The organism is Caulobacter endophyticus (assembly GCF_003116815.1).
In the GTDB taxonomy this organism is placed as follows: Bacteria; Pseudomonadota; Alphaproteobacteria; order Caulobacterales; family Caulobacteraceae; genus Caulobacter; species Caulobacter endophyticus.
Window position 1 is genome coordinate 1 of record NZ_QDKQ01000039.1, and the last position, 57671, is coordinate 57671.

Consider the following 57671-nt stretch of genomic DNA (forward strand, 5'->3'; position numbering starts at 1 on the left):
ACGTCCGCGCGGCAGCAGCGGCTCGATCCGAGCCCACTCCTCGTCGCTAAGCCACTGAACATGCTTGGCCATCTCACGGCTCCTTTTCAGAAGCCTTGAATCAGCAACCACCCCTTACCGCCAGCGCTTATTGAGTACGGACCCTAGGATGCGACGAAGGCGGGCGCGCGCGGATCTTCCGCGCGCGCCCTGCCCGGTCAGAACGTCTTCGAGGCCCGGATCCCGCCATAGCGCTTGAAGTCGCGCGGCAGGAAGGCCTGCACCGCCAGCTGGTTGCCGTAGGCGCCGTAGTTGTTGACGAGGTTGGTGTAGTAGCCCTCGTCGAACAGGTTATTGACGAAGGCCGTCACCTGGAAGCCGCGCACTTTGTCGCGCACGCCCACCGACAGGTTGACCACCGCATAGCCCTTCTGGGCGGTCAGCGGATCCTGGCTCAGCGAGTAGTTGACGCTGCTCTGGTAGTTGGCCGCCACATTGGCCACGCCCTCCAGGTCACCGGCCAGCGGACGTACATATTCGGCGCCGGCGCTCAGCTTCCACTTCGGAGCCTGGGGCGGGCGCTCGCCGGCCAGGTTCTGGCGGGCGGGCGAGCCGGTGCAGCCCTGGGCGACCGTCTGGCCCGGCCAGCACTGGGCGCCGGCGAACTTCGTGATCTCGGCGTCAAGATAGGCCACCGAACCCGACAGGGTCAGGCCGTCGACCAGCCTGGCCGTGCTTTCCAGCTCGATCCCGCGCGTGCGGATCGCGCCGACATTGGTCAGGCGGAAGTTCTGGGTGCCGTCGGGCAGCAGTTCGGCGCCCTGGGCCTGGAAGTCCTCGTACTCGGTGTTGAACAGCGTGGCGTTCAGGGTCACGCGGCGATCCAGGAACCGCGAGCGCACGCCTACCTGGATGTCTTCCGAGCTTTCCGGACGCACGGGCCCAAGGTCGGCGCGAGCCTGGTTGAAGCCGGTGGTAAGGTCGTAGCTCTGGCCCTTGTGGCCGGTGGCGAAGGTAGCGAACACCATCACGTCGTCGGCCAGCTTGTGCTGCACGCCCACGCGATAGGTCGAATACTCGTCGCTGGAGCCGTCCGCCCAGGCGGCGGCAGGGCCGGCGCGCAGGTCGCGGAAGGTGTAGCCGATCTTCTCGCGGCCCAGGCGCAGGCCGCCGATCAGGGTCGTGCCTTCCAGCACGTCATACTCCAGCTGGCCGAACACCGAGTTTTCGTTCGAGCCCGAGGTGGCGTCCCAGTTGGCCTGCGAGAAGGCCGGGCCGCGGAAGAAGTAGCGGCGATAGTTCACATCGGCGTGGAAGGCGCCGAGGGTGTAGCGCAGGCGGTTGGAGCCGTTCGAGACCAGACGGATTTCCTGGCTGAACTGGTCGGCCGAGAACAGGCCCTTGGCGTAGTTGTTGACGCTGAGCGCCGTCTCGTCCTGGTCGAAGGCGTCCAGCATCTTGTAGCGGTCGTTGGCGGTGACCGAGATCAGGGTCGCAAAGCCAAGATCATAGGTAAGCTTCAGCGATTGGGCGAAGTCCTCGTAGTCCGAGCCGGTGGTGACGTTGTTGACCACCGAGCTGTTGTTCGGACCCACGTTCACGCCGGGCGCGAACACCGCCGGCGTCCAGGCGGCGTTGCCGCGCAGGCGGGCGTCCGGCGACAGGGCGATGAACGGCCGGCCCGCCGTGGTGTCGCCCTTCAGGTAGTCGATCGCCAGGGTGGCGCTGAACTTGTCGGTTGGATCCCAGACCAGCTTGTTGCGGGTGGCGAAAGTCTCGCGGCCGTTGACCTTCTCGCCATTGTACAGGTTGTCGATATTGCCGTCGAAGCTGGTGTAGCTGTTCGACGAGCGGAACCGCAGGCTGTCGGTGATCGGGCCCGAGATCATGACGCCGAAGCCCACTTCGTCGTCGGTGGTGGCCAAGGCGCTGACCTTGCCGGTCAGCTCGCGGGTTGGGCCCGGGGTCACGATGTTGATCAGGCCGGCCGAGGCCGACTTGCCGTACAGCGTGCTCTGCGGGCCGCGCAGCACCTCGATCCGCTCCACGTCGGCCAGGTCGGCGAAGGCCCGGGCCTGGAAGGCGATCGGCACGTCGTCGACCACCACCGCTACGCTGGGCTCGACCCCCACCCCGAATGCGAAGGTGCCGACGCCCCGGATCGAAACCGAGGCGTTCACGGGGTTGTCGGCCGGACGCACGATCAGCGACGGGGCCACCTTGGTCAGGTCGGTGAACTCACGCACCGCGGCGGCTTCAAGCTGGTCGCCGCCGATCACCTGCACGGCCATCGGAACGTCCTGCACATTCTGCGAGCGCTTCTGGGCGGTGACGACGATCTCGCCCACTACGGCGTCGTCGACCGTTTCCTGGGCGTGAGCCAAGCCTCCGAAGGCGGCCAGGGCGACCCCCGCCGAGATCCCGCCGAGCGCCGTCGTGCTGAAAAACCGCCGCATACCTGACTCCCACATTCTGAAGGGTTCTTCGACCCGATGGGAGTGCACATAACCATTGGTCAGGCCGATTACAATAGCGGCCTGACCATGCGCCCTGGCCAAACTAGACCAAACCCTCTAGGAAGGAGCCAAGTACGATTTAGGGAGAACGCCGCCCATGACGCCCAGCCGTCGCCAGCTCCTGGCCGGAGCCGCCCTGACCGCCAGCGCCGCCCTGGCGATGCAGGCCCAGGCGCAGGAAAAGGCCGCCTCCCCGCCCCTGCCCGCCGGCCCGCTCGCCGTCGGCGACGAGCCGCTGCTGCTGTTCGCCCAGCACGACCGTCCCCGCACTACGCTCGACGGCCTGTGGGCCTACATCCTCGACCAGAACGACTCCGCCTTTCGCAAGCCGAACGCGCGCCGCGCCTTCTGGCTGGACGAGACCCAGAAGCCAGGCGGTCCGGTCGTCGAGTACGACTGGAGCGTCTCGCCGCGCATGGAGATTCCCGGCGACTGGAACACCCGCGATCCGTCGCTGGAGTGGTACGACGGCCCGATCTACTTCCACCGCCGCTTCCAGGCCCATGCCGACACGGGCGGCCGCCGCTTCCTCAGTTTCGAGGCGGTGAACTACGAAACCGTCGTCTGGCTGAACGGCCAGGAGATCGGCCGCCACGAGGGCGGCTTCACCCCCTTCGTCTTCGAGGTCACCGGCAAGCTGAAGCCCGGCGAGAACGTCGTGGTGCTGCGGGTTGATGATCGCGTCGGCCCCGAGACCCTGCCCTCGCTCGACTTCGACTGGAAGAACTACGGCGGCGTCACCCGCTCGGTCTGGCTGGTCGAGACGCCCACGACCTTCCTGCGCGACGCCTTCCTGCGGCTGGAGAACGGAACGATCGTCGCCGACCTGCGCGCCGACGGCCCGGCCGCCGCCGGCCTGGAGGTCTCGGTCGCCATCGCCGGCCTGAACCTGACGCTGACCGGCAAGACCGGCCCCGACGGCCGCGCCCGCCTTTCCGCCAAGCCGCCGCGCGGCCTGAAGCTGTGGTCGCCCGAGACGCCGATGCTCTACGGCGTCACCTTCAAGGCCGGCGAGGACGTACGCCGCGACCGCATCGGCTTCCGCACGCTGGAGGCCCGCGGCCGCCAGATCCTGGTCAACGGCAAGCCGCGCTTCATCCGCGGCATCGCCCTGCACGAAGAGCCCCTGGGCGCCCAGGGCGGTCGCGTCATGACCCCGCCCGAGGCCCGCGCCCTGCTGGAAGAAGCCAAGGCCCTGGGCTGCGACATGGTCCGCCTGGCGCATTATCCGCATACGGAAAGCACCGTGCGCCTGTGCGACGAGATCGGCCTGCTGGTCTGGTCGGAGATCCCCGTCTACTGGGACGACGTGGCCTATGAGAGCCCCAGGACGCTGGCCCTGGCCCGCGCCATGGCCGCCGAGATGGTGGTGCGCGACCGCAACCGCGCCAGCGTCGCCTTCTGGTCGGTGGCCAACGAGACCCCGACGCACCAGGCCCGCACCACCTTCCTGCGCCACGTGGTCGCCGACATTCGTCGCCTCGACCCCACCCGCCTTCTGACCGCGGCCCTCAACAAGAACATCGACGTCGGCGGCGCCAAGGCCGGCCAGAACCAGTTCGTGGTCGACGACCCGCTGGCGCCCGACCTCGATGTCGTGGCCATCAACCAGTACGAAGGCTGGTACGGCCCGCGCACGCCCGACCAGGCCAAGACCGTGCGGTTCTCCAACCCGCACGACAAGCCGATGATGATGAGCGAGTTCGGCGCCGACGCCCTCTATGGCGAACGTGGTCCCAAGGAGAACCGCTGGACCGAGGAGTACCAGGCCTGGGTGTTCGAGGAGACCCTGGCCCTGCTCGAGCGCGACGGCTTCGTCGGCGTCAGCCCCTGGGTGCTGAAGGATTTCCGCTCGCCGCGCCGCTGGCACGCCCGCTACCAGGACTACTGGAACCGCAAGGGACTGGTCAGCAACGAGGGTCATCGCAAGCTCGCCTTCGAGACCCTGCGCCGCTACTACGCGGGCAAGACCGCGTGAGATCCGTCGCCCTTCTCGTCCTCGCCTTGCTGGCGCCCGCCACGGCGCTCGCCCAGAGCTTCGATGTCGCCGTAACGGTCGACGACCTGCCCGTCCACGGCGCCCTGCCGCCGGGCATGACGCGCCTGTCGATCACCAAGGCGCACATCGCCGACTTCAAGGCCCACGGCGTCCGCCAAGCCTACGGCTTCGTCAATTCGGCCAAGGCGACGGATGCGGAAAGCAACGCCGTGCTCGACGCCTGGCGCACGGCCGGCCACCCTTTGGCCAACCACACCGCCACCCACCTCAACCTCGAAAAGGCCGAGACGCTGGACGCCTGGATCGCCGATCTCGAGGCCGGCGAGCCCGCTGTGGCCGAAAGGATGAAGGGCCAGGAGTGGCGGTATCTGAGGTTTCCCAACCTGACGGCCGGCACGCGGCCCGAGCGCCACGAGGGCGCGGCCGCCTATCTGGCCGCTCACGGCTACAAGGTCGCCCACGTGACCCTCTCGTTCAGCGACTGGAGCTACAGCGACGCCTACGCCCGCTGCGTCGCCAGCAACGACCAGGCGGCCATCAGGACGATGGAGGACCAGTACCTGCGCGGCGTCGACGATGAACTGACCCGCATGCGCGCCGTCTCGCAGAAGGTCTATGGCCGGATGATCCCGCAGGTGCTGCTGACCCACATCGGCGGCTGGTCGGCCCACATGCTGCCCCAGGTGCTGGACCGCCTCGACGCCGCCGGCGCACGCTACGTCACGCTGCAGGAAGCCCAGAAGGACCCGGCCTATGCGCAGGCCGAAGCACTCCCAGGCGGCGGCGGGATAATGGAGCGCACCGCCAAGGCCCGGAAGATCGACCTGTCGAACATCGTGTCCCCAAGCGAACAGGTGGATCCCAAGGCGCTCTGCCGCTGAGAACGCGCCTAGCTGCCGCAATTCGATAGCCCGCGTCGCGACACAACTTTTCCGGACGTGAAATTAAGATAGACTGGCCAAGCTTTCGGCCGTCGACGGCATCGCTCGCGCGATCAGGCGGAACGGGCGGCCGAGCCCAGTGCCCGCTTTCCATCATCCGACGCTGCCGGCTCCATCGGGGCGGCCCCTGGGATCGCGCTCATGCCTGACAAGCAAACCCGCATGTATCTGCCCAAGGACAGCGAGGGCTTCGCGTTGCTGGGCGCCACCAACTTCGCTGGTCCCGGCTTCGCCACCTATGCGACGTTCAAGACCCGGCCGCAGAACAGCTGGGACCTGGCCGCGAAACTGCATGACCTGGCCTATCAACTGAACAATCTGAGCGTCTTCGACCGGCCCACGATCGACAAGTGGTTCGAGCGGCGCAAGGTCGACGTCCTCAACGGCTTCTGGGCGGTCGGCAACGCCCTCGACAGCGTCGTCGACACGATCGCCGACGGCGGGCGCGAGCTCCTGGAGTTGGGCGGCCTGCGATCCAAGACGTTCGGCGGCCCGCGCAACAACAGCGCCGGACGCCAGCTGTTCAGCTATGATCAGGCCCTGCCCTATACCGACGAGGAAAGGAAGACGATCTCCCGTTTCTACAAGGCGGACCTGATCTTCAACCTGATGAACGAGCACAAGGGCGGCGCGCCAACCCTCGGGACCTCGTTCTGGAACTGGGCTTCGCGGCAGGCCTTCCTCGACGACCCGACCTACCTGATCCATGAGGACGACTTTCGCAATCCGCTGCGGGAGCAGCCCACCTGGGACCTGCTGAACGATCCCAGCCTGTACCTGATGATCCCCTATTGCGAACTTGGCGGCACGGCCCCCACCCGCACCCGCCTCGACACCGTACGCGGCGTGCCGATGACGGTGACCGAGCCCGACTGGAACGCGGCCCACGCCATGGACGTGAACCCCGGCTTCCACCGCTGGTTCGAGGAGAACTACGGTCCGATCCTGGCCCGGCTGCGCGCCCTCTGATCCTGTCTAGCCGTAGGCATAGGCGAAGGCGCCGTCCGCTACCGAGACCGCAATCGTTTTCACCGCCAGCCCCTTCATCTGCCGGTCGAGCAGTTCTATCGACAGCTGGGGCAGCATGGTGTTGGTCAGGATCGCGTCGATCATCCGCCCGCCCGAAGCCACCTCGGTGCAGCGCGAGACGATCAGCTCGACCACCGCCTGGTCGTAGCTGAAGTCGATCTCGTGGTTCTCGGCGATGCGCTTGCGGATGCGCTCCAGCTGCAGCCGTACGATGCCCTGCAGCATGGCCGGGCTCAGCGGATAGTACGGCAGCACGATCAGGCGCCCAAGCAGCGCCGGCGGGAACACCTTCAGCAGTTCGGGCCGCAGCGTCTGGGCCAGGGCGGCGGCGGCCGGCTTCATCTCCTCGTCTTCTGACAGATTGGTGATCAGGTCGGTGCCGACGTTGGAGGTCAGCAGGATCAGCGTGTTCTTGAAGTCGATGTAGCGCCCTTCGGCGTCGTCCATGTATCCCTTGTCGAACACCTGGAAGAACATCTCGTGGACGTCGGGGTGGGCCTTCTCGATCTCGTCCAGCAGCACCACCGAATAGGGCCGTCGGCGCACCGCCTCGGTCAGCACCCCGCCCTGTCCGTAGCCGACATAGCCGGCCGGCGCCCCCTTCAGGGTCGAGACGGTGTGAGCTTCCTGAAACTCGCTCATGTTGATGACGATCAGGCTGTCGTCGCCTGAATAGAGCAGCTCCGACAGGGCGGGGCTATGGCAACTACCTGAAGATCCGCCACGGCCAGCACCTGGTCACGGCCTACGCCCATCTCGACGCTTTCGACCCGGGCGTGGCGCCCGGCGCGGCGGTGCGGCAGGGCGAGATCGTCGCCCGCTCCGGGCAGACCGGCGTCGGAACCGGCCCGCACCTGCACTACGAGGTCATCGTCGACGACGCCCACACCGATCCGCTGACCGCCCTCGCCAGCCTGGGCGAAGGCCCCTCGCAACAGCTGGAGCCGGGGGATCTGGAGCGCTTCCGCGCCGCGCGCGACCGGATCGACGGCCTGCGGTCGAGCGCCCTCTAAGGCCCCGAGCAACCCCGGCGAGCGCGCAAAAAAAGGCCGACCCGTCGTCTTGGTCGGCCGGAGGGGAACTATGAAGGTTGTGGTCGGCTCGCAGACGCCGAACACCTTCCTCATTTACCGGCAACCGCCGTTCGATGCAATATCGGCCTGACCAATTTTTATCGATCAGGCGCGATTATCGCCGTCGCATCTCTCGCGTGCTGCAAAGCCTTCTGCGTCAAAGGGTCGACACTTCTTCTTCCCACACGGCAGAGGCCCAGGCATGCCCCAGCCCCCCCTGGTCATACCAATATGGCGTACCTTGGAGACGCTCCTGACCACGCACCGCAATGGCCCCGTCGCTTTCCGTGGCAAGGAAGATCCTCCCCCACAGGGCGAGGTTCCTGGTTATGGGGATAGAGCAGCGTGGATCCCCGGCGTTCAGCGAAAAGTTCTGAAGGTGATCAATCACTTGCAACTTTCTCAGTCTCGCCAATCAGACGCGCTGAAACCCGCCGCATAATCATTGGGTCCCGTCGCAGGGAGAGGGCGCAAGGATCCGGCCCGAAGCGTGCGACGTGGATGCGATCGAGCGGGGCTGAAGGAGCGGCGTGAGCCGGGCCTGAAGGCTTAAATGAGGATGGGGGACGTAAACCCATCCATCGGGAGCTTGCCTGACTAGGCTCCCGCCCGTCCAAGGGTTCGCGCCGCCATGCACGCCTGGCCGTCAAGAAACGGGGCGCATTGCATGGGGAAGGGGCACAGGGCGGAAGAGGCCCGCGCGCCCCGGCCTGAGGCATAACGATCGCGCGGGGCGTCTATGCTTCGTCGAAACGGTATTTAAAACTCACACATCCGGGCGAGGCCCGGACGCCCCGCGCCCTCTCCACAAGCTCAGCGGCAAGCCGCGTGAGAGCGCGAGCCCATACCCAAAGATCCTCCCCCTGAAGGGGGAGGTGGCCCGAAGGGCCGGAGGGGGAAGTGACTGATGAGGTCAGTACTCCCTCCGCCACAGAAGCCCCTTCCCCCTCAGTCGCTCCGCGACAGCTCCCCCTTCAGGGGGAGCATCTGGGGCCAGCGCCGCCCCCTCCCCCGACAGCAAAAGGCCCTCCCCTGCTTCCAGGGAAGGGCCAGTCGCCAACCGGAAAGGAGAGACTAGTTCCGGTAGGTGAAGCCGAGGGCGAAGCGCGAGCCGCCGTACTGGACCGACCAGGGATTGGCACGGCCTTCGAAGCCGCGGTCGTCCGAGCCGACCGACAGGCGGGCGGCCTGCAGCAGGTTGCGGCCTTCCAGGTAGACCTCGAGGTTCTTGTTGATCCGCCGCGAGATCTTGGCGTCCAGATACTCGTACTGTTCCGAGTAGTAGGGCTCGCTCGGGTTGTACGGGAAGCGCACGTAGTTGCCGATGTTGGTGTTGGGCGCGTTGGCCACCGGCGAGGCGCTGGTGTTGCCGCATGGCGAGATGCAGCTCAGCACCCGGTCGCGGGTCTGGTAGGCGATACGGGCCTTGGTGACGCCGTCGTCATACCAGAACACCAGGTTGGCGAAATACTTCGACTGCCCCTGCGGATCCAGGCCCTCGGCGGTCAGCGGGTCCATGTAGGTGACCGCGTTGCCCGACTTGGTGGTCGAGATGTTGAAGTCCATGCCGGTCTTGCTGAGCTTCCACGGCAGGTAGGTGAAGGCGGTTCGCGCCACGAACTCCCAGCCCGACTGCACATAGCCGGGACCGTTCTCGTAGGTGGTCATGCCGAACTCGTAGTCCGAGAACTTCTTGCCGGTGCCCGGGATCTCGAAGTCGGTGCCTTCGAAGATGTTGACGTTCTTGACCGGCACGGCCAGCGGCCCGCCGACCCGCACCTTCTGGCGGTAGTAGGCCAGGCTGAACGAGGTGTCCTTGTTGGGATACCACTCCAGGCTCGTGTTGTTCTTGGTCGCCTGATACGGCTTCAGGTCGGCGTTGCCGAAGGTGCCGCAGGCCATGTCCTGCTCGGAACCGTCGGCGTCGGACACGCCGTCGCGGCGTTCGTCATAGGTGCAGGTGCCGCCCGGCCACAGGTACTTCATCGCCGGCGGGGCGATCGTCTTGGCCCACGAATAGCGCAGCACCACCTTGTCGGGGATCGCCCAGACGGCGGCGTTGTACGACGGCAGCCAGCCGGTGTAGCTCTTGTTGATCGACACCGGGCGAACCCGGTTGGTGGTGGTGACGCCGGCCGTGGCGTTGGGGTTGTTGGGGTCGAAGGCCGCGTTCTTGAAGGTGGTGGCCAGGGTGACGTAGCCCGAGCCCTCGACTTCGGACTTGAACATCCGCGTGCCCAGATTGCCACGGAATTCCATGCCGAACGGCAGGTCGTGGGCCAGGTCGGCCATCCAGTACCAGGAGCTCATGGTCTCCTCGGTCTCGTTGAACGGCTGCTTGTAGACCTTGCCGTCGCTGGCCTTGCACTCCTTGAGGCAGTCGAAGTTGTAGTTCACCGCGCCGGCCATCTGCGAGAAGGCCTTCTTGACGTCGATGCTGTCCCACAGCTCCAGGCCGCTGACGCCCTTGTAGCCGGGCATGAACTTGCCCGAGTTACGCTCGATCGAGCTCTGGAAGATGTCGATCAGCTGGGCCTGGGTGAGGGTTTCCAGGCCGTACAGGAAGTTGACGCCGGTGGTCGCGTTGGGGACGTAGCCGTAGGCGCAGGCGTTCGCCGGCAGGGTCGAAGCCACGTTCGCGCAGGCCCGCACGTCGCCGCGCAGGGTCAGGGTCGGCACGAAGACGCCCGGGTCGGGCGAGAAGCCGCCGCCGGCCCACGAATTGGCCGTGCCCTTGCGATAGAGGATGCCCGCCTTGAAGCGCGTGAACAGCGGCATGTCGGGCAGGTAGGTGACGTCGAACTTCAGCTGGTCTTCGGCGCTCTCCACCTTCCGCGGGTTGAAGACCAGGCGGTAGGCGTTCGAATAGGCCGGCTGGCCCACCGCGGTCGGCACGTTCAGCTGGGCGTAGTTGCGCATGTCGGTGGCGTCGAAGGACGACGGCATGTCGATCGTCCAGATGCCGTTCTCCAGCGCCCGCATGGTGGCGTTGCCGTAGGTGTAGCTGCGCGAGAAGCGCAGGTCGGTGCGCGAATAGTCGCTCTCGTTGCGGCCGAACATCAGGTCCATCGTCAGCGGACCGCGATTGTAGTTGGCGCCGCCGGAGATGTAGTTCGTCTTCCAGATCTGGTCGTTCTGGATCTGGTCGATGCCCAGGGCGGCATTGGTGATGTCGAACTGGGTCAGGTGATGGTTGCCGTCCATCTGGATGGAGCCCGGCACGATATTGGCCGCCACGCCCATCAGCGGGAACGAGTTGTTGGTCACGCTCGAGCCCGGCGTGGTGTCGATCGTGAACGGCGCCGTCGGCATGCCCTGATTGTAGATGTAGAAGCCGCCGCCCGGGATGGCCGAGAGCACGTTGGGCGTGCCGGCCGGGTAGAACGTGTTGGTGAGCAGCGAGGTCGCCGTCTGGTTCTGCGAGGCCGCGTACAGCGAGGTGATGCCGCCGCGGGTGCGCTGGCGGTTGTTCTCGTTCTGCTCGCGGTTTGCGACCTGGTACTTGGCGAAGATCGTCAGGTCGTCATTGACGCGGTAGTCGAAGCGCAGGTCCCAGGACAGCCGGTCTTCGTACTGGGTCAGGTTCTGGTCGCGCACCAGGTTGGGCGCGTAATCGTTCCACTGGTTGAGACAGCTGATCTGGGCGTTGATCTGGGCGGCCTGGGCGGCCTGCCGGTTGGCGCCGTTGGAGCCGGCGACGATCGTGCCCAGCTGCGCGTCGGTCAGCATCGGGAAGGCGGTCAGGCATTCGGCCTTGGTCTTGGCCGCGGCCGACTTGGTGTAGACGTCCAGCGGCGTCGGCGCGTTGAACGTGCCGCCGCCCACCATGGCCCACGAGGCGATCGGATCGCTGGCGCCGACGCCGTTGGCGGTGGCCGGGTTGTAGCTGAAGGTCTTGTCGGGCGAATTGTCGAAGTCGGCGAAGCGGGTATAGCCCTGGGCGTTGTTCGAGCCGCCGTTGTTCAGCGCGTGGCTGTCGTTGAGGCGCTTGCTGTAGCTGATGTTGCCGATCACCCCGAGACGGTCGTCGAGGAACTTGCGCGAGGCCACCACGCCGATCTCCGGCGAGGCCTTGCGCGACAGGGTGTTGCCGGCCGCGGCGCCGCGGATCGACAGGTAAGGCTTCTTGAAGTCCAGGCCCGTGCGGGTCTGGATCTGCACGGTGGCGCCCAGGCCGCCCGGCGTCATGTCGGCCGTCTGGCCCTTGATGACGTCCAGGCTCTTGATCATTTCGGCCGGGAATTCGCGCAGGTCGGCCGCACGGCCGTCGCCGCCGCCGGCGGCCAGGCTGAAGCCCGAGGCGGCCACGCCCATGCCGTCCAGCTCGATGCGGGTCAGGTCCGCGCCATTGCCGCGGATCGACACGCCGTCGCCTTCACCAAAGCCGTTGCGCTCGATGGCGACGCCGGCGATACGCGACATGGCTTCGTTGACGTTGCTGTCGGGGAACGAACCCACGTCGTCGGCGACGATGGAGTCCTGGGCCGTCACGCTGCGCTTCTTGCGCGCGATCGACGACTGTTGCGAGGCGCGGGCCCCGACGACGATGGCCTCGACCTCGGTCGGGGACTCGACCGCCCCGGAGGTCTTGACCGTTTCGGATTGTGCGGCGGCTTGCTGAACCGGCCAGACGGCCGCGCTCAAGGCGATGATCGACACAGCCGCGGCCGTGCGGCCGCGCGCGCTGAAGCGCTTCATTACTTCCTCTCCCAAAGTCTTCTTATTCTCGCGGGGGCGTCTTGGGCCTCCCGCCGTGGCTCTTGGACTGCATTCGGCGACGTCGCCTGGCCGACCCGCTCGGGGCCCGACCAGGCCGTCGCTATGCGTCGGCCGGTACTGTCGTGATCATCGTTTCCTCCCGCCCTCGCCAACGGTCGATGCCGTCAGCCCATGCCATATTTGGCCTGACCACTTTGTTGCATACCCGAGATACTCAGACAAGTTATTGTTATGATCAATGGGACAAGCCGGCCGCCAGATTTCAGGCGATGACAGCGTTGACATGCCAAAGCGCCGAATTGGCTCGAAAGCCCAAAACCTTCGACGAAACAACGAACAACGCTCGATCAAGCACCTCGGCTCGAGCGAGCGGTATGGCCACCCTTGATGGCCTTAAAAACTCCTACAAGTGACCGGTGTTTTTCTGAAAGCGGCGGAAAAACGCCGAATCGAGCTGTCAGGCCTTGGAAAGGCCCGCGCTCGCATAGCCTCCGACCTGGGCCTCGTCGTCGATCACGCGGCCGCTTCCGTCCTTCACCTGGCGCAGGACGCGCAGGTCGACGGCGTCGCGATCCCAAGGCCGCGCCCCTGCCGTCGCCAGCACGTAGCGCTCGACGCCCGAAGCCGGCAGGGCCTTCAGCCCCTTGGGCCAAAGCGGTGCGGCCGATAGACGCCGCACACGCGGCAGCGGCGTCGTGGGCAGCACCCGCAGTTCGGGCATCGCCGCGCCGCCGGCATAGACCGCGCGGTTGTCACGGGCGAAGAGATCCAGGTCCCCCTGCCCTTCCACGATGAGAAACGGCAGATCCGGCCGGGTGGACGCTCCGCCCCGCACGACATTGCCGACCAGCGCCAGTTGGCCGACCTGCCAGGCGCGCCCCTCCCACTCCGGACCGTTCAGCGCATAGTGCATGGCCCGCGTGCCGGGATCGTAGACCAGGTTGTTGACCGACACGGCGTGCACCGCGCCCTTGAACAGCTGGTTGCGCTCCAGGTTGTGGGCATAGAGGTTGCCGGCGATCAGCACCTGCGTCGCGTTGTCGTGGATCAGCGTGCCCTTGGAGTGCTCGCCCTTCACATGGCTGGCGTGGGACAGGCCCTCGGACACGATGTTGTTGCTGAAGGTGATCCGGTGCGAGGTCCCTTTGCGCCAGGCCTCTACCGTGTCGTCGCCGTCGAAGCGCGGGCCGGAAGCCGACAGGTTCTCGTCAGTGGCCCAGGCGATAGAGCAGTGGTCGACGATGACGTCGTGGGCCTTCCAGCACGTGACGCCGTCCACCTCCCAGCCGCTGCGGTCCGGGGCGCCGTCGCGGCCCGCCCTCACCCGCAGGTGGCGCAGCACGACGTCGTGGCTCTGCACCTCGATGCCGCCCCGGATGAAGGTGATCCCCGGCGACGGCGCGGTCTCGCCCGCCACGGTCAGGAACGGTTCGCGGATGCGGATGCTCTTGCGGCCAAGGTCGATGACGCCGGCGACGTCGAACACCACCTTGCGCGGCCCGGACGCCTCGACGGCGGCGCGGAACGAGCCGGGGCCATCGGCCGCCAGGGTGGTGACCCGCAAGGTCCGCCCGCCCTCCCCGCCCCTGGTGCTGGCCCAGCCGAGCGCGGCGAAGTCGGGCGCCGCGGCGCAGGCTCCGGTCGGCAGCAGCACGGCTGCGCCCGCGCTCGCCAGCATCGTCCGGCGGTCCACCATCAGGTCGCGCATCTTCATCACCAACTCCTGGCCGAACTGAAAAAGAAGCGGCGGAGAACCGCTCGGGTCCCCCGCCGAGGCCGCCTTCGAGCCCTGGGGAAAGCCGAAGGGGTTGGCCGCCGCGCGGAGGGGCGCGGCGACCAGTCTCGCGGCGCGCTAGTACCTGTAGCGCACGCCGATCCGGTAGTTGGGGCCGCTGCCGCCGTACGAGAGGATGACCGGGTCGTTGTAGACGAACCGCTCGGACTTCTCGTCGGTGATGTTCAGCGCTTCGAAGGTGATGCTGACCTGCTTCAGCGGCTGGTAGCGCATCGAGAAGTCGACGTTCATCGTCGACTTCGCCCCTTCGAACTCGTTGATCAGCGGGCCGTCGCAGGCCGAGCCGTTGGCCTGCAGGCCCGGATCGCAGTTGCCCGAGGCGATGGGATACTTGGTGTAGTACTCGTCGCGCTGGGCCATCGAGACGCGGGCGTTGAACTTCTTGGTCTCGTAATAGACCGTGAAGTTGATCCCCTTGGGCGAAGCGCCCAGCCAGGGGCCGGTGCCGTAGACCGGCGCCTTGGTCACCGCGCCGGTCGTGGCGTTCACCGCGCCCGGATCCAGGATGTACTTCAGCTCGGTGTCCAGCTTGGTCATGTTGAACTGGACGCCGAGGTTCTTGAAGTACCAGGGCAGGAAGGTGAAGTCCTGCTGGTAGCTGAACTCCCAGCCCTGCAGCACGCCGCCGGGCGCGTCGCGGACCTGGCGGGCCAGCATCACGTTGTCTGCGTCGATATAGGCGCGGCGGAAGATGTCGCCGCCGGTCTCGCCCGGGAACTGCAGGCGCAACTGGGCGATCGCGTCGGCGTCGAGGAACTCCGAAAGCGGCGCCTCGTAGAAGACCGTCTGGGGATAGGAGTCGATGTCCTTGCGGAAATAGCCCAGGCTGATCAGGCCGCCCTTGGCGAAGTACCACTCGGCCGCCACGTCGAAGGCCTTGCCGCGGAACGGCGAGAGCTTCGGGTTGCCCACGGTCAGGGTGCCGCCGGTGACCGAGCCGTCGCCCGGAATGCTGACGCCGGTGACGGCCGGCGACAGATTGCCCAGCAGCGGTCGGGCCATGACCTTGGCCGCGGCGAAGCGGATGTAGAGGTTGTCCCAGGCCTCCCAGGTCAGGTTACCCGACGGCAGGGTGTCGCTGTACTTGTTCTCACCGCGGATAGGACGGCCGGCCGTGGTCTCGCCGAGGGACTCGACCTCGGTCTCGGCCTGGCGGACGCCGATATTGCCAAACAGGCGACGGCCGCCCCAGACCTCGTAGTTGAAGCCGAACTGGGCGTAGTAGGCGAGGTTCTTCTCGGCCACCTCGAACGAGGCCGAGCGGTTGCGCTTCCGCGTGATGCGGAAGTCGCCGTACTTGTTGATGCAGTCGCAGTCGAAGCCGAAGACGCTGCTGAAGGCCTCAAGGTTGGGCGCATAGAAGCGCGTGGTCGAGCCCTGCGGCACATCCAGCCCCTGGCCGAACTCGATGACCTGGCCGAGCGAGGCGCTGGTAACGCCGGCTTCCTTCTCGGTCGGGTTCAGAAGGTCGTTGTTGCGCTCGTACTGGTCGGTCGAGAACTCGTACTTGCGGCCGGTGACGCCGAACTTGATCGTCCAGTGATCGTCCAACTCGTAGGCGACGTCGATCTTGGCGCCGTTGTAGGTGTTCAGGGTGTTGCGCTTGTAGTGGCGCATGCCAGAGAAGCCCTTGACGACGCCCCACTTGGTCGCGTCGGCCGCGTCGAACCCGGCGTCGAAGCGCGGCATGCCCGAGGCGCCCCGCTCGTCGAAAATGAAGGGCTCCTGGGCGTCCATGTAGTTGAACTCGACTAGGGTGCCGGTGTTCTTGTTTTCCGACCGCGAGGCGCCGTAGGCGGCCGTGACCTTCAACTTGTCGCTGAACTCGTGGGTCAGCTCGGCCGACACCTGGCGGAAGTCGGTGGTGTAGGCGCCGCGGTCCGCGCCCGAGCGCCAGTCGACATTGCCCAGCTTCAGGTACTCGGCGTTCTGACCGACCACCTCGGCGTCGAGCAGCTTGACCGACGGGCGGCCGATCAGGTCGCCACGGAACGGCAGGCTGGAGGCCGGGCCGGCATAACCGGGCGAGGACAGGTTGGTGTAGTATTCGTACGGATCCAGGTTGTAGGGGTTGAAACTGTAAGTGTAGCCGCTGACCGGGGTCTGGCCGTACAGCTGCTGGCCGCAGTCCTGGCCCGGGTTCAGGTCGGTCTCGGCAGTGAAGGTGCAGCCGCCCGGATAGAGCGCGCGACGCTGGGCGTCGGTCATGGCGCTGCCGCTGCGGGCCGTCGCCGTCGGCACGTTGGCGCCGTACTGGTAGCTGGCGTTGGTGTTGTTGCGGTTCAGCCCCACCGGCGAGAGCTGGTAGTTGGTGCTGGTGCTCTCGAACCGGGAATAGAGGCCATCGACCGTCAGCTTGGTGCGCGGAGTGATCTCGAACTGCACAGCGCCGGTCAGGCCCAGGCGCTCGGTCTCGACGTCGCGCTGGGCGATCGAGGGCAGCGCCGGGAAGCGGATCTGGCTGTCGTTGCAGCCCGGCGAGGTCGGCGTCAGGCCCGCCACCGGCTGGCCCGAAGTCGCCGCGCAGTTTGGATAAAGCTTGGCGTAGGCGGCTGGGTCTGACCCGGTCATTTCGGCATAGGCCAGGGGATTGGCCAGCGGGTTGTAGTAATTGGCCGGATTGGCCTTGTAGGCGTCCAGGGCCGAGCCGGTGGTGCCGGTCGGCGGCGGGATCAGGGCGCTGAACACCGTGCCGGTCGGCGCGGCGAAACCGGCGCGGCCGGGCAGTTCGTCGCCGGTCCAGGTCGAGCCGCGATAGACATAGTCCGAAGAACCGCCGCCGCGGGCGTAGGTGTCGTCCTCCGAGGTGCGCTTGGCGTAGGCGGCCGACATCAGAAGGCCCAGGCGGCCGTCGAACCAGCGGTTGGAGACAAGGCCGGTGATGCGCGGGCTGTGCTTCTTGCCGTTCTGGTAATAGCTGTCCTCGGCCGACAGGGCGAAGGCGCCCTTCTTGTAATCGAACGGCCGACCGGTGATCAAATCGACGGTGGCGCCTAGCGAGCCCTCATCGGCTTCGGCCGACGAGGACTTGCGCACCCGCACCGAGCTGAACAGCTCAGAAGCGAAGGCGTTGAAGTCGAAGGCGCGCGAGCGGTTGGGGCTGGAGCCGGAGTCGTTGGAAGCGCCCGTCGACAGGGCCTCCATGTTGTTGATCCGCACACGGCTGAAGTCGCCCGACAGGCCGCGCACGCTGATGGTCCGGCCCTCGCCGTTGTCGCGGTCGATCGAGATGCCCGGCAGGCGCTGGAGGGACTCCGCGAGGTTGGAGTCGGGGAAGTCGGCGATGTCCTCGGCGTTGATGGCGTCGAGCATCACGTCCGAGTTCTTCTTGGTGTCGATGGCGCTGCGCAAGGCGGCGCGATAGCCGGTGACCACCACTTCGCTGACTGCGTTGTCGGTGATCGGCTTGTCCCCGGCCTCCGGCGCCGCCTGGGCCAAGGCCACGACCGGCGTCAGCAGGGCCGCCACCGTCAGGCTAGAAATCCCCGCCATCAGCCGCGCTCGCGGCCGGGCCTTGCCAGTCATCTGAGTGTTCATCCTCGTCTCCCTCCCAATTGTCTGATCGCGTCCCTCTGGACGCGTCGGCTTTGGCGCAAGCGCTCCCGTTCGCCGCGCCAGGGACGCGGCGGCGTGAAAGCCCGCACTGATCTCTTGGTCTTCACGGACGGCGGCAGACCGCCGCCCTAGTCTCGGCTCTAGGCGCTAGACATCGTCGCTCACCCTCCTGGGCTCGTGATCGTATCGGCCGCCAGCCAGTCCAGCGCGTTGCTCAGCCAGCGCGTCTGAAGGGGGGCGACCATGTCGGGCAGGCGATGGACCAGCACCCGCGCCGCGCCCTTGCGCGCGATCAGGCTGGCTGCGCCGTTGTGGCGGTCGTGATCTCGGCTGTAGGCGGCGATCACCTCTACGCCCTGCCCGTCGACCAGCAGGCCGTTCGAGGGCTGGCCCTCGACCTGGTGCAGCACGCTCATGGCCATGTCGGCCGGGACGCCGGCGAAGGTCGGGTGGGCCCTCACATAGTTCCAGTTGCCCATCCACGGCGCCCGCAGGCCACCGACCTGGCCGGCATAGGAGAAGAGGCCAAGGCCGGCCAACTGCTTGGCCACGCCCTCGGCGAGGCCGTCTTCCTGCACCACGGCCAACAAGGGCGTTCCGGCTGTGATGGCCGCCAGCACTTCCGGAGGCAGTTCGCCCAGCACCAGTTGCGGCTTCTCGCCCTTCTTCGGCTGGGCTTCCAGGCCTGTCTGCTCGCCGACCTGGCGGCGCACGATCTCGTCGGCCTTGAGGCCGGAGGCGACGATCCCGTCGTAGCGGACGCCGGCTTTGAACTCTTCGACCGTGACCCCCGGCTGCTTCTCCAACTGGCCGCGCAAGCTCTTTGCGACGCCCGAGACGGCGATCCGCAGCTTGCGGCGCGGCGCGCCTTGCGGGGCGGCGACCCAGACCTCGCGGTCGGAGACAACCTCGCCCGAGCTGGCCAGCACCAGACGGAGCACGTGCCGCCCTTCTCGCTCGAAGGCCGGGGTCCGGACGCTCTCCGCAACCAGCCACGACATCCGGTCGGCCTCGTGCGCTGGAACGGGCCATCGCCCGGCCGCACGCGCCACGCCGTCCGGTCCGAGCACGCTCAGCACCAGCTCTCCGGCGATCGGCTTGCCGGTGTCGTTGAACAGCCAGATATCGAGCTCGGCCGCCTCGCCCGGCGCATAGGCAAGCTTACGGGGCTTGGCCACGGCCAGGGCCGGCCGCAGGCTCTGGCTCATCAGCGCCGGATCGGCCTTGAAGCCGCGCAGGGCGTCGACGATGCCCGAGTGGTTCTCGATCGCCGTGCTTTCCCAGCCCGAAATGGCGGCGACGTCCACCGTCTCGCCGAGGCGGATGTTCTCCAGGTAGTTGCGCCAGGCCTCGTAGGCCTTGCGGCCCACCGACAGGAACAGCGCCTCGGTGGTCGGGAACGCTTTGCGGAAGCCCCAGCGATCCAGATAGGCGTTGGTGGACTCGACGATGACCTTATGGTCCTCCAGGTCATAGCTCTTGCCGCCCTTGGCCAGGATCTCGGCGACCATGGCCACGTGGTTGTCGGCCACGGCGCACCCCTGCATCTCGCCGAACTCGACGATGAAGGGCTTGCCCTTCTGCATGTGGATGTAGTCGTCCTTACCCGCGTAAAACCTGTCGTACCACTGGTCGCCGGCGCCCTGGTGCTCGACCCACCAGCCGCCCCACTCCTCGACGTCCGAGCGGAAGTAGTGATCGTCATACGGCAGGTACATCGCCTGGGCCGCGCCGCGCTTGACGAAGCCGTCGTTGAGAATGACCGCCCGGCTGGGATCCAGGTCGTGCATGGCCTTCAGTACGAACTGCACGTCGGGATTGGCCAGGTTCGCGCCGATCTCGTTCTGCAGGGTGTAGTGGGCCAGGGACGGATGCGAGCGGAAGGCCCGCACCATGGCCTGGCACTTCTCGACCATGAACTGGCGGCTGAAGGCGTCGGCGGGATTGAGGCTTTCGCCGGCCTTGAGGTCGCGGCCGATGGCGTGGCGGCCGCCGCCGGGCTCCATCACCCGCAGCAGGCCCATCTCGTCCATGGCCTGGAAGACCTCGGGCTTGCCGACATTGCGGTGGAAGTGCAGCGCGTTGAGGCCCAGCGTATGGGCGGCGGTGACCTCGCGGCGCGCCAGCTCCCTGGTCGGCCACAGGCCGTTGAAGCCCCAGTAGCCCCAGGAGATCGCCGAATAGAGCCGGATGCGGCGGCCGTTCAGCCGCAGCAGCGCGTCCGTGCCCACGCCCTCGACGCCAAACCAGCGGAAGCCGAAGCGCACCTCGCGCGTATCGACCTCGCGCTTCGTCTCGATCCACGAGAAGCGCAGGCGGTGCAGGCGCGGCGTATCGAGGTCCCAGAGGTCGGCCTTCGACGCGGTCACCGAGAACCTTGCCCTCAGACGGCGGCCGTCTTCGAGAGCCTCCAGGCCTTCGAGCTTGATCTCAGCGGCGACGGGCGCGCCCCTGTCGTCGACCAGGATGGCGGACGCCTTGCTGCGCAGCTTATTCGGATCGGCGACGGGCTTTTCCAGCACCACGTCCATGAAGGCCGTCACCGTGCGTGGCTGCGGCGTATTCAGCACCCAGGCGTCGTCGATGCGGGCGGCCAGCGGGTGGACGCTCAGCGTCATGCCGCGATCGAGCCCGCCGAAGCCGTGCGAAGCGAACAGCTTCACCTTGCCCCAGACCATCGTGGTGCTGTCGCGCCAGTCGAACCGGCCGCCGGGGTTGGTGATGCGGATCGACAGCCGGTTGGCCTCGCCCGCCCGCATCGCGGCCGTAAGATCGCAGGCGAAGGGCAACTCCGACATGATCGAGTAACCGACCAGTTGCTCGTTCAGGAACACCTCGGCCCGCAGGCGCGCGCCGCGCAGGTTCAGCAGGGCGCGCTTGCCCTTGGCCGAGGCCGGAATGCTGATCGACCGAGACCACCAGGAGACGCCCTTGTAGGCGCCATAGCGGGGCACATCGTCGTCCTCGGCGTAGCGGTACTCGTCAGCGCCGTAGGGCCGCGAGGCGAACTTGCCCCAGAAGTGCGCCTCTACCGTGGTCGGCAGTCTGACCGTGATGGCGTCGGCGGCGTTCAGCGAGCCCCAGCCGCCGGTCGGCGGATTGACGGGCAGCGCCTTCAGGTCCGCGGCGCTGGGCAGGTGCAGCGTATCGTCCTTCCAGGAGGCGGCCTGGTCGATCCAGAGGCTCCAGCCTTCGTCGGACACGGCCAGCAGGTCGGCGGCCGACGCGGGCGCAGACAGGCCGGTCGCAGCGAGACCGGCGCCGCCAGCGGCGAGGAAGGAACGGCGATCCAGCTTCACGGCAGCACCTTCCGGCCGGTGACGGCGAAACGGGCCGACACGCCGGCGGGCTTGGCCAGGCCCGGCCGAGCTATCGGTTGGCCGCCCCCGATCCAGAGATCGACGGAACCGGCCTCGACCGAACGGACGCCGGCCGCGTCGACGACACTGAGCGCCGCCGGATCCAGATCGAAGGTCAGGGTCTTGGTCTCGTCCACCTTCAGCGCCACGCGCTGGAAGCCCTTCAACGAGCGCACCGGAGCCCCGGCCACGCCGCGCGTGACGTAGAGTTGGGCGACCTCGTCTCCGTCGCGCCGGCCGGCGTTGGTGATATCGACCGACACCTTCACCGCCTCGCCAGCCTTCACCGCCTTGGCGATCTTCGGCTGGCCGTACTTGAAGCTGGTGAAGCTCAGGCCATGGCCGAACGGATAGAGCGCCTCGCCGCCGAAGTAGCGATAGGTGCGCCCCGCCATGCCGTAGTTCTTGAACGGCGGGAGCTGGTCGGCCGATCGGTAGAAGGTCAGCGGCAGGCGGCCCGACGGGCTGTAGTCGCCGGCGATCAGGCCGGCCACGGCATGGCCGCCCTCTCCGCCCGGATACCAGGCCTCGACGATGGCCGGCAGTTTCTCGTCAGCCCAGTTCACAGCCATGGCCGAGCCGTTCATCAGCACCAGCACCACGGGCTTGCCGGTGGCGTGCAGCCCCTCCAGCAGGCTCTGCTGCGGCGCAGGCAGGTCGATGCGGGTGCGGTCGCCGCCAGCAAAACCCGGGGCGCGGACCGACATTTCCTCGCCCTCCAGCTTGGCGGTCAGGCCGCCGACGAACAGCACGAGATCCGCGTCCTTGGCTGCGGCGATGGCGGCTTCTGCACCCTGGCTGGGCTTGCTCCAGGTCAGGCGCTGGTCGCCGCGGTCGCCGTCCTGCCAGGCCTCGATCGTGATGGCGTGGGCCTGACCGGCGGTCAGGGTCGCCGCGCCCTCGGGCGTGGCGTCGGCCGGACGCTTCCAGGCATCGACCACGACCTTACCGTCGATGATCATCCGGTAGCCGCCCTCGCCGCGCATCGTGAAGCGGTGGACTCCGGTTTCGGTCGGCTTCACAAATCCTGTCCAGCGGGTCGAGGTCTGGCGCCTCTCCCGCTGCGGCCGGCCCCAGCTGACCTGCACGTTGGCGGCGGCCTCGGCCTTAGCTTCACCTGAAAGTTCCAGCCCCTGGAAGGTCTCGACCTTCACGCCCTTGCCAGTGCAGGTCGCGTCGGCGCAGAGCGCATCATTGGGCAGAGTGTTCATCGGCGCGCCAACCAGACCCGTTCCCTCGACGAAGGTCACCAGGGCCTCAGGATAGCGAGCGCGGATCCCGGCCAGCACCGTCACCGGCTTGGACGGCGTGCCGTTGTAGTTGCCGACCAGGGCGTCGAGGCTGTCGGCGTTGGGCCCGATCACCGCGATCCGTCTAGGCGCGGCCTTCAGCGGCAAGAGGCCGTCGTTCTTCAACAGCACCATCGAGGCCTGGGCCGTCTTCAGCGACAGCGCCCGGTTGGCCGGAGTGTCATTCTCGGCCGGCGTGATCTTAGAGAACGAAACGTTGGACGGCGGGTCGAAAAGCCCCAGCTTGATGCGGGCCACAAACAGCCGGCGGACGGCCTGATCCAGCTCTGCCTGGTTCAGCAGGCCGCCCTTCACCGCTTCGACGATCGGGCCGATCTCGGAACTCTTGTTGGCGCCGAACTCGGCGCAGATCAAATCCGTGCCCGCCTTCAAGCTGACGGCCACGCCCTCGGCCGGCGTCTTGGCGTAGTTGTGCGAGGTCGGCAGGAAGACGTCGGCGATGGCTGCGCAGTCCGACACGACGTGACCCTTGAAGCCCCACTTGGTGCGCAAGGTGTCCTTGAGCAGGAAGTCGCTGGCGCAGGCCGGCACGCCGTCGACGGCGTTGTACGCGCACATGACGGACTCGACCTTGCCGCGCTTCACCAGCGCCTCGAAGGCCGGGAGATAGGTGTCGGCCAGATCGTGCTTGCTGGGATGGATGTCGTCGTGGTGACGATCGGCTTCCGGTCCGCTGTGCACCGCGAAGTGCTTGGCGGTGGCGGCGGTCTTGTAGTGCTTGGGATCGCTGCCCTGCAGGCCGTGGACGAAGGCGACGCCGAACTCGGCGGTCAGGTGCGGGTCCTCGCCCCAGGTCTCCTGGCCCCGCCCCCAGCGCGGATCGCGGAAGATGTTGATGTTGGGTGACCAGACGGTCAGGCCGCGGTACTGGGCGACGCTGCCGTCCGCGCCGCGATTTTCGACGTACTTGGCGCGAAACTCGGTGGCGATGGTGTCGGCGACGTCCTGGATCAGGGGAACGTCCCACGTGGCGGCCATGCCGATGGCCTGCGGAAAGACCGTGGCCTCGCCGGCCCGGGCGACGCCGTGCAGCCCCTCGCTCCACCAGTTGTAGGCGGGCACGGAGAGGCGCGGGATGGCCGGCGCCGCGTGCTTCAGTTGCCCGGCCTTCTCCTCCAGCGTCATGCGCGAGACGAGGTCGGCGGCGCGGGCTTCCGGCGACAGGTTCACGTCGTGGAAGGCGTCGACGCGCGCCCACGCTGCAGCCGGCGCAGCCGCCAGGGTCAGGGCCAGAAGGGAAATAGCGCCGAAGCGACGGCTGCGGACGGATACGCTCATCAAACATCGCCTCGGGAAGAATTCAGGTCACGCAGCAGCTTGCGGTCGGGCCGGTAGACGACAGCGCGCTCGCCGCCGAGGTCGGCGCGGGCGCCGCTCCTTGGGTTGACTAGGCCGTAACGGCGCTTGTCGCGGATCTCGAAACGCCCGACGCCCGGCAGGTCGACGACCTTTCCTTCGAGCAGGGCTTGGCGGATCTGGCGGCAGAGAGAGCGGGTCAGCATGTCGCCGACGTCGGTTGGAAAGGCCCGAGCGATGTCGAAGACGGACTCTGCAGAGGGCTGCTCGTCGCCTGAGGGTAGGCCACGCGGCGCAGCGCCCGAGTCGCGCGCAGAGCTGTTCATCGAACCGCCTCCCCTTCCCATGTTGCGGCCTTGTCGACCGTCTCGCCCGGTTAGCCACCGGTGTCATGATTGAAATAAGCATGTCGCAATCGACACGAAAAGAGGAAAAGGTACCGGTAACTTAAATAAATGCGGGAATTTTCTCCGCGTTTCTTCCCGACATTAAACGACGTCCCGCAAGCCCCGACCCGCACAAGAAAATCATGGTCGTCGCATAATTTTTCGCGGTCCATTGATCGAACGGGCTTTCGCCAGCATCGTCCCGAACAACCGGCGCGACCGGATGTTTGGGGAGACCCCGTGTCGAGGGCGGAGCGGCCAGAGGCTCGCGGCGACGATGCTGAGCATTGGGCCGAGCAGTGGAAAGACCGATCGGCCTATCGGCGCACCTATGCCCAGGACTGGGGCGACCTGTGCGCCTTTCTGCGTGCGCGGTTCGGCGCCGGCCCGCCCGATCCCGAGGACGTCGCCCAACAGGCCTTCCTCAAGCTCGGTGAGCGGCCGTCGGATCGTTCGCTGGAAAGCCCCCGCGCCTTCGTCTTCCGCGTCGCCATCAACCTGACCCTCGACGGTCGTCGCCACCGCCAGCGCACCGCCCGACTGCTCGACGCCTCCGCGCCTGCGCTGGAGCCGGACGACGCCCCGGACGTCGAACGCGCCCTGATCGCGCGTGATGACCTCAAGCTGCTGGAAAAGGTGGTCGCCGGCCTGCCCGAACGGCACCGCCGCTATCTGGCGGCAAGCCGCATCGAGGGGCTGAGCTTCGCCGAGATCGGCCGTCGCGAGGGCGTCTCCGAAGCCCTGGTCCGCAAGACCATCGACGAAACCACAGCCGTCTGCCAGCGCGCCCTGGCGCGCGGCGTCATCGACTATCGAACCGACTTCAAAGGCCTGTCGCGTGAACGCAACCGTCGATCCTGACTCGCCGATCGGCCGCGAGGCCCGAAGCTGGGCGCTGGCGGTCCTGGGCGAGCCGTTCCCGCCGGAGCGTTCGGCCGCGCTGCGCCGCTGGCTCGACGCCGACCCGGCCCATGCTCGCGCCTATGGCGAGGCCGAGGCGGTGCTGCTGGCGCTGGGAGAACTGGACGTCCTGGCGCGCCCCGCCGTTCCCGCGCGGCGTCATACCGCCCCTGTTCGCCCGATCGCCTGGATCGCCGGGGTGACAGCGCTGGCCGCCTGCCTGATCGCCGCGCCGATCATTCTCCGCCCTCCCCCCGCGCTGGAGGCCGCCGACCAGCCTCGCCAGGTCGCTTTGAAGGACGGCAGCACGGCGGTGCTCGCCCCGGGCAGCCGCCTGACGCCCGCCTCGCGCTGGAACGATCGCCGCTACGTGCTGGAGCGCGGGGAAGCTTTCTTCGCCGTGCGCAAAGCCGAAGGCCGCCGCTTCCAGGTCGATGTCGGCGAGACGCGGATCGAAGTGCTGGGCACGCGCTTCAACGCGCGTCAGAGCGCAAGCGGCCAGATCCGCGTGGCCGTCGAGGAAGGCCGTGTAGCCGTCTATGAAGGACAGGCCCGGCGGCAGGTCGCTCGGCTGGGCGCCGGCGACTACGTGATGGTCGAGAACGGCCGGGCCGAGACCGGACGCCTGGCCGCCCCGGCCGACGCCGCCGCCTGGCGCGCCGGCCGCCTGGCCTATGCCGACGCGCCGCTGGGCGACGTGATCGCCGACCTGACCGCGCGCGGCCTCACGGGGCTGAAGATCACGCCGCGCGCCGCCGCCCTGCGCATTACCGCCAGCTTCCAGCTCGACCAGGCCGATCGCTTCGTCGCCAGCCTGCCCGAGATCCTGCCGGTCAGCATTCGCGAATCCGGAGGTCGCCGGACCATCGATGTCCGCGCCGGAACCACCTCGACGGCGCGATGAGGACCGCCCCCGCGATCGGGGCGCTGGCGGCGACCTTGATCGCGGCCACCTCCGCCCTGGCGGCCGCGCCCGAGCGACGGTTCGCCTTCGATCAACCGGCCCAGCCGCTGGCCACCGCGCTGCTGGCGGTGTCGGCCCGCACCGGCGCGGTGATCGCCGCCCCCGCCGACCTGACCGCCGGCCGCCGCGCCCCGGGGCTGACTGGCGCCATGCCTCTGAGCCAGGCCCTGCGAACCCTGCTGGCCGGCTCGGACCTGGACTTCTCGATCTCCACCTCAGGGGTCGTAACCCTGAAACGCCGAAACGAAGCCGTAGCCACCGCCCCGCCGACGCCGGTGCGCCCAGCGGCGCCGCCGATGGAGGAGCCTACCCTGATCACCCCGATCAGTGTGCTGGCCCGCCCCCTGGCCGAACCGGCGAACGAACAGGCGCGCGATGTTCCCGCCCAGGTCGACGTCCTGCTGGAGGAGCAGCTTCGTGGCGCCGGCGCGTTCGGCCTGGCCGACGCGTTGCGGCAGATGCCCGGCGTCGCGGCAGGGCCAGAGGCCGGCGAGGCTCGCCAGATCGCCGTGCGCGGCGTGGGCGGCCGCTTCACCCGCGTGCGGGTCAACGGCATGGAGACCCTGGCCACCTTCGGCGCCAGCAACGCCGTCGGCGGCACCAATCGCGGGCGCGCCTTCGACTACAACATCTTCGCAGCAGACCTCTTCAAGCAGGTGCGGCTGCAGAAGACCGCCTCGGCCGACATGGACGAGGGCTCGCTGGGCGCGACGATCGACATGCGCACCCGTTCGCCATTGGAGCTGCCGCGCCGCCATGCGGTGTTCAACGCCGAGGCCGGCTACCAGACCCTGTCGCGCGAGGCCCGGCCCCGGGTGTCGGCGGTGCTTTCGCAGCGCGACGCAGCCGGCCGGTTGGGCCTGCTGGTCTCGGTCGCCTATTCCGGCCGCTCGGCGGTCGAGGCCGGCGCCAGCGCAGGCCAATGGGAGACCGGCGCCGCCATCGCGCCCGGCTTCGGCTCGGCCGCCGCGCCCCTCGACCTCGCCGCCGTCAACGCCGCGCTGCACGCCCGCATCCCCCGCCTGGAGCTGATGGAGATCGAGCAGCGGCGCCTTGGCCTCACCAGTTCGCTGGAATGGCGGCCGGACGAAGCCACCCGCATCGCGCTGGACACGATCTACGCCGAGCTACGCTCCAGCCGACGCGAAAACCTGCTGGAGAGCTTCACCTTCCGCACGCCGGGCGCCTGCGCCGCCACGCCGGACCCGCGCTGCGGCATCAACGCCGTCGCGGTCACCCAAGGCGACATCGCCCTGTTCGGCGGCCGCAAGCCGGTGCTGATCGCGGGCCGCTTCGACAATGTCGATGTTCGCTCCGAGGCGCGCCGGGACGAACTGAACACCATCTTCCGCCAGACCACCCTGGCGGCGACGCACCGGTTCCGCGAAGGACTCGAGGGCCGGCTGCTGGCCGGGTTCAGCCGCTCGGACTTCAGCAACCCGGTGCAGCAGACCCTCTATCTGGAGCAGTTCGACGTCGACGGCTTTTCCTACGACTTCTCCGACCGCGACCGGCCCGCCCTGGGTTTCGGAAATGCCGACCTCGCCGCGCCCGGCGCCTGGTCGCTGAGCGAGTTCCGCTCCGACCCCAACTGGGTCGATAACAGCTATCGGTCGCTGGCCCTGGACCTGGAAAACCGCTCGGGCGTCGTGGACTGGCGCGTCGGCGTGCTGGCCAAGACCTATCGCAATGTCGGTTCGGCCCGGATGCGGTCGGACGGCGGCGTCGGCAACGTCAATGCCGACCTGCCGGCCAGCCTGCGCGATCTGGCCGTCGCCGACTATGCCCGGCTGGTCGGCCAGGGCGTCGACTTCGGCGTCGCCGGCGCGCCTAGCCGCTGGCTGGCGATCGACACCGTCACGGCCCTGGCGAAGGCCTGTCCGATGGGCTCGTGCCCAGGCTTCGAGCTGAGCCCCGCCCCGGTGGCCGGCCTGAACTACGATGTGACCGAGCGCTCGGACGCCGCCTTTCTGCAACTGGCCCTGCCCCGATCAGCCTCACGCCGGTTCTGGGGCGAAGCCGGCGTGCGGGTCGTCCATGCCCGGATTAGCGCCGCCAGCCTGAACATCGGCCCGGACGCCGTCGCGCGCTGGACCAGCGCCTCGAACGGCTACTGGTCCACCCTGCCCTCGCTGAACCTGGCCTGGAGCCTGTCGCCAGAGGCCGTCCTGCGCTTCGGCGCGGCGCGGGTGATGGTGCGCCCCGACCTGATCAGCCTGCGGCCGGGCGTCAGCATCTCGACCACTGGCGCCAAATCGGTCTCGTCAGGCAATCCGGACCTGCGACCGACCCGCGCCGACGCCTTCGACCTGTCTCTGGACTGGCGCCCTCGTCCGGGCATGCAGCTGTCGGCGGCCGTCTACCGCAAGTCCATCGCCACAACGGTGCAGGGCACGAGCACGCGGCCAGCGACGTTTTCAGCCAATCCCTTCGGCCTGCCCGACAGCGTGGCCGTCGCCGCCTGCGGCGCGGCCCTGGACTGCTCCCCCGACCTGCCGATCTGGCAGTTTTCGCGACCAATCAATTCGGGCCCCGGCAAGCTGACCGGCGTGGAGGTGTCGTTCCGCGCTCCGCTGGGCGAGACCTGGACCATCCAGGGCGCGGCCGCTTACACGCGCACCGTGGTGCGACTGCTCAACCAGTCCGGCGCATGGGTCGATATGCAGGACGCCCTGGGCGCGCCGCGCCTGGCGGCCAATCTCGGTCTGGCCTACCAGAAGCCGGGCCTGGAGGTGCGCGCCGGTCTCAGCCATCGCAGCCGATACCTAGCCACGGTCCCCGCCCCCAACGGCGGCGACGTTGACGGCGTGGATCCGCTGACCACCCTGGATGCGGCGGCCAAGCTCACCCTGTCGCCGCGCCTGACCCTCAGCGCGGAAGCCGCCAACCTGACAGACGCCTATCAGCGCCAGTTCAGCGACCGGACCCTGATCCCGACCTATCGCCACCACACCGGCCGCGAGTTCCGCCTGGGCCTGCGCTGGACGATGTAGCCGCCACGCTCATCAGCGCGAATGACCTGCGCTCAACGATCAGCTGCTCATCAGCAACCGCAGAATTACTCATATGCTCGTGCGGCCATCATCATCCGCCCGCAGACAACCTGAATATCCATCAAATTCAATGCCCAAACAATTCCGGGCGAAACGCTGAAAGACGAACCTAAGACGAACGTAGTTTTTCTGAATACCCAGAAGACACGAGGCGGCAGCCGAATACCGCCTGGAAGCGATGCATAGCGCTGCTTCCTTCTTTGGCGACTTCCCCGCGTTCACTCTGGCCGCCGCCTCGGCGGCGGCCGCTTCTTGGGGAGGTCCTAGTCGGGGCGTTCTCAGTCTTGGTCAGCCGTCGTTCGTTCATCACTCGCGCCTTCACCCTCGGAGGCTTCGCCGCCGGCTATGCCGCGCTCCAGGGTCTGGGCCTGACGTCCGCCGCCTTCGCCCAGGACGCCCCGGACCTGCCGCGCGACTTCGGCAAGGGCCGCTCGGTCGTCGTGCTGGGGGCCGGGATCGCCGGTCTGGTCGCCGCCTACGAGCTGGAACGCGCCGGGTTCGCCGTCACCGTCGTCGAGGCTCGCGAAAGGGTCGGCGGCCGCAACTGGACCATCCGCGGCGGCGACCGCGTCGAGACCCTGGACCGGCCAGACCAGACCGCCGGCTTCTCGCCCGGCCTCCATTTCAACGCCGGTCCCGCCCGCCTGCCCAGCCATCACCAGGGCGTGCTGTCCTACGCCAAGGTCCTGAACGTGCCGCTGGAGGTCGAGGTCAATTCCAGCCGCAGCAGCCTGCTGCAGTCCGACGCGGCGTTCGGCGGCAGGCCAATCCAGCAGCGTCAGGCGATCAACGACCTGCGCGGCGGCCTTTCGGAACTGCTGGCCAAGGCCACGCGCGGCGGCGGCCTGGACCGGGAGCTTTCCGCGCCCGACAAGGAACGTCTGCTGGCCTTCCTGAAGACCTATGGCGACCTCGACGCCGGCGGCGCCTACAGGGGATCGGAGCGGTCCGGCTACGTCACCACGCCCGGCGCGGCCGACCAACGGGGCGTGGCCCGTCCGCCGCTGCCGCTGCGCGACCTGCTGTCCGACGACACCCTGCCCTACGCCCTGTTCGAGGAGAACATCCTCATGCAGGCCACCATGCTGGAACCGACCGGCGGCATGGACGCCATTCCCAAGGCCCTGGCCAAGGCGCTGAAAGGGCCCATCCTGTTGAACGCAGAGGTCACCGCCTTTCGCCAGACCCCTCAGGTCGCCGAGGTTGCGATCCGCGATAGCAAGAGCGGCGCGGCGCGCAAGATCGCCGCCGACTATCTCGTCGTCACCGTGCCCCTGCCAATCCTGGCCAAGGTGGCCAACGACCTGCCGGGTGAGGTGAAGGCCGCCATCGCCGGCGCCCGCTACGACAACGCCACCAAGGTGGCCTTCGACGCCCCGCGCTTCTGGGAAGCCGAGCAGATCTATGGCGGGCTGTCCTTCGTGGGCGGCGAGACCACGCTGGTCTGGTATCCCAGCGGCGGCTTCCACCAGCCGCGCGGCCTGCTAGTCGGCGCCTATACGGTAGGCGCGGCGGCGCGAACCTTTCAGGCGCGCAGCTTCGATGAGCAAGTCGCCGTCACCCGCGCGGCGATCGACAAGCTGCACCCCGGCAAGGGCCGCGACCTCACCGCGCCGCTGGTGATCGACTGGAACCGCCAGGCCTTCAACCTCGGTCCATGGATCCACTGGGAAGGCGACGGCAACGATCCGGCCGCCTACGCCCTGCTGAACCAGCCGCAGGGGCGGATCTTCCTGTCCGGCGCCCATCTCTCGCAACTGCCCAGCTGGCAGGAAGGCGGCGTCGCCGCCGCCCGCCGCACCGTCGGCCTGATCGCCCAGCGCGTCCGCGCCGACCGCCTCGTCCTTTCCCGAACGGAGACCCGTCCATGATCCGCAAGCTCGCCTTCGCCCTCGTTATGACCACCGCTTTCGCAGGGGGCTCGGCAAACGCCGCCGAGATCCGCCGCGCCCCGTCCTCGGGCGCGATCGCCATCACCCCCTCCGTCGCCGTGCCGGCTGGAACCGAACTGATCTTCCTCAGCGGTGCCCTGCCGACCATCGCCGACAAGGAAAGGCCCGGCGCGACCGAAGAACAGACCCGCTCGGTGCTGTCCAAGCTGGAGACGGCGCTGAAGGCCGAGGGCCTGGGTCACGGCGACGTGGTCAAGGCCACCGTCTTCCTGGTCGGCGACCCGTCCAGGGGCGGCGAGATCGACTTTTCCGGTCTCAACAAGGCCTGGTCCGAGGTCTTCGGCACGACCGCCCAGCCCAACAAGCCCGCGCGCAGCACGGTGAAGGTGGCGGGCCTCGTCCTGCCCGGCGCCCTGGTCGAGATCGAATTCGTCGCCGCCAAGACCCGCTGACGGGCCGCGCGACAACAAGAACCGCAGCGCGACGGGGCCGCTTCACCGGCCGATCGCGCATCCCAACAATCTGAAGCTTTCATCGGGGGATAGGATGAAAACCCAAATTCTGGGCGCGTCGGCGCTCGCCTTGACGACGGCCCTGTGGAGCGGGGTCGCCGTGGCCGGGCCAACGCCGGAGCCAGCCGCACCCGACGTCGCCTCGGTCGAGGCCGTGATCGTCACCGGCACCCGCCAGAGCGGCGTCCGCGCCGTCGACAGCGCCGCGCCCGTGCAGGTGATCGGCGACGACGCCCTGGCCCGCACCGGCCAGTCCGACCTGCGCCTGGCGATCAGCAATCTCGTGCCCTCGTTCACCGCCCAGGCGTTCGGCGGCGATGCGGCCAACCTGACGCTCTCGGCCCGCCTGCGCGGGGTCAGCGCCAACCAGACCCTGGTGCTGATCAACGGCAAGCGCCGCCACGGCACCGCCAACCTCGCCGTGCTGGCCGGCGCCTACCAGGGCTCGGCGGCGGCCGATCTCAACTTCATCCCGACCGCCTCGATCGCCCGCATCGAGGTGCTGACCGACGGCGCGGCCGCCCAGTACGGCACCGACGCCATCGCCGGGGTCATCAACATCATCCTCAAGGACGACGACCACGGCGGAACCGCCTCCGCGACCAGCGGCGCCTATTACGAAAGCGACGGCGAGACCTACGGCCTTTCGGCCAACGCCGGGTTCGCGCCGGCGCCGGGCGCCTACATCAACGTCACGCTGGAGAACCGCTTCCACGACTTCAGCTTCCGCGGCGCACCGGACGCGCGGATCATCGCGTCCGCCGCCGTCGCCGCCAATCCAGGCTGGCCGTCCGCCCTGCCCGGCTATCCGTACGTGAACCGCATCGCCGGGGACGCGCGCTACCAGCTGACGGCGGGCACGGTCTCGGCCGGCTGGAAGGCCAGCGAGGCGCTGGAGGTCTTTGGCTTTGGAACCTACGGCGTGAAGAAGGCCACGGCCTACGAAAACTATCGCCTGCCCAACCGCCTGCCGGCCATCTACCCCAGAGGCTTCAGCCCGATGCTGGAGACGCTGGAACAGGACTATGCCCTCACCGGCGGCGTTAGGGGCCAGGCCTTCGGCGGCTGGCGCTACGATGTCTCCAGCACCTACGGCCGCGACGACCACGAGGTTCGGGTGCGCAAGTCGGCCAACCTGCAGCTCTACGCCGACACCGGAGCGACCCCGACCGAGTTCCACGCCGGCGACTTCGTCTCCACCCAGTGGACCAACAATCTGGACGTCAGCCGCGAGTTCGAGATCGGCTGGGCCTCGCCGCTGACGCTGGCCCTCGGCGCCGAGCAGCGCAGCGAGACCTACCGGATCGGGGCCGGCGACGCAGCCGCTCGATACAAGTCGGGCTCGCAGTCCTATCCGGGTTTCGCGCTGACCGACGCGGGCAAGCACGAGCGCGACAGCTGGGCGCTCTATGCCGACCTCGCCGCCTCGCCGGTCGAGAACCTGAAACTCGACTTCGCCGTCCGCCACGAGGACTTCAGCGACTTCGGCTCGGCCGACATCGCCAAGCTGACCGGTCGATACGACTTCACCCCCGCCTTCGCGGTGCGCGGCACGGTCAGCAGCGGCTTCCGCGCGCCCACCCTGGCCGAGCTCTACTATTCGGCCACCAACGTCTCGCCGACCACCGCCTTCGTGCAGATGCCGCCGGGTTCGGCCGGGGCCAGGCTCCTGGGGCTGGACGGGCTGGATCCGGAGAAGTCCACGAACCTCAGCCTCGGAATCGTGGCCGAGCCCTTGCCGCGAGTCTCGCTGACCATCGACGCCTACCAGATCAAGATCGAGGACCGGATCATCGGCAGCGGCGCCCTCTACGGCAAGATCGGCGGCACGGTGGTCAATGCGGCCATCACCAACGCGATCACCGCCAACGGCAACGTGCTGGATCCCAGCGTCGGCACCACCGGAATCAACCTGTTCTCCAACGGCCTGGACACCCGCACGCGCGGCGTCGAGATCCTGGCTACGACCTGGACCGATCTTGGCGACCTCGGAAAGATCGACTGGACCCTGGGCGTCAACGTCAACCAGACCAAGGTGACCCACATAGCCGCCCCGCCCTCGGGCCTGGGCAGCGCGGTCCTCTACGATCGGGCGGCGATCGCGTTCATCGAGCACGCCTCGCCGCGCTACAAGGCCAACCTCACCGGCGTCTACGCCAAGGACCGCTGGACGGTGAGCATGACCAACACCCTCTACGGCCCCGCCTGGGCCTACACCAACGTCAACGGAACCTACTTCAAGGACCGCATCAAGACTCACCTGATCGCCGACCTGGAGCTGACCTATGCGGTCACCGACGCGGTGAAGGCCTCGATCGGGGCCAACAACCTGTTCGACGTGTATCCGGAAAACCTGAACCCGGTGGGCACGGCCGCCTCTATCGCCGCCGGCAATCCGGGGGTGGCGCTGTATCCCAGCTTCTCGCCGTTCGGGATCAACGGCGGTTACTACTACGCCCGTGTAACCTACGACTTCTGACGGCGTGGGACCTCCAGGCTCGTTCCGGAGGTCCCGTCCTGCCTAGCGATAGCGGTAGAACTTCACCCGCTGAATCTGAAACTGGTCGGGCGACAGGCGGATGTGCCGGCCCTGGTGGGTCTGGTCGCCGTTCAGCAGGCGGCCGGCAACCCAGCGCCCCTGGGCGTCGAAGACGCCCTCCTCGGCCTTGTCGATACCGGCCAGCGGCGGCCCCTTGCCGCTTCCGGCGAAGGTCACGACGATTCCGCGCCCGGCGATCAGGTACTCCTCCGGACCCGTCTGGATGATCAGGCCGCCGTGGGTGGCGGGCTTCTGCGCGGCCTTCGGCGTCCAGGGATCGATGAAGCCGACCTCGAAGCGATAGTCGCCCATCACCTGGCTGACCGGCGCATCCTGAACGGTCCCGTCCTCCAGCACGCGCGGCTTGAAGCCGCCCATCGTGCCCTTGCCCTGGGCGGTGAGCAGGGCCGGCGTCAGCTGGCGCAGGACGTCGTAGGCGTCGGCGATGGCCTTGTGCTCCTCGGCGCTGACGCTCTCGATGGCGAAGGGCGAGAAGCCAAGGGCTTCTAGCCTGCCGAAAGCGTAGAAGGCGTTGGCCGGGGTCTCTGGGGCGCTGGCGTTGTTGGCCTCGGGCACGAACAGCGCGTTGTCGGGGCGCACGAAGCGCGCGGCCAGATCGCTGAAGTTGGGGAAATAGATGTCGGGCGACAACAGGTCGAGGCTGGGCGCGCCGGCCTTCCAGACGTCGAGCAGATGCGGCAGCGGCCCGCCGCTGGGATACTCGCCGGGCTTCTTGCCGGTGCGGTTCAGGGCCGCGTTGACGTACATCGGCAATGGATAGACGGCCTTGCCGGCGACGGTCACGGCCTCGGCGTAGCGGGCATAGGACCAGGCGGTGAACACCTCCTGGCCGGCCTCGTCGGCGCCGAACACCGCGGCCCAACTTCCCTTTTCCTTGCTTCCATTGCGCTTCCAGAGATCGCGCAGCTCAGGCTCGATCGCCTCGCCGCCGCTCCTGAGCTTCTGGATCAAGGCTAGCGGAACCTGACCGGCATAGGCCGCATCGGCCGCCGCCCCGTGCTCCCGCGCCGACGGCAGCATGCCGATTTCGTTTTCGACCTGGACCATCAGCACCGTACTGCGCCCGCTGTCGACCTTCTTGATATACGCCAGCAGCGCGGCATAGGCCCTGGCGTCGGCGACGCGTGTGTTTTCCGAGAAGGCCGAGAGGATCTCGACAGTCGAGCCGTCCTGCGCCCGCACGCGCGGGAACCGCGCCTGGTCGCGCTTCACCCAGGCCGGGACATAGGTCGACATGCTGTTCTTCCAAGCCCCGAACCACAGCAGGACAAGCTTCATGTCCTGGGCCCGGGCGTCGGCGATCAGGTCATCGACGCTGGAAAAGTCGTAAGAGCCTTCCTTCGGCTCGATCAACTCCCACGAGACGGGCGCCAGAACGGTGTTGAGGTTCATCGCCTTCAGGCGCGGCCAGTGCCTGGCCATGTAGGCGCGGCTGGAGGCGCTGGAGTTGCCCAGTTCCCCGCCCAGGATAAGCATCGGCTTGCCATCGACGACGAGGCGTGCGGCTGTTCCGTGCTTTTCAAGGCGGGGCATCTCGGCCGAAGCCACGCTGGCCGCCAGCAAGGCCATCGCCGCCACGTTCGCGCCGAGCCATGTGCTGAAACCTCTCACACGAACCTCCCGATCTCAGCGCCTGCGCGCTTTGTTACCGCTAGCAATCGCGGAAAGCGGGACAGCTTGTCAAACTGGAAGTCATACCAATTTCAAGTATGGTCGGACCAATCAGACTGAGGCCGACGTGGCGGCGCGGGCGGCCAGACCTAGAAGGCCCGCCTTTTCAAGGTAGACGCCGTGCGGCGGCAGGCTCGCCGCGCGCTCCTGGATCGCCGCCCGGATACGGCCCAGACGCAGGCTAAGCTCCTCGGGCGAGATATTGTCGGCCACAGCGTGATAGTCGTTCGGCATCAGGCCCTGGCCCGCAAGGATGGCGAACCAGTTGGTCTCCTTGAAGAGCTCCCTCTGGTCGACCAGCACCTCGCCGCGCGCGCGGAAGACCTCCAGCCGCTGGTTCAGGCTGTCGGGCGGAACCATGGCCTGGCACCAGCGCCAGAACTCGGTGTCGTCGCGCTCGGTGACCTTGTAGTGGGCGATGATGAAGTCGCGGACCTGCTCGTACTCCAGCGCCATCTCGCGATTGAACTTGTCGACCACCCAAGGATCTAAGCCGGCCTTCGGAAACAGTGTCAGCAGCTTGGCTATGGCGGCCTGGACCAGATGGATGCTGGTCGACTCCAGCGGCTCCAGGAAGCCGCTCGACAGGCCGATAGCCAGCACATTGCCGATCCAGCTCCTGCGCCGGCGGCCGGCGGTGAACTTCAGGACCTTCGCATCGGCCAGGGCCGCGCCATCGAGCCGCTCGCCCAGCAGGCGCACGGCCTCGTCCTCGCCGATGAAGGCGTCGCTGAACACATAGCCGTTGCCGCTGCGATGCTGCAGAGGGATCCGCCATTGCCAGCCGGCCTCGCGGGCGGTGGCGCGGGTGTAGGGCGTCAGCTCGCCGGCCCGCTCGCAGGGCACGGCGGCGGCGCGGTTGCAGGGCAGCCAGCGGCTCCAGTCGTCGTAGCCCGCGCCCAGGGTCTCCTCGATCAGCAGCCCCCGGAAACCCGAGCAGTCGACGAAAAAGTCGCCGGCGATCGTCCTGCCGTCATCCAGCACCAGCCGCGAGACATGGCCGCTTTCACCGTCCCGCTCGACGGTCGCGATCCGTCCCTCGACACGGACGGCGCCCCTGGCCTCGGCGTAGCGGCGCAGGAAGGCCGCATAGAGCGCCGCGTCGAACTGGAAGGCGTAGTTGATCTTGGGCAGGTTCGGAGCGGGCGGCGTGCGCATGAACCGGCCGCTCGCCGCCGCCAGGGTCTCGGCGTTGAAAGCGCCATGGTCCCAGTCGCCGCTCTGCCGCGCCCAGCGCAGCCAGAAGTGCTGGAAACCCACCCCGTCCATGTCAGCGCCGTAGAGGCCGAACGGATGGAAATAGCGATGGCCCAGACGCCGCCAGTCGACGAATTCAATGCCCAGCTTGAACGTAGCGTTGGTCTCGCGGATGAAGACGTCCTCATCCAGACCCAGCACCTTGTTGAACAGCAGGATCATCGGGATGGTGGCCTCCCCCACCCCGACCGTGCCGATCTGCTCGGACTCGACCAGGGTGATCGAGTAGCGCTGCGTTCCGACCGTCTGGGCCAGCGCCGCGGCGGTCATCCAGCCGGCCGTGCCGCCCCCGACGACAACGATGTTGCGGATGGGTCCGCTCACGTGAACCGCAGGGGCGCGGGCGCCGATGCGGCCGGGCGCGACGCCAGGGACGCGAGCCTTGCCTCCAGCGGCCGCATCCGGCCGACGTCGGCGGCGATGCGGCCCAGGATGTTCTGAAAGATCTGGATCTGCTCGGCCTCGGCAACGCCCTCGGCCAGTGGATCATGGGCCTGCGGGATCAGGCCATGACCGATAAGGCAGGCCGCCCAGTTGGCGGGCTGGAACGCCTCGTCCTCGCGGGCCGGCACGACGCCGCGCGCGCCGAACAGGCGCAGCCGATAGGCAAGCTCGGCCGGCGGCTCGCTTTCGCGGACGGCCTCCCACGGCGCGCCGGCTCGACGGTTCAGGTTATAGTGCATGGCCTGGAAGTCGCGCAGTCCACGTCCCTGGGCGGCCAGCGCCGCGCCATAGGCCCGCGCCTCGGGGGCCTCGGCCCCGCCGCCGGCGTCGGCCGGGAACAGCGACACCAGGTGCGAAAGACCGGCCTGGAAGGCGTGCATGGGCGCGGCGTCGGAGGGATCGAGCGCGATCGCGGCCGCCCCCAGCGCCACGCAGTTGCCGATCCACGGCCGCGTCTGCATGCCCGGTCGCAGAGCCTGCGCCTCGCCCTGCCGCCAGCCCAGCGGCGAGACGCCCTCGGCGCGGCGCGCCATCAGCCCGGCGTCAGCGGTCCGGGAGTCGTAGACCGCCAGCCCGGCCGTACGGTCCTGCAACGGGTACAGCCCGATCCAGCCGCCCTCGACGGCCTCGATATGGGCGTAGGCCGGGAGGGTCTTCAGGCGTTGTCCGGCCAGCGGCAGCACCCTGTCGAACGGCAGCCATCGGGCCCAGGATTCGAAGGCCGCGCCGGGCATCTGGCCGATCAGCGCCCCGTCGCCGACATCGACGAAGAGATCGCCGGCGATACGCGCGCCGCTCTCCAGAACGACCGCGTCGATCCGCTCGCCCGACCGCTCGATATCCGCCAGCGCCCCCTGCTCGACAGTGACGCCGTCAACCAGGGCGCGCTGGCGCAGCAGCGTCGCATAGGCGGCGGCGTCGACATGCAGGCCGGCGCCTGGCGAGGACAGCCGCCCAGGATCGTCACCCTCCACGATGCGCCCCTGCTTGGCGGCGGCCGCGCCCAGCGAGAAGTCCTCCAGCGCGGTCTTCAGGCCGCGCTTGCGGGCCAGCACCCAGTGATGGACGAAATCGACATAGTCCACCGCATGGCCGTGGGTGTCGTACGGGTGCAGGAAGGCAGATCCGTCCCCGGAGAAGCCGGCGAACCGCTGCCCGAGCGAGGGAACCGCCCCGCAGCGTCGCGACAGCTCGACCTCCGACAGGCCCAGCAACTGATGCAGGTTGCCCATGGCCGGCAGGCCCGCGTGCGACAACCCAGGCGTCGGCGGCGCGGTCTCGACGGCGAGTACGGCGAGACCCCCGGCCCCGAACGCCTTGCGAAGCGCCAGGGTCGCAAGCCAGAGCGGCGCGCCAGCCCCGGCCACCACGACGGTCCGCACGGGCCGGCTCATGCCATGATCTCCGCGACCGGACGTTCGGTAATGGCGCAGTGTCGCGCGATGAAGTCCGCATGGCTCGGCATGGCCGGAACCCGCCGGGCGATGACCGCCTGTTGCCGCTCCATCTCGGCCAGGGCCTGAGGCAGGGGCACGTTGTCGGCCATGCGGTCGTAGCCTCCGGGCAGGACGCCCTGCCCCAGCAGCACCGAGATCCAGCTCGGCTGGGCGAACAGGCCGTCACGATGGTTGGGCGCGACGCCGCGATGCCGGAACAGCTCCAGCTTTTCCCGCAGGCTCTCGGGGATCTCCATCTCGCGACAGTGCTTCCACAATTCGCCGTCGGTGCGGGTGTTGGCGTGGTAGTGCAGGATCAGGAAGTCGCGCACCCGGTCGTATTCCATGTCGACCCGGCGGTTGAAGTCCTCGACCAAGGCCGGCTCCACCCGCTTGCCGGGGAACAGCTTGAGCAGGTTCATCACCGCCACCTGCACCAGGTAGATGCTGGTCGACTCCAACGGTTCGAGGAAGCCGCTCGCCAGGCCCGCGGCCATCACGTTGCGGGTCCACGAGGCCGTGCGGCGGCCGGCCTTGAAACGGATCTGTCGCGGCTCGGCCAGGGCCTCGCCGTCGAGGTTGGCCATCAGGACCGACGCAGCCTCGTCGTCGCTGATGTAGCGGCTGGAATAGACGTAGCCGTTGCCGGTGCGGTGCTGCAGCGGAATCCGCCACTGCCAACCGGCCTCGCGGGCGGTCGAGCGGGTGAAGGGCGTGAAGCGATCGGCGCGAGCGCAGGGCACGGCCCAGGCCCGGTCGCACGGCAGCCAGTCGGTCCACTCCTCGAACGGGCTCTCCAGGGTCTGGCCGATCAGCAGGCCGCGAAAGCCCGTGCAGTCCACGAAGAAGTCGCCCTTGACCACCTCGCCCGAGGCCAGGGTGATCGAGGCGACGTCACCGGAAAGCGGGTCGCGCGTAACGTCGACGACCTTGCCTTCCGTGCGCTTCAGCCCCCTGCCCTCGGCCACCGTGCGCAGGTATCGGGCATAGAGGCTGGCGTCGAAGTGGTAGGCGTAGCTGTAGGTGGAATCGATCCTGTCGGGATCGGGATTGGGAAACTCGAACCGGTCGGCCCGCGCCGCGGCGATGGCGTAGGAGAACTGCTCGATATCGAAGTGGTGGCCCGCCAGCCGCGCCCTGTTCCAGTGATGGTGGAAGCCCGCGCCGCCGATCGCCGCGCCGTGCACGCCGAAGGGATGGTGGTAGGACGAGCCCTTGAAGCCCCAGTCGAGGAACTCGATGCCGAGTTTGAACGTGCCGTTCGTCTCGCGCATCATTTCGACCTCGTCGATGCCGACGAAGCGGTTGTAGTCGCGCATGGCCGGGATGGTGGCCTCGCCCACGCCGACGGTGGCGATCTCGTCGGACTCCACCAGCCGAACCCGCGCCTGGTGCGGACGCAGGCCGCTGACCAGCGCCGTCGCCATCATCCAGCCGGCCGTACCCCCGCCGACGATGACGATATCCAAGGGCGTGCTTGTTTCCATGCCGCCGTTCCACCCCGTTGTCGGGCTCCGCGAGCGGTCCCGTATTCTCGTGACGAAGGGACGGACCACTGGCCCGCCCCTTCTCAGGATCGATCAGTACTTGAACCGGAACGTCAACAGATAACGCTTGTCGGTGCGGTTCCAGGCGTTGTCCTTCAGGAGCCCCCCGGCCGACGCGTCGTTGACCTGCTGCTTGAGCACGGACTCGGTGTTCAGCAGGTTGCTGCCTTGCAGGCTGATCTCCAGGTTGTCGCTGGCCCGATAGCGGATCGACGCGTCGAGATAGCCGGCGTCGTCCTGCCAGATCGGGAAGGCCAGGCAGCAGTCCATGGCCGTCAGCAGATATTTCGAGCGCCAGTTGTAGGCCGCCCGCACCGCCCAGCGGCCTTTCTCGTACATGCCCACCAGATTGTAGGCGTACTTCGACAGGCCTTCGAGCGAGTCCACCTGCACCGCCCCGTCGGCTTGGCTGAGGCCGCCGCCGCTGGTGTTGGAGCCGCCGCCCCCCGAGGCGTTGCTCAGGTTGCTGTTGGTGATGCCCTTGTTGGAAACATAGGTGAAGTTGGCCTGGATCCCGAGACCGTCGAACGGCGCGGGCAGGAAGTCGAAGTAGCGCTGGTAGGCCACTTCGGCGCCGCGGATCTTGGCCCCGTCGCCGTTGACCGGACCGCGCGTCAGCACCGTGCGGGTGACGCCGTTGACCGTGACCTCCTGGTTGAAGCCGCCGTACTGGATGTAGTCGTTGAACTTCTTGTAGAAGACCGCCAGCGAGAACGAGCCTACATCGGCGAAGTAGTGCTCGAGGCTGAGGTCGATCTGGTCGGCCGTCATCGGCTTCAGGTAGGGATTATAGGACTCCGCCGTGTAGCGGATGTTGACCCCGGTGATGTTGCCTGCGCTGTCCTTGACCCACAGAGGGTCATTGACGTTGTTCATGTCGGGCCCGGCCATGTTCACCTGAACATAGTTCTTCAGGTAGCCGATATCGGGACGCGACATAGCCCGCGACGCGGCCAGGCGCAGCTGCCACTCGTCGTTCAGATCGATCTTCAGATTGAAGCTGGGCAGCCAGTTGTGGTGCTTCTGTCGAACGCTGCTGGACGAGGCCAGGCCATCGGTGAACGCCTTGTCTTCGGCCGACAGGTAGCACCACAGGCTCTGGGGCACGTAGGCGCCGGTGACTGGCAAGCCATCGGGGCCGAGCGGGCGTCCGCGCGGTTGACAGACCCGGGGATCAATCTTGTTGAAATCGGCGTGGACCAGCGAGCCGGCGCTTTCGTTGGTGGTGCCAACGTAGCGGAGGCCGATGTTGCCGCTGACCCCGAAGCCGCCGATCGTGTGGTCGCGCCCGCCGAACTTCAGCATCACATAGGCGGCGTTGGTCTTTTCGGAGACCTCGGTGATTTCCTGCGGCAGGAAGCAGTTGGTCTCGCCCGGGCGGTAGCAGACCGCCTCCCAGCGCGATGAGCCCACGCCGGTGTTGGAATAGCCGAAGGCCTTCTGGAATTTCTCCAGGTCCTTAACGAAGTCCATGCTGGCGAAGGTCAGCATGCCCGACTTCAGGACGTCGCCGCTGAAGATGTCGTTGAACGACCGCACGTCCGGCAGGTTGCGATCCCAGCCGCTGAAGGTGGTCGTGGCGTTGCCGGTGGCGCAGTCGCCGTTGACGTTTGAGGCCGGCGCGGTGCGGTCGACGTTGTACCAGAGGTAGTCGGTGCTGTTGACGCCGCCGCCGCCCTGGTCGCAGCCCCAGGCGTTGGCGATGCCGCCCCAGTTGTAGACGCTCCAGCGGACGGTCTGTTCGCGATCGGCGTGACGCGCGCCGGCCTTCAGCGAGTCCAGCCAGCCGTCGCCCAGGTCGTACTGCACGTCGATCCGCGCGGCGAACTGGTCGCCTTCGCTGCGCTCCAGGTGGTTGTTGACGTTGTTGAAGCGCCAGGCGTTCGGATTGGCGAGGCCGCCAGGGGCGTAGTTGATGTTGGTGCCCGGCAGCACGGTCATCACCGGGTGGTCGCCCGTCGCGTCGATATTGAGGTTGGCGTAGGAAACCAGGCCCACATCGGCGTCGTAGTTCGACAGCTTGGCCTTCACCTTCTGGACGTCGAAGTTGAAGCGCAGGCGATCGGTCGGATCCCACTTCAGATTGAAGGCCAGATCCTGGGTCGTCTGCTTGTTGTAGTTGTAGCGGGTGGTCGCCGACAACTCGCCGCCGCGCTGCTCGGGCGCGCAGTCGGTACGGCCGGTCCAGCCATAGCAGGGCTCGATGACCGGCTGGCCCGTCGAGGTCTGGCCGATCAGGTAGCCGGCCCAGTCGTTGTTGGCCGAGGTGGTGTTACCGACCCAGCCCAGCGGCGAGGTCATGATCCCGCTCTCGAAGTTGCCCTCGTCGTCGAACTTGAAGGTCGTGCCCGGCGCCGGCAGCACGTAGGTGTTGGCGTCGGCGTTGGTGATCTCGAAGTGCGGGCCGCGGTTGTAGAGGCTGAAGGCGCTGCCCTGCACCGAGCGCTCGTGCCAGATGTTCTCGTAGCTCGACTTGTTGAACTGCACCGTGGCCAGGAACTTCCGGTCGTTGTCGCGCCACTGGCCGGCGGCGGCGACGCCGTTGCGGGTGCGGTCGAACTCGGTGTGGGCCAGGCGATACCAGGCCGGGATGTATTTCGTGCCGCCACCGAACATGGTGACGTCCTTGAAGATACCCATGCGGCCGAACTGCGAGCTCTCCGAGATGGTGTTCAGCTCGGAATGGGCGCCGTTCACCATCAGGCCGAACTCGCCGATCTCGGTGTCCCAGCGGTTGGCGTAGATGGCCGAAACCTCTGGCGTCACCTGCTCGGACAGGGTGCCGTAGTTCAGCGAAGTGGTGATGCCGATCACCCTGCCAGCGCTGTCGAACGGCAGGCGCGTCTTCAGGTCGACGGTGCCGGCGATGCCGCCCTCGATCAGCTCGGCAGTCTGGTTCTTGTAGGTGTCGACCCCGCCCATCAGTTCGGGCGAGACGTCGCCCCACGACAGGCCGCGCGAGGAGTTGGCGCTGAAGGTGTCGCGGCCGTTGAACTCCGAACGGACCTGCGAAAGGCCGCGCACGATGACGCCCGAGGGCTCGGCCGAGAAGTGGGTGGTGTCGCTTGTCGAGGCGTAGCGGTTGACGGTGACGCCGGGCACGCGCTGCAGGGCCTCGGCGACCGACTTGTCGGGGAACGAGCCGATGTCGGAGGCGGTGATGGAGTCGACGATGGTGTCGGCGCTGCGCTTGATCTGCTGAGCCGATTTCAGCGCCGCGCGCTGGCCGGTGACGATCACCGTCTCGACCTGATTGTCGGCGATCACGTCCGACGGCGAGGCCTGCGAGGCGGCCGGAGCGGTCGACACCGTCTCCTGCGCCAGGGCCGGCGCCGCGCTCAGCAAGGCCGCGACCGAGGCGCAGCCCATCCATCCGGCCATGCGGATTCGCGTGGTTCTCATAGGTCGTCCCCTCCCGAGACCGCGCGTGCGCGGCCCTTCCAGTGTCCGGATCATGAGTCCGGAAATGAGCGGTCGTGCCGCCGATTATGCGGGAAGCCTTGGCCAGGCGTCCTGGCGTCGCGCTTCCTCCCGTCGCGCCCGTCTCGACGCGGGCGCTTGATGTTTCATAACCGTAGCAAACACCGGTACGCCAGCATTTTATAAAAATATTTTGTTTAATCCTGGAGCCTTGCCAACCGCTGTTGCCTGACGGACACAATCACCCTTCGGTACGCCCCGTTCGAAGGGTGACGACCTTCGAGGGGGAGGACGCCAGGTGCAGGAAATCCGCGAATCCACGGCCGCCTCGCCTGAGGCGCTGGCCATGCTGACGAGCGCCGCCGAGCCGGTGGTTATCCGCGGCCTGGTCTCCCACTGGCCGGTTGTCGCGGCGGGCCGCACGGGACATGCGGCGCTGTTCGATTACCTGTCGCGGTTCGACGCCGGCCAGTCGGTCGCCACCGTCTTCGCTCCGGCCGAAGCCGGCGGGCGGTTCTTCTATGACGACGACCTGACCGGCATGAACTTCAAGACCGGCCGGGCTCGCCTGAAGAAGACCTTCGACTTCCTGGCCGAGCACGCCCAGGACGCCGAACAGACGGCCCTGGCCGCCCAGTCGGCGCCGGCCTGGAACGCCCTGCCGGGCTTTGCCGAGGACAATCCGTTCCCCCTGCTCGGCCCCGAGATCGAGCCGCGGGTATGGATCGGCAACAGGGTGATCGTCGCCGCCCACCACGATCCGTTCGAAAACATCGCCTGCGTAGTCGCTGGCCGACGACGCTTCACGCTGTTCCCGCCAGATCAGGTCGAAAACCTCTACATGGGGCCGTTCGAGCGCACCCCGGCCGGGGCGACCATCAGCATGGTCTCGTTCGAGGATCCGGACCTCGACCGCTTCCCTCGCTTCGCCCAGGCGCTCGAGAGCGCGCAGTCGGCCGAGTTGGAGCCGGGCGATGCGATCTACGTGCCCTATCTGTGGTGGCACCACGTACGCTCGCTTGAGACGGTCAACATGCTGGTGAACTACTGGTGGAACCCGCCCAACCAGGGACGGGGCCTGGCCCGCGACGCCTTCATGCACGCCATGCTGACCCTGCGCGCCCTGCCCCCGGCCCACCGCCAGGCGTGGAAGGCGATGTTCGACCACTACGTCTTCCGCACCGAGGGCGACGCCGCCGACCATCTTCCGATCCATGCCAAAGGCATCCTCGGCGACCTCGACGAGACGGCGGGCAAGGCGTTGCTGACCATCCTGTCGCGTGTGCTGGCCGAATCCGCCGCCAAGCGCTCCTAGCGGCAGGCGGTGAAGACCCGCGAGCGGCGGCTGGTCTGGCCCACGCCGCCCGGACCGTCGAAGAAACGCCGCCCCCAGGGCGTCAGCCGGCGCCCATCGAAACGCTCGACGAGGTCGAGATCAGCGACCTCCGGCGCATTGCCCGACCAAGACCAGGCAAGGTAGCCGACCCTCATCTCGCTGGAGAGCCGGAATATAGCCTCCTCGTCCACCGGTTCGCCCCGATGGTCGGGCCCGAACTCGCCGACGATCAATGGCAGGCGCGCCGCCTCGAAGGCCTTCAGATAGACCTCCACCGCGCCCGCCTCGCCGTAAGCCTCGTACATGTGAACGTCGAAGACCAGGTTGCGCAGCGGGTCCGCGGCGAACAGTTCTGCCGCCTTGTCGCGCATGGTTCCCGAGCGGTCCTGGCCGTAGTCGTGGGCGTCGATCACCAGGGCATGGCGCAGGCCCAGAGCGCGCAGCGCGACGATGGCGGTGCGATGCGCCTCCAGCCACTGTATCGGCGTGACGGTCCCCGCCGTCGGCTCGTTGCCGATGTTGACCACGACGAAGTCCTCCTGGCCGCGAAGGACAGGCGCAAGCCTCGTCCAATAGGCCAGAGCCGAACCGATATGCGCGGCCTTGGGGTCCAGGCCGTAACCTGTGGTGTCGTGCACCTCCAGGATCACGACCTGACCGGCGCGGCGGGCCTGCGTGAGAATTCGCCGCACGGCCATCGGCGAGGTGCGTCGCCAGCGCGTACCATCGCTCAGCACCACGCGGACGGCGTTGGAGCCCAGCGAAGCAGACTCGCGTATGGCCTTGGCGGTGGCGCGTGGCTTCCAGGCGTGAGGCAGGTTAACGCCCCGCGCCACGAAGGCGTCGCCGCACGCATCGACCAGCTTGCCGTCGCGCACGGAGAAACCGGCGAAGGCGGGCGTGGCGGCGAGGATCGAGACGCAGGTAAGGCCAGCGGCCAGCTTTCGCGCGACGTTCGCCACCATCAATGCCCCCGTTCAGGCCAACGACCCTGGCGGTGGCGTCCGGCTGGCGCAAGGGATAAAAGAAAGCAACTTTCATTATTCGAAGACGCCGCCATGTCGGATCGCCGACACCGGCCTTTCGCGTCTCGCGTCGCAGGTGCTAAGCCAGGGCACAGATGAGCCAGTCGTCCAAAAGCCCCGCCCGCAAGACCTCGCAAGCTGGTCCCAGCCTGTCCGGCACGAATCTGGAGCGAGCCGGCGACTACAACCAGCGGGTCACGCTGCAGTCGATCCGCATCGGCGGCGCCAAGACCAAGCCCGAGATCGCGGCCCTGACCGGACTGACCGTGCCGGCCATCACCAACATCACCAAGCGTCTACTGGACGACGGCCTGATCGTCGAGGCCGGCAAGCTGCACGGCGGGCGCGGCCAACCGGCCATGACCCTGGCGGTCAATCCGGACGGCTGCTTCTCGATCGGCCTCAATATCGACCGCGATCACGTCACCATCCTGCTGCTCGACTTCGCCGGCCAGGTGCGGGCGCGCTCGACCTGGGAAGTCGCCTTCGCCGGGCCCGACGCCGTGGCCGAGTTCTTCGAAGCCAACTGGAAGGCCTTCCTCAAGACCAAGGGCGTCGAGGCCGAGCGGATCATCGGCGTTGGCGTGGCCATGCCCGACGACATGGCGCGGGTCGACCTGCCCCACCGTCCGGAGGAGTACGGCGCCTGGAACAGCGTCGACGTGCGCGAGCTGCTGTCGCGCCGCCATGACCTGCCGGTGACCGTCGAGAACGACGCCGCCGCCGCCGCGCTTGGCGAACTGCATTTCGGCCACGGCATGAACGCGCCGAGCTTCTTCTACGTGCTGGTCACTTCGGGCCTGGGCGGCGGCCTGGTGGTCGAGGGCGAGTACTTCCGAGGCGCACAGGGACGCAGCGGCGAACTCGGTTTCCTTCCGGTGACGTCTCCGCGCATCGACGTGGCCACGCTGCAGGAGGCGGTGTCGCTTTCGGCGCTGGCCCAGTTCCTGGAGAACAATGGTTTCTCCATCGCCGCGCCCAGCGACTTAGAGACCCTGCCACAGAAGGGCCTGGAGGCCGTCGAGGCCTGGATCGACCTGGCCGCCGACCTGCTGACCGGGCCGGCCGTCGCGATCAGTTGCCTGATCAACCCGCAGGCCGTCTATATCGGCGGCCGCCTGCCAGAGAGCCTGGTCGACCGCTTGGCCGCGGCGCTGGAGGTCAAGCTGGCCGGCGTGCCGGGCGTGCCCACCCTGGCCCCTGTGCAACGCGCGGCCCTGGCCGCCGACGCGCCCGCCATGGGCGCGGCCATCCTGCCGATCATCGAACGCCTGCTGCCCTCGCGCGCGGCCCTACAGAAGACCTGAAAGCCATGACTGTCGAAATCGACGACCGCCTCGCCGCCGCCGCCTTCCGCCGCCTGGTCGAGCACCTGCGGATGCGGACTGACGCCCAGAACGTCGACCTGATGGGCCTGGCCGGCTTCTGCCGCAACTGCCTGGCCGACTGGGTCAGCGAGGCCTCCGAAGGCGCGCTCGACAAGGATCAGGCCCGCGAGGCGATCTACGGCATGCCGCAGTCCGAGTGGAAGGCCAAGCACCAGGCGCCGGCCTCGCCCGAGCAGCTGGCCCGTATGGAAACCAGCGTCGCCCTGAACAAAAAGCTGCGCGACGGGCGCGGCTAAGGCGCCGCCGCCGCCCTGGGCTTCACGTTCCAGCCGCGCAGGGCGACCCTGGCCGCTCTACCGGCCTTAGCGGGATACCGGATCTCGACCGTCCGCGCCTCGCCCGGAAGAAGCGACACGTAGTTGTCCGAATAGTAGGCCGGCAGAATCCGGGCGCCCTTGGCGTCGACCAAGGTCAGCTTGGCGTTCAGGGCCGGAGCCGAACCAGCATTGGCCAATTCGACGGCCAACACCGCCTCGCCGTTGGTGGTCTCGCGGCCGGTGACCGACAGGGTCACCGGTTGGGCCGACATCTCCGCCAGCCGCCGCTCGCCCACGTCGTCGGCGCCGACCCAGTAGAGGTTGCGCGACAACACCGCGCCGTCGGCGGCCGTCAGGTCGAGCCGCACCACTGCCGCCTCCCCTGCCTTCAGCCCCAGATCCAGCGTCCGTCCCGGCGTCACGGCGTTGGCGGCCGCCTCCACCGCGTCGGTCTGGTCGCTCAGCACCTTGCCCGACAGGTCGAGCACCCGCGTCCGCAGCTTCGCCCCCGCCACCGGCGCGGTCGTGTTGTTGACCACCGCCAGCGCGTGGTCGGCCAGGCTCATCTGCACGTGGACGCGCTCGGCCGCGACCTTGGTTCCGTAGAAGGCGCCGTGGGTGTCGTAGTCGTGGCTGAGGATCTGCCACATGGTCGAGGGCCAGGCCGGCTGGGTCATCCAGAGCAGACGACCCGACGACCTGGTCCAGAGCTCCTGGTTCATGCCCTCAAAGATCGCCCGGTGGGTCTCGTAGTTCATCAGCTGGGCCTTGCGCTCGAAGTCCTCGAGGCTGGCCGGCGGGCCGAGCTTGCGGGCCATGGCGTCGGTGAAGGTCCTGGTCGCGCCGTTACCCGTGGGGTGCCAGTCGTGATAGGCCCAGCTGTCGCTGATCGGCCAGCGGTCGGGCGCGGGAACGGCGGCCGAGAACGCCTCCAGGGTAGGGAATGACGGCGTGCCGACCTCGACCGAGAAGCCCTTGGCGTGCTCGGTGAAATAGGTCTCGGGCTCACGGTAGTTGTAGGGACCGCTGTTCTGCAGGTTCACGCGGTTGGAGCTGCCAGTGTACCAGCGCGTGCCGTCCAACTCATGGACCAGCGCCTCCAGCCCCTCGTTGAGGATCGGCTGCGGCACGCCCTCGTTGCGGCCGAACCACAGGGCGATCGAAGGATGGTTGCGATAGCGGGCGATCACGTCGGCGGCGTTGTTCAGAAACAGCGGCACGTCCTGGGGTTCGAGCTGATAGTCCTGGGTCGAGGCCCAGAAATCGTTGAGCACCAGCAGGCCGTACTCGTCGGCCAGGTCGTAGAACGGCTCCTCGGTGTTCTGGCCCACCCAATTGCGGATGGTGTTGAGGCCCGCCTCCTTGTGCAGGCGGAAATAGGGCTCCAGGCGTTCGCGCTCGATCCGCTTGCGCCAGTCGTCCGTACCCCAGTTGCCGCCGCGCGCGGCGATCTTCACGCCGTTGACCTTCAGCACCAGATGGGGCGAGAGACCCGTCTCGGGCGCATCGCGCACCGCCGGCGAGGTCTCCCCCTGGACGGTCAGCGAGGTCGCCCAGCCGTCGACCACCCTGCGGATGCCCTCGTGGCTGCCGTCGGTGACGTCCTGCCCCAACTGCCGCGCCTTGGCGAAATCGACCTCAACGCGGCGCAGATGGCCTGCCGGGTTCATCAGCGACAGTTCGTAGGTGATCTGGCGGATGCCGAACCGCAGGCGCTTCTCGTCCGAGGCCCGGCCGTCGACGGCGGCGGTCAGCGTCAGGTCGTGCAGAGCCTGCTCGCCGTAGCCGTTGGGCCACCAGAGCCTGGGGCTGGCGATGGCGAGTTGCGGAAACTCGGCCGGCGTCAGGCGCACCACCGACAATCCAGGCGGGACGGTGACCGTCTTGCTGACGGAAACGCCGTCAAAGGCCGCCGTCATCGTCGCCTGCACCGCTTGGTCGGACAGGTTTTCGACGGGTGCGACGATCTCGATCTCGGCGAGACTGTTGTCCGGCTTGGGAAGCGTCGTGACCACCTGTGGATCGCCCAGGCGCGCATCGCCGGAGGCCTCAAGCATGACGTCCTGCCACAGGCCCGTATTGCGGTCGCGGACGCTGGGAATCCAGTCCCAGCCCTCGCTGGCCACGAAGGTGGGGCCGTCCAGGGCCATCATGCCGCCGTTCTCGCCGACGCCGGCGGTCAGGGATTCCTCGTGCGCCAGGCCCGGGTGCGGCGGCGGCGAGACCCGCACCGCCAGTACGTTGCCGGCCGGTTTCAGCTTGCCCGCCACATCGAAGCGGCCACGCACGAAGGCGCCCCTCATGTCGCCCAGCCTTTCGCCGTTCAGCCACACCTCGGCGGCGTAGTTGACACCCTTGAAAGTCAGCCTCGGGCGCTTGCCGGCGACGGCGGCGGGAGCGTCGAAGGTGGTCCGATACCAGTACGCCTGCCTGTTCAAGCTCTCTGGGATCGCGGTGTTGTTGAGGCCGTAGTCAGGGTCGGGATAGACGCCACGATCCACCAGCGTGGTCAGTACCGTGCCCGGCACGGTGGCGGCGTACCAGGCCTTGGCGTCGAAGCCGGCCGATGAGATCGTCGAACCGTCACCCGTGACCTTTGGCGCCTCGACCAGGCTCCAGCGTTTCAGCGTCCAGGCGCCGGGGCCGGCCTCGACCAGGGCAGGACCGGCATAGGGCGGCTTGGCGAGGGGCGCCGAGATCGCGCCCTTGCCCTGCGGCCGGGTCCAGGCCTCTTGAGGCGCCGTCTGGCCTGCCTGCTGGCGCACCTGCACCGGCCAGGTCGGGCTGCCCGTCTCGAACACGGTCAGCGGATCGGGCCGGGCGGCGGACAGGGCGCGAACCGCGTCGACCGACAGGGCGCGGGCCTCGGCGCGGAAGCCGGCCACCTGGCCTGCGAACGGCGTGAAGCCGGCGGCCTTGCGCGGCCCCAGAGCGACAAGCGCGGGGGTTGCGGCGGCCGGCGCGCTTCCCTGCCCGACGGGCTTGCCGTCGACATAGAGGACGACCTTGGCGCCGTCCGAGACGGCGGCGACGAAGCGCCACTCGCCCAGCCTGGGGGCGTCGCCGCCCTTAGTCAGCGCTCCGGCGGCGACGGCCGCGAAGCCCTCCGGTCCGACCGCCAGGAAGCGACCGCTGGCAGGATCGCCGATCCCGGCGGCCAGGGCCTGGCCGGACGGCGGCTCGGAGACCTTGATCCAGGCCGACAGCGTCCATGGCGCGCCGGCCGGCAGGGTCTGGCCTTCGCTCGCTCCGGCGAGAGGGCGCGACAGGCCATCGCCCCCGGCCGGGAACTCGGCGTTGTAGGGTCCCCAGGTCTGGGCGACGGCGACGGAGGCCAGCAGGGCCAGGGCGCATCCGGCCAGCAGGGCCGGCTTCGTGGCGGACTTCGAGCGGGTCTTCATTTCCGTTTCCTCCTCCGCGTGCGGTCTGGTCGCCGCTTGTGCATCTTGTGTCTAGGGCCGGGTCAGGAACCGGCAGGCCGGTTCGCCGCCCTGCTCCGCCCTCGGCCCGTCCGGGGCGAAGACGAGGCGGCGGCCGGCGCCGTTCTCGGCCGGCCAGGGCGGCAGGCCGGATGCGTTGGGATCACCGGTGTGGGCGAAGGCGGCCCAATAGGCCTGCATTGGCGGCCGGCCCTCGGCGGGGCTGTCGAAGACGTTGGTCAGTTCCGAGCCGTGGCCGACGACAGCCTGCCCCGGCGGCGGGACCGCCAGTTCATAGCGCCATACCTTGCCGCCTGCCTGCTGGCGCAGGGCGGCGACAGAGACGGCCGGACAGCGGAACATGCGGTCCGTGGCCAGTTGCAGCACCGCGTCGCCGCGCAACGGGTCGGCGGCTGGAAGCGGGTCGCGATCAAGGCCATAGAGCGCCAGCAGTTGCGGAGCCCGCGCCCCGAAGGTGTCGCGCACCCAGGCGATCGCCCGCTCAGCGTTCCCATCGAACAGGGCGATCTCGCGAGCGCTGGAGCCGACGATCATCGGCTTCACCGCCGGATCGGCCAGCAGGACGTCGGGCGCCTTGGGCAGCACGACGCCGTCGATCACCGCCTGGGTCCAGATGAAGCCCTGGTCGTCGATCGGGGCCTTCAGGTGCTCGGCCGCCTTCAACAGGTCCGTCCCGGCAATCTCGCGCAGCTGCGCCAGCGACCGGGCGCCGACGCCCTCGCCCAGACTGAGGCCCATCGCCTCGTTCTGCTTCAGGCTACGCGGCGCAAAGCCGAAGCCCGGCATGCCGCTCTGCAAAATGCCGCGCGCAAACAGGCCCCTGGCCTGCGGACTGAGCATGACTAGGCCAACGTCCTGTCCGCCGGCCGAATGGCCAAACAGGGTGACGTTGTCAGGATCACCGCCCACCGCCGCGATGTTGTCGCGCACCCACCGCAGCGCGGCGAGGATGTCCATCAGGGCATAGTTGCCCGACGCCCCGCCCTGCTCCTGCGTCAAGTCCGGATGCGACAGGAAGCCCAGGACGCCCAGGCGGTACTGCACGCTGACCAGCACCACGCCCTGGTCGACCAGGGCCGACTCCACCGTGCCTGCGCCGGATCCTGCGTGGTTGGCCCCGCCATGCACCCAGACCATGACCGGCAGCCGTGCTCCAGGCTCATGCCTGGGCGCCCGGACATCGAGATAGAGGCAGTCCTCGCTGGACCGCGCGGCGTCGGCGGCGTTCCAGCCTCGCGAGATCTGCAGGCAGGCGGGACCAGACTTCAGGGCGGTCCGATCGCCGGTCCAGGCCGGCGGCGGTTGCGGCGCCTTCCAACGCAGATGGCCGACCGGCGGGCGGGCGAAGGGAACGCCCAGAAAGGCCTCGCTCCCGTCCCTCCGCTGCTCGCCGATCAAAACCCCGGAGCGGGTGGAAATACGGATGGGCTCGGCCAAGGCGCCGCCGGCCAGCGCTGTCAGGACGGCGACGATGAGGAAGCGCGCCAGCCCCATGGTCTGTCAGGCCGCGACGTCGCCGGCCCAGTCGGCCAGGCTCCACAGGCGCGCGGCTCCCCGTACGCCCGAGGAGTCGCCCCAGCGGGCCTTGGCGATCCGGCTCTCCCAGCGATCCGTGAAGACATGCGGCGCGACCAGGGCCGGCAGGCGCTCGTACAGCAGTTCGACATTGGACATGCCGCCGCCCAGCACAAAGACGTCCGGATCGGCGATGTCGGCGATCACCGCCAGGCCTCTGGCCAAACGGTCGAGATAGCGATCCAGCGCGCTCTGGGCGATCGGATCGCCCGCAGCCGCGGCCTCGACGATGGCCGCGCCGCTGAGGTCGGCCCCGCCGTGCTCGCGAAAATCGCGGCGGAAGCCCGTGCCTGAGATCCAGGTCTCCAGGCAGCCGTGGCGGCCGCACCAGCATTGCGGACCGGGGCTCTCCTCGGCCCTGGGCCAGGGCAGAGGCACATGACCCCATTCGCCGCCGACGCCGTTGGCGCCCTCGATCAGCTTGCCGTCGACCACGAGGCCGCCGCCGCAGCCGGTGCCTATGATCACCGCGAAGGTCACCCGCGCGCCGGCCGCCGCGCCGTCGACGGATTCCGACAGGGCCAGGCAGTTGGCGTCGTTGGCGAGACGAATGGGCCGTTCGAGCGTGGCTTCCAGGTCTTCCCGGAAGCGCCGGCCGTTCAAATAGATGGTGTTGGCGTTGCGGATCAGGCCGGTGCGCGGCGAGATCGAGCCGGGCGCGCCGACGCCGACCGAGCCCCGTCCACCGACAGCCTGCTCGGTTCGGTCCACGAGATCGCGCACCACGGTCAGCGCCGTCTCGTAGTCGCCTGGCGTGGCGGCGCGCAGGGTCGACAGCACGCGCCCCTCCGGCGACAGGGCCGCCGCCTCGATCTTGGTGCCGCCGAAATCGATCCCGATCTGGATCACTCGAAACTCCTTCGCCGCCTCCGGATCAACCGGACGCCGCAACCTCCAGCGAGCGAGGCTTACCGTGGGTCCGCCGTGCACGCCAGAATAAAAAAAGCCTTTTTACTTATTCGTACTACAAGTCAGGGCGTGACCTTGAGCATGACAACGTCATGGGGCGCGACCTGCGCCTCGTAGCCGATCTTGCGTATGCCCAGGTCCTTGGCGGCCCACAGGTCGCGGACCCTGGCCGGCAGGGTTCGCGGATAGTCGAGCATCGCCCAGTCGACACGGATGCTGGCCGGGGCCTGGCCCCTGTTCAGTAGAACGACCGCCCTGCCGCCGCCTTGCAGCGGTCTGGCCCAGACCTCCAGGTCGCCCTGCTTGGACACCCGCCTCGCCTGGGCGCCGAGCGGGTCCTGATCGACGGCGATGACCTCCTTGTTGGTCAGGATGGCCTTGGTGTCGGCGTCCATGTGGCCGATGTCGTTGCCGGCGATCAGCGGCGCGGCCAGCATGGCCCAGAGGCTGAAGTGCGATCGGTATTCCTCGGTGGTCATGCCGCCGTTGCCGACCTCCAGCATGTCCGGATCGTTCCAGTGGCCGGGCCTGGCGAACGGATAAAGCTCGACCTGCTTGTCGAGGATGTTCATGACGCCCAGGCTGTAGCCCTTCACGCCTTCCCAGGCGTCGTAGATATCTCCGGTGGTGCGCCAGAGGTTTCCGACTGACGCGCCCCAGGTCCAGGGCCTGGAATTGCCCCACTCGCAGATCGAGAAGACGATGTCCCTGCCCGAGGCCTGCAGGGCGGCCGACATGATGTAGTAGGACGAAGGCGCGTCCTGCGTGCCGGCCATGCACCAGTCGTACTTGAGATAGTCGACGCCCCAGGCGGCGTACTGGCGGGCGTCCTGGTATTCGTAGCCGCGGCTGCCGGGACGGCCGGCGCAGGTCTTCAGGCCGGCGTCGGAATAGATGCCGAACTTCAGGCCCTTGGAATGGATGTAGTCGCCCAGGGCCTTCATGCCGTTCGGGAAGCGCTTGGGATCGGGCTGGATATCGCCGCGCGCGTCGCGCTCGCCGTGCCAGCAGTCGTCGATGACGACGTAGTCGTAGCCGGCGTCCTTCATGCCCGAGGCGACCATGGCGTCGGCCATGCGCCGGATCAGGGTCTCGTCGACGTCGCAGCCGAACCTGTTCCAGCTGTTCCAGCCCATCGGCGGGGTGCGGGCCAAGCCGTTGTCGGGCAGAGGCGGCGGCGGATCGTCGGCCAGGGCCGATGTGGCGGCGACCAGCAGGGCGACGGCCGCCAGGGTCGGGACGAGGCGCTTCATGAAGCTCACGCTGGAGGGAGTGAAGAGAATGACGGCCCGCCGGTCCCTTGGCTCCCGCTTGCAGGAGTCTTGGGAAAGGCGCGGGTGAACCGGCGGACCGCGAGGCGACGAAGGCCTCAGTCGATCAGGCGGGGAGGAAGGCGTTTCGTGGACGCGAAGGCGCGTCGGGGCCGGGCCCGAAAGTCATGGTTTCCTCCCCCAAGTCCTGCACAGCGCCTTGGTGGCGCGGGCGGTTGGCTTGAAGCGGAGGTGATCACGGGCGGCGGTTCGCCGTCAATGGAATAAATAAATTTGCTTTTCTTTTTATCCGACTTCAGCGGACATAGACCACCCCCACCCGCAGGCTGCGGGGGGCGTCGTAGCTGGTGATCCCGTCGCCGGTGCGGCCGGTGGAGACCGCCGCGTCGAAGGCGTTGCGCAGGTCGATCTCCAGGCGTGTCGAGGCGCTGACGCTGTAGCGGGCCGACAGGTTAAGGGTGGTGGCGGCGGCCAGCCGGCGGGTGTTGAGGTCGTCATCGAAGCGCGCGCCCTCGTGGCGGGCGGCCAGGAACAGGCCCAGGCGCTCGCTGGCCCGCCACTCAAGACCCGCCGAGGCGGCCAGGCGCGGGGCCTGGGCCGGCCGCTTGCCGGTCAGCTGAGGAGCCTCGGATCCGCCGTCGACCTCGGCCTCCGTGGCCATCACCGCGCCGGTCAGCACTAGGCGCTCGCCAAGATCCGCGCGCCCCTCCAGTTCCACCCCGACGGCGTCGATGCGGCCGACGTTCTGGCGCTGGCGCAGCACGCCGCCAGCCGGGATGAAGCCGGCGGTCGGGAAGATCGCCGGCCCCTGGCCGATCGTGACGTTGGCCACCGGATCCTGCAACCGGTTGATGAACAGGGTGACCGAGACGCTGGCCCCCTCGCCTTCCAGCCCCGCCCCGGCCTCGACGCCGTACAGGCGCTCGGGCTTTAGGGCGGCATTGGCCTCAGTGACGTCGTTGCCGACCCTGAACGGCCGGTGCAGCTCGTTGAGGCTGGGCGGACGGAAGCCGGCGTAGGCGGCCGTGCGCACGAAGCCGAGGCCAAGATCGCGGCGCAGGCCGACGCGGCCGGTGGGCGTGGTCGTCGAGCGGCCGGCCGGGGTCTCGTCGAGGATCGCCGCGCCGGCCTGCAAGTCGAACTCGCGGCGGCGGGCGTCGAAGGCCCGCCAGTGGTCGAGACGCAGGTCGCCGGTGACCAGCCAGGGTCCGGCGGTCCAGCTGGCGTCGGCATAGGCGCCCAGGGTCGTGGTCTGGCCGCCGGCTTCGCGCAGGCGGGTGAACTGGCCGCTCATGTAGCGGAAACGCTCGTGGGTCTCGCCCTCGGCGGCGCGGAAGTCGGCGCCGATCTCCCATTCCAGAGGCCCGCGCACGCCGCGCAGGGCGGCGTTGAAGCCATAGCCGTAGGCGGGCGTCTCGAACTGGTCGTTGGCCGGGGTCGTGAAGGCCCGGCCAGCGCCCACGGCGACCGAGCGGTTCTGCAGGTCGCTGAGCAGCGTCCAGGCCTGCAGCCGCCAGCCGTTGCGGCCTTGGGCGGGCGATTGCGCAAGGGTCAGGCTGGCCTGGGCGCCGCGCGAGCGGGCGTCCGCGCCGACCAGGCCCGAGCGGCGGTTCTCGTCATAGACGGCGACGCGGGCGGCCATGGCGGGACCCGACGACAGGCGCGTATCGTAGCGCAGGGCCGCCGACCACGTGTCGAGCGCCAGCGCCTCGTCGGTCTCGCCGCGCCCCTCGCGCACCGGGGTCCAGCCGTCGGACCGCTCGGCCGTCACGCTGGCCAGCAGGCCGCCGCTGCCGGCGTTGACCGCCGCGCGGCGATAGCCCAGGCCGCCGGCCTCGACGCCCGCTTCCAGCACCGGCGCGCCGCCGTCGCGACCGACCAGGGCGACGACGCCGGTCAGGGCGCCGGCGCCATAGGCCTGGGCCCCGGCCCCGCGCACGAGGCGCACCGACTGGATGGTCTCGGCCGGCAGGCCGCTCCAGATCACCCAGCCGCCGAAGGGATCGTTCTGCGGCACGCCGTCCAGCGTGATCAGCGCCCGCCCGGCTCCGGACGGGGCGATGGCCCGCAGCGACAACCCTTGCGTGGTCGGATTGGCCGCCAGGCTGGAGGTGCGACGGAACAGCGATACGCCCGGCGCCCGCGCCAGCTGCTCGTCCAGCCGCGGCGAGCGCGCCCAGGCCGGATCGTCCAGAGTGGTGATGGCGAACGCCCCCTCCCCGGCTGACGGCGGCAAGCGCGCGCCGGTGACGACGACTTGCGAGACCGGAGCTTCAGGCGCGGGGGCGGTCTCGAGGGCGACGTCGAACATTGCGGCTCCGGATGGTTGAGAGTCGGCGCAGCCTATCGCCGCGCCGACGCAAGGGAACGCCCCTCCGGTGGAAAAGACCCGGCCGTCATCAATCCGTGTCGAAATCGTCGCATAAGCCCACGCGCGCGGCCGACCGGCCAGAACGCAGTTATCCGGGGGACAAGCCGCATGACCCATCTTCGCGCCAGCGCCGCCGTCGGCGTGCTCGCCTTCCTGCTCGGCCCTGGAGCGGCCCAGGCCCAACCCCCAAAGGCCCAGGCCCCACAGGCCCAAGCCCCGGCGGTCGCTCCGATCGTCTCGACCGCCCCCACCGCCGAGGGCGGCGCCAACGGCGTGGCGCTGATCCGCAATCCGGCTGCCCCGGAAAGGAGCCTCGTCGCCGCCACCGGCGAAGGCGGCGGGTTGGAGCTCTATGGCCTCGACGGCAGGAAGGTCGGCGCGATCGCCGGCGGCGAGGTCTATGGCGTCGACGTGCGCGAGCAGGACGGCAAGCCGCTGCTGGCGCTGCTGGACCGCAAGGGCGGGCGCCTGCGGCTGGCCTCGTAT

The 57671-nt window shown here is 68.3% G+C and carries 33 protein-coding genes (1 of these 33 running past the window's edge); 14 read left to right on the forward strand and 19 right to left on the reverse strand.

The genetic code is table 11. From position 1 onward, the window contains the following. Window positions 1–197: 197 nt before the first annotated feature. Complete coding sequence (locus DDF67_RS11660; protein WP_158278036.1) at window positions 198–2435, reverse strand: TonB-dependent receptor; 2238 nt, start codon at window positions 2433–2435, stop codon at window positions 198–200. A 157-nt stretch (window positions 2436–2592) separates the two neighbouring features. On the opposite strand from DDF67_RS11660, the gene DDF67_RS11665 reads away from it, so the two are divergent. The 3 genes from DDF67_RS11665 (at window position 2593) to DDF67_RS11675 (ending at window position 6404) form a co-directional block, all read left to right on the forward strand. Beyond that, the gene (locus DDF67_RS11665) at window positions 2593–4473 is read left to right on the forward strand and encodes a glycoside hydrolase family 2 protein (protein WP_109101070.1); all 1881 of its coding nucleotides are present in this window, start codon (window positions 2593–2595) and stop codon (window positions 4471–4473) included. Beyond that, on the forward strand, window positions 4470–5375 hold the full coding sequence (locus tag DDF67_RS11670; protein ID WP_109101071.1) for a polysaccharide deacetylase family protein: 906 nt from the start codon (window positions 4470–4472) through the stop codon (window positions 5373–5375). Before DDF67_RS11665 ends, DDF67_RS11670 begins: the two co-directional genes overlap by 4 nt. A 201-nt stretch (window positions 5376–5576) precedes the next feature. Beyond that, window positions 5577–6404, forward strand: a complete 828-nt coding sequence (locus DDF67_RS11675) for a hypothetical protein (protein ID WP_146198018.1) — start codon at window positions 5577–5579, stop codon at window positions 6402–6404. A 6-nt stretch (window positions 6405–6410) separates the two neighbouring features. On the opposite strand, the gene DDF67_RS11680 is transcribed toward DDF67_RS11675, so the two are convergent. Further along, window positions 6411–7154: an AAA family ATPase gene (locus DDF67_RS11680; RefSeq protein ID WP_269845447.1), complete on the reverse strand. Its 744-nt coding sequence runs from the start codon at window positions 7152–7154 to the stop codon at window positions 6411–6413. A gap of 44 nt (window positions 7155–7198) precedes the next feature. Between DDF67_RS11680 and DDF67_RS11685 the strand changes: the two genes are divergently transcribed. Next, window positions 7199–7477, forward strand: a complete 279-nt coding sequence (locus tag DDF67_RS11685) for a M23 family metallopeptidase (protein WP_233247627.1) — start codon at window positions 7199–7201, stop codon at window positions 7475–7477. 1134 nt (window positions 7478–8611) lie between these two features. On the opposite strand, the gene DDF67_RS11690 is transcribed toward DDF67_RS11685, so the two are convergent. The 6 genes from DDF67_RS11690 to DDF67_RS11715 all read right to left on the reverse strand — a co-directional run bounded on the left by DDF67_RS11690 (window position 8612) and on the right by DDF67_RS11715 (window position 23897). Next, window positions 8612–12235, reverse strand: coding sequence for a TonB-dependent receptor (locus DDF67_RS11690; protein WP_109101074.1), 3624 nt, complete (start codon window positions 12233–12235; stop codon window positions 8612–8614). Between the two features lie 478 nt (window positions 12236–12713). Continuing rightward, entirely contained in the window at window positions 12714–13970 is a 1257-nt protein-coding gene (locus DDF67_RS11695; protein WP_109101075.1) for a pectate lyase family protein, read from the reverse strand. A 138-nt stretch (window positions 13971–14108) separates the two neighbouring features. Continuing rightward, window positions 14109–17588: a TonB-dependent receptor domain-containing protein gene (locus DDF67_RS11700; protein WP_109101076.1), complete on the reverse strand. Its 3480-nt coding sequence runs from the start codon at window positions 17586–17588 to the stop codon at window positions 14109–14111. A 179-nt stretch (window positions 17589–17767) separates the two neighbouring features. Beyond that, window positions 17768–20905, reverse strand: a complete 3138-nt coding sequence (locus DDF67_RS11705; RefSeq protein ID WP_109101077.1) for a sugar-binding domain-containing protein — start codon at window positions 20903–20905, stop codon at window positions 17768–17770. Continuing rightward, on the reverse strand, window positions 20902–23553 hold the full coding sequence (locus DDF67_RS11710) for a glycoside hydrolase family 3 C-terminal domain-containing protein (RefSeq protein WP_109101078.1): 2652 nt from the start codon (window positions 23551–23553) through the stop codon (window positions 20902–20904). Before DDF67_RS11710 ends, DDF67_RS11705 begins: the two co-directional genes overlap by 4 nt. Continuing rightward, window positions 23553–23897 carry an HU family DNA-binding protein gene (locus tag DDF67_RS11715; protein WP_158278037.1) on the reverse strand — a complete coding sequence of 115 codons (345 nt, stop codon included), beginning with the start codon at window positions 23895–23897 and terminating at the stop codon, window positions 23553–23555. Before DDF67_RS11715 ends, DDF67_RS11710 begins: the two co-directional genes overlap by 1 nt. A 300-nt stretch (window positions 23898–24197) precedes the next feature. Here DDF67_RS11715 and DDF67_RS11720 point away from each other — a divergent pair, with 300 nt between their 5' ends. The 6 genes from DDF67_RS11720 (at window position 24198) to DDF67_RS11745 (ending at window position 33757) form a co-directional block, all read left to right on the forward strand. After that, window positions 24198–24818, forward strand: coding sequence for an RNA polymerase sigma factor (locus DDF67_RS11720; protein ID WP_158278038.1), 621 nt, complete (start codon window positions 24198–24200; stop codon window positions 24816–24818). Further along, a complete protein-coding gene (locus tag DDF67_RS11725) occupies window positions 24796–25761 on the forward strand; it encodes a FecR family protein (protein ID WP_109101081.1) in 966 nt (321 codons plus the stop codon). Before DDF67_RS11720 ends, DDF67_RS11725 begins: the two co-directional genes overlap by 23 nt. Next, a complete protein-coding gene (locus DDF67_RS11730; protein ID WP_109101082.1) occupies window positions 25758–28814 on the forward strand; it encodes a TonB-dependent receptor in 3057 nt (1018 codons plus the stop codon). The genes DDF67_RS11725 and DDF67_RS11730 overlap by 4 nt, the downstream gene beginning before the upstream one ends. 344 nt (window positions 28815–29158) lie before the next feature. Continuing rightward, window positions 29159–30745, forward strand: coding sequence for a flavin monoamine oxidase family protein (locus DDF67_RS11735; RefSeq protein WP_199229215.1), 1587 nt, complete (start codon window positions 29159–29161; stop codon window positions 30743–30745). Continuing rightward, window positions 30742–31218 carry a Rid family hydrolase gene (locus DDF67_RS11740; protein WP_199229216.1) on the forward strand — a complete coding sequence of 159 codons (477 nt, stop codon included), beginning with the start codon at window positions 30742–30744 and terminating at the stop codon, window positions 31216–31218. The genes DDF67_RS11735 and DDF67_RS11740 overlap by 4 nt, the downstream gene beginning before the upstream one ends. Window positions 31219–31312: 94 nt before the next feature. Beyond that, window positions 31313–33757: a TonB-dependent receptor plug domain-containing protein gene (locus DDF67_RS11745; protein ID WP_109101083.1), complete on the forward strand. Its 2445-nt coding sequence runs from the start codon at window positions 31313–31315 to the stop codon at window positions 33755–33757. 42 nt (window positions 33758–33799) lie between these two features. Here the strand turns inward: DDF67_RS11745 and DDF67_RS11750 are convergent, their stop codons facing one another. The 5 genes from DDF67_RS11750 to DDF67_RS11770 all read right to left on the reverse strand — a co-directional run bounded on the left by DDF67_RS11750 (window position 33800) and on the right by DDF67_RS11770 (window position 43595). Continuing rightward, window positions 33800–35449 (reverse strand): GH35 family beta-galactosidase, encoded by a 1650-nt coding sequence (locus DDF67_RS11750; protein ID WP_233247625.1) that lies wholly within the window; start codon window positions 35447–35449, stop codon window positions 33800–33802. 111 nt (window positions 35450–35560) lie between these two features. Continuing rightward, window positions 35561–37090 (reverse strand): tryptophan halogenase family protein, encoded by a 1530-nt coding sequence (locus tag DDF67_RS11755; protein ID WP_109101085.1) that lies wholly within the window; start codon window positions 37088–37090, stop codon window positions 35561–35563. Next, window positions 37087–38604: a tryptophan 7-halogenase gene (locus DDF67_RS11760; protein WP_109101086.1), complete on the reverse strand. Its 1518-nt coding sequence runs from the start codon at window positions 38602–38604 to the stop codon at window positions 37087–37089. The genes DDF67_RS11755 and DDF67_RS11760 overlap by 4 nt, the downstream gene beginning before the upstream one ends. Beyond that, the gene (locus tag DDF67_RS11765; protein ID WP_109101087.1) at window positions 38601–40133 is read right to left on the reverse strand and encodes a tryptophan halogenase family protein; all 1533 of its coding nucleotides are present in this window, start codon (window positions 40131–40133) and stop codon (window positions 38601–38603) included. Before DDF67_RS11765 ends, DDF67_RS11760 begins: the two co-directional genes overlap by 4 nt. Window positions 40134–40226: 93 nt before the next feature. Next, window positions 40227–43595 carry a TonB-dependent receptor gene (locus tag DDF67_RS11770; protein ID WP_158278039.1) on the reverse strand — a complete coding sequence of 1123 codons (3369 nt, stop codon included), beginning with the start codon at window positions 43593–43595 and terminating at the stop codon, window positions 40227–40229. Between the two features lie 316 nt (window positions 43596–43911). On the opposite strand from DDF67_RS11770, the gene DDF67_RS11775 reads away from it, so the two are divergent. Beyond that, on the forward strand, window positions 43912–44928 hold the full coding sequence (locus DDF67_RS11775; protein WP_233247626.1) for a cupin-like domain-containing protein: 1017 nt from the start codon (window positions 43912–43914) through the stop codon (window positions 44926–44928). Here DDF67_RS11775 and DDF67_RS11780 read toward each other — a convergent pair. Continuing rightward, on the reverse strand, window positions 44925–45914 hold the full coding sequence (locus tag DDF67_RS11780) for a cellulase family glycosylhydrolase (protein ID WP_109101089.1): 990 nt from the start codon (window positions 45912–45914) through the stop codon (window positions 44925–44927). The genes DDF67_RS11775 and DDF67_RS11780 overlap by 4 nt on opposite strands. A 155-nt stretch (window positions 45915–46069) precedes the next feature. Between DDF67_RS11780 and DDF67_RS11785 the strand changes: the two genes are divergently transcribed. Both DDF67_RS11785 and DDF67_RS11790 read left to right on the forward strand, forming a co-directional pair. Then, complete coding sequence (locus DDF67_RS11785) at window positions 46070–47281, forward strand: ROK family transcriptional regulator (RefSeq protein WP_109101090.1); 1212 nt, start codon at window positions 46070–46072, stop codon at window positions 47279–47281. 5 nt (window positions 47282–47286) lie between these two features. Then, the gene (locus DDF67_RS11790) at window positions 47287–47598 is read left to right on the forward strand and encodes a DUF1244 domain-containing protein (RefSeq protein ID WP_109101091.1); all 312 of its coding nucleotides are present in this window, start codon (window positions 47287–47289) and stop codon (window positions 47596–47598) included. Here the strand turns inward: DDF67_RS11790 and DDF67_RS11795 are convergent. From DDF67_RS11795 to DDF67_RS11815, 5 genes are all read right to left on the reverse strand, one after another. Then, window positions 47595–51020: a glycosyl hydrolase 2 galactose-binding domain-containing protein gene (locus DDF67_RS11795; RefSeq protein ID WP_109101092.1), complete on the reverse strand. Its 3426-nt coding sequence runs from the start codon at window positions 51018–51020 to the stop codon at window positions 47595–47597. The genes DDF67_RS11790 and DDF67_RS11795 overlap by 4 nt on opposite strands. A gap of 51 nt (window positions 51021–51071) precedes the next feature. Then, window positions 51072–52553: a carboxylesterase/lipase family protein gene (locus tag DDF67_RS11800; protein WP_109101093.1), complete on the reverse strand. Its 1482-nt coding sequence runs from the start codon at window positions 52551–52553 to the stop codon at window positions 51072–51074. Window positions 52554–52559: 6 nt separating this feature from the next. Next, window positions 52560–53483: an ROK family protein gene (locus DDF67_RS11805; protein WP_109101094.1), complete on the reverse strand. Its 924-nt coding sequence runs from the start codon at window positions 53481–53483 to the stop codon at window positions 52560–52562. A gap of 122 nt (window positions 53484–53605) precedes the next feature. Beyond that, a complete protein-coding gene (locus DDF67_RS11810) occupies window positions 53606–54796 on the reverse strand; it encodes a glycoside hydrolase family 27 protein (protein ID WP_109101095.1) in 1191 nt (396 codons plus the stop codon). A 313-nt stretch (window positions 54797–55109) separates the two neighbouring features. After that, window positions 55110–57125 carry a TonB-dependent receptor gene (locus DDF67_RS11815; protein ID WP_109101096.1) on the reverse strand — a complete coding sequence of 672 codons (2016 nt, stop codon included), beginning with the start codon at window positions 57123–57125 and terminating at the stop codon, window positions 55110–55112. A gap of 168 nt (window positions 57126–57293) precedes the next feature. Between DDF67_RS11815 and DDF67_RS11820 the strand changes: the two genes are divergently transcribed. Further along, window positions 57294–57671: the 5' end (the start) of a phytase gene (locus tag DDF67_RS11820; RefSeq protein WP_109101097.1), read on the forward strand. It continues 1683 nt past the right edge of the window; only the first 378 of its 2061 coding nucleotides appear in the window; the start codon lies at window positions 57294–57296; the stop codon falls past the right edge of the window.

Coding starts and splice junctions, on each gene's coding strand:
- DDF67_RS11730 (WP_109101082.1), top strand. CDS start 25,758: ATGAGGACCGCCCCCGCGATCGGGGCGCTGGCGGCGACCTTGATCGCG.
- DDF67_RS11765 (WP_109101087.1), bottom strand. CDS start 40,133: ATGGAAACAAGCACGCCCTTGGATATCGTCATCGTCGGCGGGGGTACG.
- DDF67_RS11815 (WP_109101096.1), bottom strand. CDS start 57,125: ATGTTCGACGTCGCCCTCGAGACCGCCCCCGCGCCTGAAGCTCCGGTC.
- DDF67_RS11710 (WP_109101078.1), bottom strand. CDS start 23,553: ATGAGCGTATCCGTCCGCAGCCGTCGCTTCGGCGCTATTTCCCTTCTG.
- DDF67_RS11800 (WP_109101093.1), bottom strand. CDS start 52,553: ATGGGGCTGGCGCGCTTCCTCATCGTCGCCGTCCTGACAGCGCTGGCC.
- DDF67_RS11785 (WP_109101090.1), top strand. CDS start 46,070: ATGAGCCAGTCGTCCAAAAGCCCCGCCCGCAAGACCTCGCAAGCTGGT.
- DDF67_RS11665 (WP_109101070.1), top strand. CDS start 2,593: ATGACGCCCAGCCGTCGCCAGCTCCTGGCCGGAGCCGCCCTGACCGCC.
- DDF67_RS11770 (WP_158278039.1), bottom strand. CDS start 43,595: ATGAGAACCACGCGAATCCGCATGGCCGGATGGATGGGCTGCGCCTCG.
- DDF67_RS11795 (WP_109101092.1), bottom strand. CDS start 51,020: ATGAAGACCCGCTCGAAGTCCGCCACGAAGCCGGCCCTGCTGGCCGGA.
- DDF67_RS11660 (WP_158278036.1), bottom strand. CDS start 2,435: ATGCGGCGGTTTTTCAGCACGACGGCGCTCGGCGGGATCTCGGCGGGG.
- DDF67_RS11780 (WP_109101089.1), bottom strand. CDS start 45,914: ATGGTGGCGAACGTCGCGCGAAAGCTGGCCGCTGGCCTTACCTGCGTC.
- DDF67_RS11695 (WP_109101075.1), bottom strand. CDS start 13,970: ATGAAGATGCGCGACCTGATGGTGGACCGCCGGACGATGCTGGCGAGC.
- DDF67_RS11740 (WP_199229216.1), top strand. CDS start 30,742: ATGATCCGCAAGCTCGCCTTCGCCCTCGTTATGACCACCGCTTTCGCA.
- DDF67_RS11715 (WP_158278037.1), bottom strand. CDS start 23,897: ATGAACAGCTCTGCGCGCGACTCGGGCGCTGCGCCGCGTGGCCTACCC.
- DDF67_RS11700 (WP_109101076.1), bottom strand. CDS start 17,588: ATGAACACTCAGATGACTGGCAAGGCCCGGCCGCGAGCGCGGCTGATG.
- DDF67_RS11760 (WP_109101086.1), bottom strand. CDS start 38,604: ATGAGCCGGCCCGTGCGGACCGTCGTGGTGGCCGGGGCTGGCGCGCCG.
- DDF67_RS11745 (WP_109101083.1), top strand. CDS start 31,313: ATGAAAACCCAAATTCTGGGCGCGTCGGCGCTCGCCTTGACGACGGCC.
- DDF67_RS11675 (WP_146198018.1), top strand. CDS start 5,577: ATGCCTGACAAGCAAACCCGCATGTATCTGCCCAAGGACAGCGAGGGC.
- DDF67_RS11790 (WP_109101091.1), top strand. CDS start 47,287: ATGACTGTCGAAATCGACGACCGCCTCGCCGCCGCCGCCTTCCGCCGC.
- DDF67_RS11690 (WP_109101074.1), bottom strand. CDS start 12,235: ATGAAGCGCTTCAGCGCGCGCGGCCGCACGGCCGCGGCTGTGTCGATC.
- DDF67_RS11810 (WP_109101095.1), bottom strand. CDS start 54,796: ATGAAGCGCCTCGTCCCGACCCTGGCGGCCGTCGCCCTGCTGGTCGCC.